Consider the following 57,267-nt stretch of genomic DNA (forward strand, 5'->3'; position numbering starts at 1 on the left):
CCGGTGGTGATACGCTCTTGAAGTGCATCGATCCGGCTGCGTGGTGTCGACGGCATGAACAGTCCGATGGACACGATACTAATAAAAGTATGGCTTTGAACCTGAGATTAGAAGCCCTCGACCGGCTTCTCGCGTGGGCCGACGATCGGGAGATCGCACTGTCGACGCACGATGTGGGTGACGATATCGCGGATATTCACGACGAGAACCGGGCAACCCTCGGCGTCACGCTCGGCGGCGACGGTACCTTTCTCGAAGGGATCAAATCCTTCGCACCCCGCAACATCCCGCAACTGGGCGTCAATACGGGATCACTCTCCTTTCTCGCCCGCGTCGAACCCGAGGATCTCGAGGCCGCACTCGACGAGACGCTTCGGGGCCGGGCGTCGGTCGACAGCCGCCAGCAGGTCTCGGTTGCCGGACCCGGCATCGACGCGACCGGGATCAACGACGTGATGATCCAGGCGGTCCCCCCGGAGAATCCGATCGATCGCAAGATCACGCAGCTCGACGTTCACGCCGACGACGAGTACGTCGGGGAGTTTGAGGGAACGGGCGTCGCCGTCTCGACGCCGACCGGTTCGACGGGGGTCTCCCTCTCTGCGGACGGTCCCGTCCACTACCCGGTCAACAACCACACGCTCCAGCTCGTCCCGCTTCACACGCACCAGATCGGCGTCCGGCCGGTCGTCTTCTCGCCGGAGACGACCCTCCGGATCACGACCAGAGACCGCGCGAGTCTGCTCGTCGACGGTGGTCGAGCGAACGCGCTTCTCGACGAACGCGACGAGATCGTCGTTACCGGTGCCGATCAGTTGGCTCACGTCGTCCGAACGAGCTACGACGATCACTTTTTCACCGCGATCGTCAAGAAACTCGGCTGGAACGTCCGGGAGGCCGACGAACCGAATCCGGGTTCCGACGGCGAGAGCGTCGCGACGTCCACCCGCAGGCCAGCCACCGTCTCCGGGCCGGCAACTTCCGCCGGGCCGGAGACCGTCTCCCGGGCTGGAGTCGCCGGCGATACCGTCGATCGCGCACGCACGATCGCCAGAGAGGCCGCCCAGGCGGCCGGGGAACCGCTCAGAGAACTCCACGGCCAGGTCGAATCCGTCGACGTCAAAAGCGACAAGTCAGATATCGTCACCGAAGCCGACCAACAGTCCGATCGAATCATTACGACCGTCATCCGAAACGAGTTTCCCGACCACGCGATCTTTTCCGAGGAAAGCAGCCGCGAAACGGGCGGTGACTCGCCGTACACCTGGGTGATCGACCCGCTCGACGGCTCGGGAAACTTCGCCCACGGCAATCCGAACTACTCGATTTCGATCGGTCTCGTCGAGCGAGGCGAGCCGGTGATGGGCGTCGTCTACGTCCCCGAAACCGACGAACTGTTCAGCGCCGTCGCCGGCGGCGAGGCGACGAAAGACGGGACCCGGATCGAGACGACCGATCGGGATCACCTCGAAGAAAGCATGCTGCTCTCGGGGTACGATCCGGACGGCTCGTTCCTCTCGCAATTCTACCAGGAGTCCCGCGGCGTTCGCCGCCTCGGGTCGGCCGCGCTCAACCTGTGCTATCTCGCAAACGGCAGCGCCGACGCGACCTGGGAGTACGACACCCATCCCTGGGACATCGCCGCCGGACTCGTCATCGCCGAGGCCGCCGGTGCCGAGATCACCGACGAAGCCGGCGACCCGTTCGCGTTCGGTCTCGATACCGACGATCGATCGGCGCTGCTCGGCTCGAACGGCTCGCTCCATCCCGCGCTGCTCGAGCACCTCGATACCGGGCTCACACCACCTCGGTCGTGACGGCCAGCAGCCTCCTCTCGCTGACCGCATCGCCGCGCGTTTATATACGATCGCAAGACCAGTGGGACCATGGACTGGGAGGCACCCGTCGACGCGTGGTACGTCTGGCTCGGGGTCGCGATCGTCAGCCTCGCGATGGCTGGACTCGCGCTCGGACTCCCATCGGGACCGCCGCCGGACGCCAACGCGGCCGCGAACACGATCGATCGCGTCGGTGCTAGCCAGTACGACGCCAGCGGCTCCTACGACCACGACGCCGACGAACTGAAAATCGACGGCGCGACGATCGCGATGCGAAACGAGCACGGAACCGATCGGGCGAGCCTGCGATACGCGTCGGTCGTTCCGGTTCGAGAGGGGCGAGAGCACGATCGACTCGTGAATCTCACCTGGGGAGCCCCGTTCGAGGCGGCCTACGACGAAGCGCACGACGAGCGGGGGATACGCAGGGACGAACCGGCAGTCGAGGCGCTTCTGGACGACGCCGTCGGAGCCGCCGAGAACAACACCGGTCAGTGGCACTTCGCAGACGGGACGCTCGCCGTCAGGACGGTTACCGTCGACGCCTACTGGTTCGAGCAGTGGTCTGTGGAATCCGAAGAACGCGATCGCGTGACCGCCGAGATGACCGAGGAACGCGGAATCTATCCGAAGACGGTGACGTTCGAGTACACCGTCTCCGAGCGAACGGAGATCACGTTCGCGGTAGCCCACGAGAACGGCTCGACGATCGACGCGAGGACCCGGTCAGTGTCCGGAACGGGCACTGTCGATATCTCGGTCGATCCGGGCGACTACGAGTTCCTGACGGAGTATCCCGTCAAACCCAGCGTCGAGTATGAGGACGGGGCGGGTCTGCAGGGATCCGGCGTCCTCGATGAGTCGACCGGGCGAGAGACGCTACTCAGTCGAACCGACAGGCCAGGCCCGGATGCGGTCGCCGCCTCGTTTCCCTGGCTCGAGTACGATCGCGAGAGCGACGAGTACCGGATGACGTTCGTCACCGGGTAAGACACAGGCCGTCCCTGTCGCTACTTCTCGTCGTCGACCGCGTGCCAGGACAGACGCGGACTTCGCGCCGCGCTGGTCTGATCGATTCGGCGGGCAGTGGTTCGTTCGGGCGCGTCGGCGAGCGTCGCGTCGTCTTCCGTTGCGACCGCGTTGAACGCGGCGGCGAGTCGATCGAGCGTCGATTTGCTCTCGACCTCGGTCGGTTCGGTCATCAGTGCCTCGGGAACGATCTCGGGCCACTTGGTCGTCGGCGGATGGACGCCGTAGTCGAGCATCCGCTTTGCGACCTCGGCAGCGTCCTGGTCGCCCGCGCTGGCGACGAACTCGTGGTGAAACGGCTCGTAGGGCACGTCGTACTCGATCTGGCTCGCGAGGTAGTTGGCGTTGAGTACCGCCGTGGCGCTGGCATCCGACAGTCCCGCATCGCCCAGCCGTGCGATGTAGGCGAAGGTCTTGACCAGAACGAACCAGTTGCCCTGATAGCCGTGGACCTTGCCGATCGTCTCCGCGGGATCGAACAGTTCGTAGATCGGCTCCGTTTTCGTCCCGGCGTCCTCGCGCTCGCGCACTCTGGGTGCCGGCAGGAACGGGGCGAGTTCGTCCACGACGCCGACGGGTCCGGCACCGGGTCCGCCGCCGCCGTGGGGGGTGGCGAACGTCTTGTGGACGTTGTAGTGCATCGCGTCGAATCCCATGTCGCCGGGTCGAGCGCGCCCGAGGAGGGCGTTCAGGTTCGCCCCGTCGTAGTAGAGCAAACCGCCGACGTCGTGGACCATCGCGGCGATTTCGGTGATGTCGCGCTCGAAGAGACCGAGCGTGTTCGGGTTCGTGAGCATCAACGCGGCCGTGTTCTCGGAGAGCGCCGCCTCGAGTGCCTCGAGATCGACCCGCCCCTCGTCGTCACTCGGCAGCGAAACGACGTCGTACCCGCCGAGTGCGGCCGTCGCGAAGTTGGTCCCGTGGGCGCTCTCGGGGACGATCACTTCGTCGCGGTGGCCCTCACCGTTGTGCTCGTGATAGGCCGCGGCGACGCGGATGCCGACGAACTCGCCGGCCGCGCCCGCCGGTGGCTGCAGCGTGACGGCGTCCATCCCGCCGATCCGGCCGAGATAGTCTTGCAGCCGGTAACAGAGTTCGAGCGTCCCCTGAATCGACCGCTCCGATCGATCGGGGTGGATCGCCGCCGAGGGGAGCGCAGCCACGTCCTCGGTGAACTTCGGGTTGTACTTCATCGTACACGATCCCAACGGATAGGGACCGCTGTCGATCCCGTAGATCATCTGCGAGAGCCGCGTGTAGTGGCGGGCCAGTTCGGGTTCTGAGAGTTCCGGGAGTTCGATCGAATCGCGCGTCAACTCGTCGGGAAGTGGGGAGTCCTCGCCGTCGATCGACACCTCGGTGCGATCTTTCTCGGAGAGCAGCGGTTCGTACTGTCCGTTTTCGACGTACCGGGCCTGATCGTACCGGACCAGACCGGCGTCGTTGCGTTCCGTTCGATCGTCGGAACGTCCGCTGTCGCCGTCGGTCGTCATCGACTCACCTCGCGGAACGCACTGACGAAGGCGTCGATCTTCTCGTCGGGAACGCCGGCAACGCACACCTGAATTCGGTGCTCTCCGACGACGTGGACCGCGAAGCCGCGGGTCTCGAGGTCGTCTGCGATCGCCGGGGCCGGCTGATCGACGTGGGCGACGAACTCCCGAAGGTGGTGTCGGTCGTGGATCGGTGCTTTGACGCCGACGAGGTCGTCGAGTCGCTCAGCGAGGTCCTCGGCGCGCGTGACACCTCGTTTCGCGAGGTCGACCATGCCGGTCGGGCCGAGCGAAGCGGCGTGCATCGCGGTTCGGAGCGCGACCCAGGCCTGATTCGTACAGATGTTACTCGTCGCCCGCTCTCGCCGGATGTGTTGTTCGCGGGTCTGGAGGGTGAGCGTGTAGACGCGGCGATCGGTCGCGTCCTCGCTTGCCCCGACGAGACGGCCGGGGACCTGTCGAAGGTACGCCTCACGGCACGCAAACAGGCCAAGCCCCATCCCGTAGCTTGCGGGCATTCCGAGGACGCTCGCGTCACCGACGACTACGTCGGCACCGACGTCCGCTGGCCGCTGCAGTAGCGAGAGGGCGATCGGGTCCGAGCCGAGGACGAACAGGGCGTCCGTGTCGGCGGCCAGGTCACCGATCTCTGCGAGTCGTTTTTCGATCGTGCCGCGGACGGTCGGGTTCTCGGCGTAGATCATCACGGTCTCGTCGTCGACAGCGGTCGCGAGTGCGTCGTAGTCGACGATGCCGTCGTCGGTCGGATACTCCGCGATCGTGAGGTCGGTACCGGCGACGTAGTTTTCGAGCGTGCTGCGTCGCCCTTCGAGCAGAAGTTCCGGCACGAGGACGCGGTGGCCGCTCGTGTCGCGGACGCGATCAGCGAGCGTTGCCGCCTCACCGAGCGCCGTCGCGGCGTCGTACATCGAGCAGTTTGCGACCTCGAGTCCCGTAAGTTCGACCAGCAGCGACTGGTACTCGAACAGTGCCTGCAGGAATCCCTGGGAGACTTCGGGCTGGTACTGGGTGTAGGAGGTGAGAAACTCCGATCGATCCGCGAGGTGGTCGACGAGCGACGGGACGTAGTAGCCGTAGTGGCCTCGCCCGAGTAGCTCCGTCAGGTCGTCGTTCCGTCCGAGAATCGATCGGACCATCCGCCGCGTTTCCCGTTCCGTTCGCGATTCGATATCGAACTCGTCTTCGAACCGAATCGCTGGAGGGATGTCGAAGAGGTCGTCGACTGTTTCGACGCCGATCGCCTCGAGCATCGCCGCCCGTTCGTCGTCCGTGTGGGGTGCGTACGGGCTCCCCGTCGTATCTGTTCCGTACATACTTAGGTCGGGTCCGGATCCGGGTCGAATGGTCCTCGTACTCCTTGCCCGCGAAATCGCCGCCGACAGCGTTCGATCCGAGACACGTTACTCATGGGTAACGGACAGAGGATAATGAACGCACCCCTTCGCGAACGATCGATGTGATTCGCCTGCAGTCGCCACACGAATTTCGATACGGCCGGTCGAGGGAGGTTCTCAAATGACCAGCGACGGATCCGACCCACCACTCGATCGGGAGGATCAGGAAACCGGTGCGGAAATCGCGACCGACACCGACGACGTTCTCGCCGTGTTGCCCCATTTCTACCGTGGTGAGATCAGCCAGGTGAACAGCGCACAGGACCGGATCGATCGAACGACCGACTGGGCGATCGCGCTGCTGGCAGCGCTGTCGTCGCTGGTCTTTTCGAGTCCCGAAATGCCAGCGTTCCTCCTACTGATCGGTCTGTTTACCCTCTGTATCTTCCTGTTTTAGGAAGTCCGGCGGTACCGCTTTTACGACCACTGGCGCGCTCGCGTTCGATTCGTTCAAGAGAACGTGTTCGCGAACGCCCTCAAACTGGTCGGCGTCGAGCATCCGTACTGGCGCGAGGAACTGAGCGACGATCTCCGGAACCCGACGTTCAAAGTGTCGGCCATGGAGGCGCTGTCTCGGCGCATTCGACGCGTCTACGGGTTGCTATTTGCCGTCACCGGGATCGCGTGGGGGTTCAAGCTCTCCCTGTTTACCCCCGAACAGCGCTGGACGGAGGCAGCTGAATTACCGGGAATACACGGCTATTTCGTCGCTGCCGGACTCGTGATCTTCTTTCTCACCGTGACCACCGTCGCGTTGTTTCCCGGCCAGCGTTGGGCGAAAGGCGGATCCACGCCGTGGATCCGGGTGACTGGAAGAACGACTGATTACGATCCGGAGCCGTCGGTGTTCGTCTGGGTTTTCTGGTCGGACTCCCCGTCGCCCGCTCGGTCGCCCTCGTCCGTCGCCCCGTCAGTCGTCTGCTGTTCGGACGCCGATCGATCGTCCGTCGGCACCCCATCGGCGTCCGCGCCGGATTCGGACCGAATGCCAGTGTCCGGATCGGTGTCGATCGCGGCGTCCCCCTCGGCACCGACGGAGTCGTCGTCCGGTTCGGCGCGGTCCTCGTCGCGGTCGGTGTCCTCGATCGCCGTCGATCGCTCGCGGGCGAACAGATCCAGCGTGATCTTGGCACCGCCGAGGACGACCGGTCCGATAAAGAGACCAACGGCACCGAAGACGATGAGACCGCCGAAGATCCCGACGACGATGATCGCGGAGTTGAACGCCCCCGTTTTTCCGATCAGTGCCGGCCGCAGGTACGTATCGGAAGCGCTGACGAGCGACCCGTAGGCGACGAGGATGGCGGCTGGCACGAACTGACCGATCGCGAGGAGGTAACCCGATACCGGGATCCAGACCCCGAACGCACCGACCAGCGGGAGGAGAGCGAGGACGAACGTCGCGACCGTGAGGAAGACGACTGCGGGAACGTCGAGTAGCGCCAGCCCGATGCCGAGCAGTACGGCCTGGATCGCCGCCACGGCCACGTTGCCGACGACCGAAGCCCACATCAGTTGGTCCAGCCCCGCCAGCAGTTCCCGTTGCAGGTCGTCTTCGATCGGGACGACCTCACGAAGCCACGCCACGAGCTGGTCACCGTCGCGCAACAGCGCAAAAAGGACGAACAATGTCACCGTCAGTCCGATGAGAATGCCGGGCACTCCGGTCACGAACCCGATTCCAGAAGTCGCAAGCCCCTGTAACGCCGTTCCGATCGGCTCCTGGTAGGTTGCGTACAGATCGCCCAGATCGATGGCCATGCCGATCGTTTCGAGTCGTTGCTCGACGTCAGTGGCGTTCAGGGTGCCCTCCTGAATCGCCGTGATGACCTCGAGGGCCTGTCGGAGCGCGATCGCGAGCACGTACATCGTCGGCAGTAAAATCGCCAGAATCGCGACGACGACGAGCAGTAGCGCCGCCACCATCGGTCGCACAATCGTCTCGAGCCGCCGCTGTGCGGGCATGAAAATGTACGCGAGCACGACGCCGAGAAGCACGTACTGAAGGTACGGCAGGATGATCAGCGCCGCGAGGGCGACGCCTACAACCGCGAGTACCGTCAGTCCCGTCCGTTCCGAAACCCACCCTGTCGAAGGGGCATCGTTGACCATAGTCTCACTTGTTCATGCCCATTAAACTATTCCAGGGTCGGACTGGGTTCCGCGATAGCCGACGATCGCTACTGCCGGCCGTCAGCGGTCGGTATCGGTAGAGGGGTCTCGTCGATCGACACCCGTCGACTTGGACGGTAACGCGGTCACTTTCGGTGGCGAAGCGGGCGCTACTCCACGTACCGGTACTTTCGCTCGCCCATTCGGCCCCAGCCGTCGAAAACGAACTCCGCCTCGGGCGTCGTGAACTCCTCGACGTCGACGTCCATCTCGTGGTTGTGAACGTCGTGGATCTCCTCGTAGTCCTCCCAGGAGATATCGTACCGGGCCGCGAGTTGCTCGTCGACGTTCAACGCCTCGATCTCCGCTTCCCATCCCTCCTGGAGGGTTTCAGCGTGAATTTCGGCCTGTGCACCGCTTCCGTAGGAGCCAACGAGGAGTTGCTCGCCGGTCAGGTCCCGCCCGTCTTCCCGCGCCGTCTTGAGTGCGCTCACGCGAGCAACGTGGACGGACCCCGTGTACCAGTTTCCGACCTCGCGCGAGATCGTCAGCGTGGGCTCGATCGTCGCCGCGTACCACTCCTGGTACTGGTCGGTTTCTTTGAGTGCGTCCATGTACTCCCGGACGGCGTCGTGGAACTCCTCTTCGGTCTCGAACGCTTCGGCACGCGGTTGGCGACCGATTTCTTCCGCGAGTTCCTCTTCGATCGCGGTGTCGCGCGTGATGTGGCGGTAGGCGAGCATCGCGGCCTTCCGGACCATGCCGGGGAACGGCGTGTGGAACGGCGCGAACACCAGATCGTCGGGATGGACGTCGCCCGCGACGCTCTCGTAGTCTTCGAGTGCTTCGCGCATCCGTGCGAGATACACCTGCACGGATCGTTTGCCGTCGACGCTCGGGAACTGCTGGTTGGGCTTGAGGAAGTCGGTCTCGTCGGCCGAGCCGTAGCCCTGCTCGGTCGAAAGTTCGACGAGATCGGGGTCTTCGGAGATGTACATCGCGACTGCGCCCGCTCCCTGCGTCGCTTCCCCGGCGTCGCCGCGAGCGTACAGTGCGGTGTCGGTCGCGATCACGAGCGCGCCGCGGCCGCGGTTTCGTCCCGCGCGAATCCAGTTGTAGGCGTCGTCGAGGCTCTGGGTGCCCGCGATGCAGGCGAACTTCCGCTCGCCCTTGTTGGCGTGGTGAAAGTCGCCGTCGTAGACCTGCTCGAGACAGCCTGCGACGTACGTCGAAACCGGTTTCGAGTTGTCGAAGGCGCTCTCCGTCGCGACGTCGATCCGCCCGACATCGTCGGGTTCGAGCCCTTTGCGCTCCATCAACCGATGAGCCGCGTTCGCTCCCATCGTGACGATGTCCTCGTAACTGTCGGGAAACGAACTGGCCGTCAGTCCGAGCCCTTTCGTATATTTCTCCGGGTCTTCACCCTTCGCCGGCGCGAACGTGCCGGGCAAATCCAGTTTGAGATTCCCCGTCCAGATCTCGATCGCATCGATCCCGACTGCTGTCATAGGTGGTGACTATTGCCGGAGCTATATGGTATTGTTGTTTAGTGCTTCGACGATCGTCTATATCACTCCGAACGACCTCGTACGAGTCGATCCGTAATTGACACTCGTGCTGTCAATCACCTGTTCCGAAGTTCGACATCGAGAGTTGCGCTTCCCTGATTGTTGACCGCTGTGACGGTTGCGTCGGGGCCGACCTCCTCCCGGACGGTCTGAATGAACTCCTCATCAACAGTATCGTAGTTGGTCGTATCGAGTAGATCAACCTGTTCGTTGTTGCTGATCTGGTCGGCTGCCCCATCGGAAAGTATGAACTCGTTTCCGTCGACCGTGATATCTGTCGCTCGCCACCAGCCCTGCTCGTCCAGCGAGACATCGAAATCGTAGCTGATGCCGCCGTCTGCCGTTACCGTGAAGTCGGCCACGATTCCATCATTGTTATCGAAGTCTGCACTGGTGGCGAAAACCGTGATATCGGTCCCTTCGACCACGAGTCCGTCCTCGAACTGAGCGGTGTTCGCATTGTCCGCATCGGCCGACACCGTGTACGTGTAGTCACCAGCGTCGAGCGTTCCGATATCGTTGAACTCGACGGTCGTCGTCGTACCGCTGATCTCGGTTGCGTCTCTCGTCTGGTCGTAGACGATCGAGTCATCGTCATCCCGGATCACAAGCTCGACATCGAGATTCTCTGTCTCAACATCGTTGGTCTCTTCAACGATGATTTCGGCTTCGTAGTTGTGTCCGCCGTTCTGGTCGGTGAGGCCGGTGACGTCGGTGATGTCGATGTCCGCCTTCTCGCTCACGACCCTAATATCGTCCCGCGTTGCGGTATCGTTCTCAGTGGCGACGTTCGCCGTGTACTCACCCTCGTCGCCGGATTCGGTTTCCCACGCGAACGTCTGCGTATCGACACCATCCGGATCGAGATCGAACTGCTTCTGGTCACTTATTTCGATACTCCCTCCACTATCCTCGAGATCGAAGGTAACGTCCTGCGTATCGCTTTCGGTACCGACGTTTTTGACTGTCACGTCCACTTCGAGATCATCACCTTCAGCGACAGGCTCGTTCGTCTCGATGTCCGTAATCTCGAAATATGAACTCTCGATCAACTCGATCATAATCGGAATCCGATCGCCGTTTCCGCCGCTAGACGCAAACAGATCGACGTCACCCTCGTCCAAAATATCGAGTGTCGTACTGTTTGTACCGTCCGCCGTCGTTCCGTCACCGTCGGGATCAGTGAACGTGGCGATGGAACTGTCTCCCGTCGCGTACTCGACCGACGCGCCGTCGACTGCGGGATCAGTTTCGATCGCGACGGTCACCTCGTCGCCATCCTGGAACTCTGTAAAGGTACATTCTTCCTCGTCACACGAGACGTCACCATCTGAACTCTCGAATGCAGATGTGTTCCACTCGACGTCGTACGCCCCCCCGCCACCATCGGATCCGTCATCGGCACCCCGTTCCTCACCGATCGTAAAGTCGTCGCTCGAACTGCCACCACTCCCAACGCCGACACGGGCAATCTCAAGTACGAAGTCTTCCTCGAGAACAATCCTTACCTCGCCGTTGCCGCTTGTAGAGTCGTCGTATCTCACGCCGTCAGTTTCGTTGAGTTCTGCCTCCCAACGCTCGACACTGTAGGTCGGTAGCGTAATCTCCGTGTCTTCCTCGAGCGTCTTCGTTCGCACCTGATCGAGCGATTCGATACTTACCGACGCCGTTCCGGCCGTACTTTCTTGGAGTTCCCCGTCAAGGAGAATCAACGAAATTCCTTCGCTGCCGATCAACTGCTGGTCCCCAACCGAAATGTTCGAACCATCGAACTGGTTGTAGACGAACGAGTGTTCGATGACGGTTCGCGGCGCACTGTCGTACTCGTTGTAATCGGGTTCGTACACCAGATACCGAGTTTCGAACTCGTGTTCGCTTCCGTCCGATTCCTCGATCGTCACGTTCGACTCTGACTCGACCGTCCGAATCGTCCCCGTCGGATGTGGCGGGTTAACAGCGGTAAGTCGCGACTCATACTGCGTCCCGAGTTCAATCGGTACTCCCTGTGAGCCGCCCGTCGATCCCGTATTCCGAATCGAATCCCGCAACTCGAGAAGATCGCCCGTCACACGATCGTTGTGGTCGATCTCGACCCGTTGATTCTGTTCGGGAACCGCATTGACCTGATAGAGGGCGAGTGCCGAAAATGCGATCGCAAGCAGGAGGACTGCTCCGATCTGAATCGTCACGGCACGCTCGTCTATCGCGTGCTTGGCCCCCCATCGTGACATACACGAGGATACTCATGATAACGTAAACGCTTATCGGCCACGAAAACCGTATTCCGATCGCAACTATTCGTCCGCGACCAGACAGTAGGCGTGGCCGGGTTGGTCGAGTGTCGTCTCGGTGTCGTCGTCGTAGTTCGAGACTCTGGCGCGCTCGGCGTAGTATATTCGATCGCCGACCGGAACCGGGGCGCTGGTGACGCGGCCGCGGTTCTGGACCCGCCAGCGTCGATCGCCCGTCTCCTTGTCGAGAGCGTACAGGTACGAATCGTAGGAGCCGACGAGCACCGTTTCCGCAGTGACGGTCAGCGCGCCGATGACGCGCCCACCAACGGTAGTCGACCACAGTTCGTCGCCGGATTTCGCATCGATCGCGTAGACGGTGCGGTCGTCGCTCCCCATGTAGACGACATCTGAATCGACGTCGACGGCGGGGTTCGACATGATCGCGCCGTTCGTCTCGAAGAGCCACTCGACCGACCCGTCCTCGAGATCCAGGCAGTAGAAATTCTCGTCCCAGGAGCCGACGTAGCCGTAGCCGTCGTGGGCGGCAGTCGTTCCCTTGATTTCCGCGCCCGCCTGAAACGCGCCGCCCTCTCGCTGCTCGCCGTCGGCGTTGGCCTCGAACGACCAGACGAACTCGAGTTCGGGAAACGTCCAGCAGTAGACGACGCCGTCGTTCGAGCCGACGAGCATCCGGCCCGCCTCGAGATCGATCGTGGGCGACGGATGGGCCTGTCCCCACATTCGATCGTCGCTCCAGGTCGGGTCGCCGGTTTCCGGATCGATCGCCCAGACCGCCGCGGAGGAGGGCGAACCGAACTCGGAGACGACGTACAGCGTCCCGTCGTGGTAGGCGGGGCTCGACCCGATCGCGAGCGCGTTGTCGAGGTCGCCAGACCGAGTCCGCCAGACGAAGTCGCCGCTGTGGAGGTCGAGCGCGTAGAGGTCACCGTCGTAACCGCCGATAAACGCGGTGTCCCCGACGATCGCGGCGGAGCCGTGAAAGCCGAGATCGGTCGCGCCGGTTCGAGTCGACCAGCGGAGTTCGCCTGCAGGCGTGTAGGCGTGGACCCATCCCGAATCGCCGGCGAACAGAACCGTCTCGCCGTCGGGTGCGGGGACTGGACTCGACTTGGCTGCAGTGTGGCCGACGTAGTTGATCGGAAACTGCCAGTCGACGCGGACCGAGTCCGGAACGACGACGTCGGGGTAGTAGCCGAGTCGCTGTAAGCCGCCGTGGAACAGCGACACCTCGTCGGTGTCGTCGATGCGATCGCCCTGGGTGCTCGGAAGGGAGACGCAACCGGCGAATCCCGCCGCCGCGAGCGCGCCCGCACCGCGGAGCAGACGGCGGCGAGACGGAGATTTGGTCGTTCGATCGCGATCCGTCGCTCCACACTGATGCTGCGGTCCCATCGAGAGTTCTATCACTACCAACGGGAGAACGCGGCTAAAACGCAGCGATTAGCGCTCGGCCAGCCTCAGAGAGCGTGTGACCGGGGCTTACTCCTGCTGGGCGTCGACGACTGCCACGCCGGCCAGGTTCACGATGTCTTTGACTTCGTCGCCGCGCTGGAGAACGTGGACCGGTTTGTCCATCCCGACGAGCATGGGTCCGATCGCGTCCGCGCCCCCGAGTCGCTGGAGGAGTTTGTAGCCGATGTTCCCCGACTCGAGGTTCGGGAAGACGAGCACGTTCGCGGGATCGTCGAGTTCGGAGAAGCCGTACGTTCCCTCGAGGATGTCCTCGACGACCGCCGTGTCGGCTTGCATCTCTCCGTCGACCGGAAAGTCGACTTCGGGATCGTCCTGAAGCATCCGGGCTGCACGCCGGGGCTTTCGCGTCCCCTCGTTGTCGACGCTGCCGAAGTTCGAGTATGATAACAGTGCCGCGCGCGGTTCGACGTTGAATCGGCGGGCCAGTTTCCCGGTCTGTTTGGTCACCTCCGCGAGCACGTCCTCGTCGGGAGCCTGATTGACCGTCGCGTCAGCCACGAATATCACGCGGTTCTTGAACGTGAGCATGTAGACCCCCGCCGCGTAGTCGACGTCCTCGTCGGTGCCGATCACCTGCAGGGGTGGCCGCAGCGCCGAGGGGTAATGGTGGGAAAGTCCCGTCAGGAGGGCGTCTGCGTCTCCCTGTTCGACCATTACGCTGCCGAAATAGTTCGAGTCGCGTTCGACGAGTTCGCCCGCCTCCGATCGCGTGATTCCCTTTCGCTGGCGCAGTTCGTGGAGGCGTTCGGCGTAGGCTTCGTAATCACCGACAGACGGATCCGCGACCTGCGGATCGAAGTCCAGACCGAGATTCGCCGCCGTCTGGCGGATCTCGCCCTCGTCGCCGATCAGGACGGGGAGTGCGATCCCCTGTTCCTGGATCTGGTAGGCCGCCCGGATCATCTTCTCGTTTTCGCCCTCCGCGAGCGCGACCGTCTTGGGATCGCTCTTGGCCTTGTTGAGAACGACGCGCATCATCTCGCGGGATTTTCCCAGTCGCGCCTCGAGTTCCTCCGCGTAGGCATCGAGATCGATCTCGGTCCGGGCAGCGCCGGACTCCATCGCGGCTTCCGCGATCGACGGAGCAACCCGGAACAGCACCCGCGGGTCGACCGGTTTCGGGATGATGTAGTCGGGACCGTACTGGATCGGGTCGTCGCCGTAGGCCTTGACGACCGCGTCGGGAACGTCCTGCCGGGCGAGTTCCGCCAGCGCCTCGGCGCAGGCGACCTTCATGTCCTCGTTGATCTCGGTCGCGCGGACGTCGAGCGCCCCGCGGAAGATGAACGGGAAGCCGAGCACGTTGTTGACCTGATTCGGGTAGTCCGAGCGTCCCGTGGCCATGATGACGTCGTCGTCGCGAGCCGCCTTCGCCTCCTCGTAGCCGATTTCGGGGTCCGGGTTGGCCATCGCGAAGACGATCGGGTCGTCGGCCATCGACTGGACCATCTCCTGAGAGACGATGCCGCCGATCGAGAGACCGACGAAGACGTCCGCGCCTTCCAGGGCGTCCGCGAGGTTGCCTCCGGGAGCGTCGCGGGCGAACTGCCGCTTGTACTCGTTTACCTCGCCGCGTTCGGCTCGTTCAGCCGTAATAATGCCGGAGGAATCACACAGCGTGATGTTCTCTTTCTTGCAACCGAGCGAGACGTAAAAGCGGGCCGTCGCGATCGCGCTCGCGCCGGCACCCGAGAACGTGATTTCGAGATCTTCGAGATCCTTGCCCGCGATATCCGCTGCATTGAGCAGGGCAGCACCCGAGATGATCGCCGTCCCGTGCTGGTCGTCGTGGAAGACGGGGATATCGATCTCCTCGCGGAGGCGTTCCTCGACGGTGAAACACTCGGGCGCTTTGATGTCTTCGAGATTGACGCCGCCGAAGGTCGGTTCCATCATTTTCACCGCTTCGACGAGTTTGTCGGGGTCGGCTTCGTCGAGTTCGATATCGAAAACGTCGATGTCCGCAAAGCGCTTGAACAGGACACCTTTCCCCTCCATGACGGGTTTGGACGCCTGTGCGCCGATATTGCCGAGTCCTAACACGGCAGAGCCGTTCGAGACGACGCCCACGAGGTTCCCCTTGGCCGTGTACGTGTAGGCATCCGTCTCGTCGGCGTCGATTTCCATACAGGGGGCTGCAACGCCGGGTGAGTACGCGAGTGACAGATCGCGCTGCGTGTTCGTCGGCTTCGTCGTCGAGATTTCGATCTTTCCGGGCGGGTCCGTCCGGTGATACTCCAGTGAGTCCTCGTCTAGTCCCATACGGGGGACAGTGCGGGGCAGGACTAAAAACAATGCGAAGGGGACATTCGACAGCTGTCGAACCCCGGCAGTGGTGGCAGGGAACTCGATCGGGTGTCACTCCTCGATTCGACCGTTTTATACGCACTGCGGAACTGGGGTGGGATATGGACGTCGCGCTTGGTGGGACGTTCGACCCCGTCCACGACGGTCACCGACGGCTGTTCGAACGGGCGTTCGAACTCGGAGACGTGACCGTCGGCTTAACCAGCGACACTCTCGCGCCGAAAACGCGACACGTCGAGCGACGGGTGCGATCGTTCGACGAGCGAAAACGCCGTCTCGAGACAGAACTCGACCCACTTGCCGCGGCCTCTGATCGGGAATTCGAAGTCCGCAAACTCGACGAACCGACCGGCATCGCGACCGAACCGCAGTTCGAGTATCTCGTCGTCTCGCCGGAGACGCGCGACGGCGGCGAACGGATCAACGAGATTCGGCGTGAACGCGGTCACGACCCGCTCGAAGTCGTCGTCGTGCCACACGTTCTGGCCGAAGACGACGACATCATTTCGAGCACTCGAATCGTGGCGGGCGAAATCGACGAACACGGAAACCTGCAATCAGAGGATTCCTGACGGCGACTCGAGCCGTCGTGATCGGGTCCCGGTGTCCGAGTCGAACGCTCCCCTCGGGCCACGTGCCACCTTCGTCGTGTCGTACGTCCATCGTGATCTGTAACCGGCGATCGCCCGGCAGGGGCGACGATCACCGGGAACACGGTACACCGCGCCGTAACAGACGGTCCGACAGCCCTCGACGGCCACCCCGTCCGTTCAATACCGCGGACTGTCCGCGCAGTTTTGCAAGCGTATTCTACAGTTACGCCGGTAAGCGACTCGCTGACCAGTGAAACGATCGCTACCAGCGGGGTGGTTCGAGACCCGCCGACTCGAGAAGGTCTTTCCAGCGCGACTGTATCGAGAGTCGAGAGACGTCGGCTGCGTCAGCAACCGCGCCCTGCGTCCGGCCGTCGCCCGCGACGAGCGATCCGGCGTAGAGACTGGCGGCCAGAACGGCCCGTTTTGATCGGTCAGCGTCCGGAACGTCCGCAAGAAAGAGATCGACCGCGCACGATCGCGCCTCGGCAGAGAGATCGAGCCGATCGGCAATCCGCTCGAGTTCGTCGAGCCACGGTTCGTATTCGACGCGGTCTCGGGCGCTATACATACCGTGGACTCTCTTGCCATTGCGGATAAACCTACGGTCCACCGTTCCCGTGCGGGCGAAGAGCGTAACCGTCGATGGCCGCCCCTCGAGTGGCTCCGTGAAACGGTGTCCAATGGTGTGCTAGACGGGGCAACGTTCAGATACGAACGACTCAGCGAATCGGCCGTTCACGCCCGGTTTCACTAGGAGACGGCTACTTAAACGGGTGAAGCGCTTACGCTGGAGCGACGCCCGTCCCGTGCTGTCAGCCCGTGGCCTGCGTCCGTCTCATGAAAGAACCAACGTGCAAACTCGTCTGTACCGGTTGTGGTCTCGAAATGCCGTACCGAGATCGATCGCTAGCCGAACAGGCGGCAGAACTCCACCAGCTTCGCGATCCGGAGCACGTGACATTTATCGTTCCTCCGGACTGGTCGCCCGAAGAGCCGGTCACACACGAGTAACACGGATCGACAGGTTCTTACTCGAATCGGAAAAATCGAGAGGTGAGCGCGGGTAGCCAAGCTAGGCCAACGGCGCAGCGCTTAGGACGCTGTCCTGTAGAGGTCCGCCGGTTCGAATCCGGTCCCGCGCACTGAGCGAGTTTTCGAGCGTAGCGGAAAAAACGAGTGAGGGAGCAAGAGCGGATTCGAACCGGACAAGCTGCGGCGGCCGAACGACGTGAGGCCGATCGTTCTGACGAGGGTCGAATCCGGTCCCGCGGAGTGATGCGGGCGTACAGACGCTTCTCGGTCGGCCCGAAGCAGACCGCAGTCGGGTTGCGGAGACGGACATAGAGGCGCTGGAAGCCAAGATTGATGATGCCGTGTACGACCTGTTCGATCTCGATGCGGGCGAGCGCGAGGTCATCGAGGACTACTTGGAAGTGCTCTGAGCAGCGGCCCCATCGGGCCGGTCCCCGCGTTGTTCATCTCGTGTGGCGTTGTCTGTCTGTTTTCGAACGGTGGGCAGTCGGGAGAGCGCAAAAATGCAGTCAAAATCAACCCAATCGCGCGAGCCGACTTACCAAAACGTGCGCTCGAAACCGTCATTCGTGTGCTTACCCCTCCCCCCCATCGTTACGCTTCTCGTCAGGTTCAACCCGTCCCCTCAGAGGTTTTGAATAATATCTTCTCTCTTTGATTCGTACTCCGCCTCGGAAAGCAGCCCTTCCTCACGCAATTCCTCCAGGGTCCGAAGGGCGTCCGCTGGTTCTTTCTCCGCGGGGGATTCTTGCTCCACGCTCGTTTGTTTGTTCTCCCGAAGCACGGTTTTCTCATACTGCCGCTTCTTGTGTTCGTGGTACGCCGCGTTTCCGAACCCGAGCGTCCACCACCCTGTCAAAATGAACATCACCAAATGACGGATGATTCCCGCTTTTTTCGGCTGGCCCATCACGACGCGGTCGCACTCCAGTTCCAGCACCTCCCACCCTTCCGCTTCTTTGTCCTCGATTCGGTTCCGGAGGTCATCGGAGTACGACTGGTACATCTTGTTCCGATTCGACGACTCTCCGGTGAACGCGTCTTTTGCTCCGGCAGCAGGCCCTTTCAGTACCTGTTGAGGGTCCGCTTCGAGACCACATCTTCGACACTCGAAGTGCGATTGCTGATTATCCCAGTCTTTGCTCCCACACTCCGGACAGTCTACGAGAAAATTATCGACAAACGGCATGACTAACGTTTATACTAACAGTACTTGTCAGTTCCGTCCCCCTACAGATTGGTGCGAAAGGGAATAGCGACTGGGGCTGTCGCGTAGAAGCACTGTCACATTTGGCGTTTAGTTACGTACTCTCGAAGTTGAAATTGCGGATAGTCACCCAAAGTGCCGTGTAACGACCCGTGGCGCTTAGGATGCTGTTCCATAGGGGTCGGCCGGTTCAAATCCGTTCCCGCGCATGCTTCTCCGAGCACTACCGCGAGGAGAAGCATCTCGACGTGGATTTGAACGAGAGCAGGCACGCGCAACATCGCGAGCACGTCTTCGCGTTGTTCAAATCCGGTCCCGCGCACTGAACGAGTTTTCGAGCGACGCGAGAAACCGACTAATTGGGGGCCTGCAAGAGTCCAACACTCGCTGACCTCTCTGAACATCGGCGCTAAGGCCCGGCTTCGACGGGTGAAGCGAGTGACCTCCCCTCCCTCAAAGAGCGAACGGCGTGGGCCGTGAGCGGATACGGTACTTCTTAATATTGATCGTATCGTCACACAGTAAAATCAGCCACCGTATGACGATTCACCCAACCTTTCCGACTCTCGCACGCACCAATGGACAATGCTGTCGCAACCGACAACAGTCGGTCCAGCGCTGTTGAACCATCATCGGTCGAGTTCCCGTCATTCGATCGGTCAGGTGACGAGATTCATCGATCGATCGTCCGAACCGAACGACAGACAGACGTCAGACGGTCCACAACGCTTATTCACGCGGCAACGGGTTGTATGAGCAATGGCCGGATTAGCCGACGTGTTCGGGGACCTTTACTCGAGTGTCGACGCAGTTGTTCTCTTTTCCCCGAGTGGGTCGTACTACGAACGGTTCGCGGAGGTCGAAGATATCGAGGTGATCGTCATCGGTACCGAAAACGTCGTCGGGGCCGATACCTTCGTCGAACTGCCGCTTTCGTTCGACGACGTCTCTGATCGGGTTCGATTCGGGCTGGAAGGCGCACTCGAACAGGACATCATCGAAGACGGTGACGCACTGGCCTGTGCGACGAGCGTCTTCAGCGACGAGATCGACACGGTCTCTCGGGTTCGTGCGAACGCAGAGCAACACATCGGGATTTACGATCTCTTCGCGAAGTCGCGTGCGGACCCCGAAGTCATCAAGGCGGTGCTGGAGGTGGCGATCGAACTGGGGAAAAAAGGACAGAAGGGCAAACCCGTCGGCGCGCTGTTTATCGTCGGTGACGCGGGCAAGGTGATGAACAAGTCCCGACCGCTCTCGTACAATCCCTTCGAGAAGTCCCACGTCCACGTCGGCGATCCGATCGTCAACGTGATGTTAAAGGAGTTCTCGCGACTCGATGGTGCGTTCGTCATTTCGGATGCGGGCAAGATTGTCTCGGCGTATCGCTACCTCGAGCCGTCTGCAGAGGGGGTCGACATTCCGAAAGGCCTCGGTGCCCGCCACATGGCCGGCGGTGCCATCACGCGCGATACGAACGCCATCGCGATCGTGCTCTCGGAGAGCGACGGCCTCGTTCGGGCGTTCAAAGCCGGAGAACTAATTCTGGAGGTCGACCCGGAGGCGTACTAATATGGTTGACTGGCAGACGCTCGTCGACGAGCCGGCCGTCATCGCCGCGGCGGTGCTCGCACTCGGACTCGTCATCGGCTATCTGGTCGGCCGACTCAACAAGGAGTTGCTCACCGCCTCCGGCGTTCCCGAGGCCGTCGAGGGGACGCCCTTCGAGCGAACGGCCCAGTCGATCGGCACCTCGACGGTCGAAATCGTCGCCCGGCTGAGTTCGTGGTTCATCTACGGGATCGCCGTCCTGACGGCGATTCACATCGCCCAACTGCTCGATACGGACGCGTTCTGGCTGCGCGTGACGGAATTTATCCCGCAGGTGTTTATCGCCGTGCTGGTGCTCATCCTCGGGTTTATTATCGCAGATAAGATCGAACTGGTCGTCAGCGAGTACCTCCGGGGTGTCAAACTGCCCGAAGTTTCGGTGATTCCGAAGGTCGTCAAGTACTCCGTCCTCTACGTCGCGTTTATCATCGCACTCGGACAGATCGGCGTCCACGTCCTCGCGCTAATGATTTTGTTGACGGTGTACGCGGGCGGTATCGTGCTGATCGGTGCCTTCGCGTTTAAAGACTTTATCGTCTCGAGTGCGGTCGGCATCTACCTGTTGCTCAATCAGCCCTACGGAATCGGCGACGAGATCAAGATTGGCGATCAGTCGGGGATCGTCCAGGAGGTGGATCTGTTCGTCACGAAAATCGAAAACGACTCCGAGGAATACATCGTCCCCAACCGGAAGGTGTTCGAGAACGGGATCGTTCGGATTCGAGACTAACGGCTCCCCGGCTCGTCGAGGTTTCCGCTCTCGGCTGCAGCAGCGAGAAACAGCGTACTGACCGGGTCTCGAATCGCTGGCGTAGTTTTCTATCCCACTGATGGGATGGACACGCGGACGAGACGTGCTTGACGAGGAGATTGTAAAGATTGCCTACTGGGATTCGAATGGGCAACAACGAATGGGCCGCGGGTCCGCATTAAACGTATCAGAACGCGTCGTTTGGAATGCGTCCCTTATTATCACTAAGTAATTGAATCACGGGCTCGATCTCATCCCAGTTTGGCCCCTTCGCGATCGTTCCCGTATCTCTGTTCCACGAAATATAGCCTGTGGTGTCCAGTTTTGGGAGATGCGTATGAACGAGGGCAATCTCGGATTCCGTGTTCTCTCGCACACCTTGTTTGCGATGGGATTGTGATCCATTAGTTCGAAAAGTATTCGCCGTCGGGTTTGATGTCCGAGTGCATCTGCGACGTGATCGAAACCCATTCTAACCCCTATACGCATAGATAGGCGATCAAGTGGTATTTGTCCTGTGCATGGTACACAATGTTCCTGTCCGGGTTTGTGAATTAGCGATAAATAAAGCGTGTCAGAGAATACGCCTCATCCCCGCTATTCACCGATTATATCGTTTTCATTTCGCCAGCGAGGGCGTAATTTCACCGTTACTGGTTTTGTTCGTTGACGAATATGCGAACGATACCAGTTGGGAACCATCGTATGACACGCTCAAAGACTGCTTTCGAGGCGAGGATTCATACGGACTACGGTCAGTCATTTCCGGTGCAACCGCGACTCGTCTGCGGTTACCCCAATAACTCATCCAGCAGACCGTATCAGTTGTGTTCAGGCTTCATCCGCCGACTCATACTCCTCTTCCGATTCGTCCTCCAGTGCGATGACCGTGTTGTCGGTGAGTGTCTCGATCGCGCGACGCAATCGCTCCGTAACCGCCTGATCGGAAATACCGAGCTGGTCGGCAAGATCTTGCGTTGATATGCGTCTTGGGATCGAGTAGTAGCCCCCATCCACAGCGCGTATTAGCGTTTCACGCTGGGCACCCGTCACGCCGTCCCACGTCCCCGTCCCAGGACGGACGGGATTGTAGATGTGGCCGACTTCGAGGGCAACGTGTGCGTTTGAACAGTATTCTTGAAACTCACTGAGCATCTCGCGGGTAGGAAATCGGATCTCGAACTCCCATTTGGTGGCCGCCCCGGTGGCACTCAGCAACTGTCCGTTCAGATCGATAACTCCCTGAAAGAACACGTCGCGAGAGACGTTCCAGTCCAGCGAATACAGTCGCTCGCCGTCGTATCGAGTCACCTCCACAATGCGCTCGACCGACGGGTGAGTAGCGACGGTTTTTTCGAACGATTCTCGGACGTCATCGCCCACCGAAAAGAACGGGACGGCTTTCTCGCCCAGTGGGACCATCCTACACGAGTCAGACGTGTCACGAGTGTGGCCACATCGGGCACCGGACCGGCGACGAGTTCCGGTGCCAGAACGACGAGTGTTGGGTCACGGAGTACCACGCGGACATCAACGCGGCGGTCAACATCGCTGACCGCCACGACCCGTGTGGGGTGAGAGCCTGCCGCTGATACCGGCGGGCGATGACATCTCACAGGATGGGAGCGCCTGTGACAGCGCCAGGACCCCCACCGAGCAGAGCCAACCACGGGAGATGACGCTCGGAGAGGCCGGGTCGGAACCAACTGCCGGTAGTTAGCCGGTATTCCCATGTAGGGAAGCCCCACCGTTCACGGCGCGGAGGATGTCACCCGCGATAGCCCGTAGCTGTTCTGACGTCGCTCGTACGTGGAATTTACACCGGTCACTGGTGATGGAGAAAATCCCGATGAGGCCGATCCGGGCAAAATCGGCCGCGAGGGATCGTGCCGGTTTGTCAGAGGCACCCCGGCATATGGCTCTTATATTACCCAGTCGTAAACACTCTTTCGTCGAAAAACACGCCACCAGCTGGTTATGACATATAACTGTTGTTGCTATTTATATAATATCGATTCTGTCGCCCGTGTCGCATCGCCGTTCGAACCCTGCATCGGTCACGGCACTCGACCGCCAGCACGCCCGGTACGGCCGGTCCGCCGAGACGGGCACGAGTTATATATATTCGACACATCGTGCCTCCAATGAGCGCCGAGGGGGATGAAACGCCGCTGCTCGAAACGGTCCGTCGGCGGGAGACGCTGCTCCGACAACTCGCCGGAAAACCGGCGAAGCTGGACACGCTCGCCGCCGCGCTCGATACCGCACGATCGACGGTCAACAGGGGGTTGACAGAACTCGAAGCTGCCGATATGGTCGAATCCATCGATGGCCGGTACCGGACGACGCTCGCGGGAGAACTCTTTCTCGAGGAGTTCAACCGTTTCGTCGACCGCCTCGAAGACGTTGTGGCAGCCAAAGCGGTGCTCGGCTCGCTGCCGGCGAGCGCGACGATCGATCACCGACTGCTCGAGGGAGCCGACATCGTCGTCAGTGACCGAGTCGATGGCAAGCCGGTTCCCGACGGGGCACCCTGGGCTGGGACCGCGATCGAACCGGAGGCCGCCCTCGAGTCCGTCGTCGAACCTGGAACGCACCACCGAGTCTACGTCCCGTCGCTCTCTCACCAGCTCGTCGGGACCTACACCGACGCCATCTGCGAGGGCCTCTCCGTCGACGTTATCGTGCCGACAGGCTCCGTCGGACCGTTGCTGGCCAATTTTCAGCAGCCGACCGCCGAGGGGCTGGCTGCCGGACGTCTGGGGCTGTTCGAGACGACGACGACTTTGCCGTACGCCCTCATCGTCGTCGACTTCGAGTCGATCACGGCCGACTCCCCCTTCGATCGAGACGGAGCGATCGACGCCCTCGCCATCCTCGTCGTCTGTGATCGCAGTACCGGAGCGATACGGGGGCTCATCGCGAACGATAGCGTCAGCGCGATCGACTGGGCGACGACACAACTCGAGATCCTCAAAGCGAATGCCTGGGAACTGTACAGCCACGACTGATATCGCCCGCACTGTCGATCACTCTCCCGGTTTGTCATGCGATGAGCACTCGTCGGGCGGGGCGTCACCGTGACGACCGTCGGAAATCGGTCGCCGGATCAAGACGCCACGCCGGGTGAGTTTCCGACCGCGTCGGCGTATCCGGCCTAGCGATCGGCGCCATCAGGCCAGCAGACTGTCTCGTCTGACCAAGAATTAAGAGTTAGCCGCGCATGATGCCTGATATGGACGACATACCGCAGGAGATTACCTCTCTCGTCGGCCGTGAGGTGTACTCGAACAACGGCGTTTTCGTCGGCGAAGTCGAGGACCTCCGACTGAACGTCGACGGAGAGGCGGTAACCGGACTCGCACTCGGCAGTCTCAACACGGAACTGTTCGCGGAAGAAGCACGAACCGGGCAGGGCGTCATCGTCCCCTACCGCTGGGTGCGTGCCGTCGGGGACGTCGTCCTTATCAACGACGTGGTCGAGCGCGTCCGTGAACCGGACGACGAAGAAACCGAACTCGTCGCCTAACTGCCGTTCGATCCTTCGGTTCCCTCGACGCCCATCGCGTCGAACAGCGTCCGTTTGACGGCCTCTTCGGTCAACTCCAGCAGCGTCTCCCGGGTATCCTCCGAGATCTCGATCCCCGTGAAAATCCCCAGCGGAATCTGTGCGCTCGCCTGTGTAGAGTGGCCCGCGGTCTCGCCCATCTCGCTGTAGGCGTCCTCGAGCACTTTGCCGATGTTGATTCGGATATCCTTCGATCGACCAGCGAGGAAGATCGTCTCGTCGGCGATTCCGAAGACCGCCGTCGTCGTTACACCTTCGAGATTCAACAGGTGGCTCGCAGCCTGGGTCAGCGCCTCGCGGTCGCGGACGAAGCCGGCGTTGGAGACGAGGTGACTTCCCTGAACGTCCCGATTGGCGATCGCCTCTGCGAGCACGTCCAGCGTCTCGGGTGACATCGACGGCGACTCGACCTGTTCTAAGGTGTCGTGGTTGGCAAACGGATAGAGATACGCGGCGGCCGTAAGGTCGGCGGGGGTAGTGTCGCGTTTGAAATCCAGCGTCTCCGCACGGATGCCGTACAGCAGTGCGGTGGCGACCTCTTCGGAGACGTTCATGTCGAACTCCTGGATGTACTTCGTCATGATCGTCGACGTCGAGGACATGTTCGGTCGAATGTCGACGAACTCGGGGTCGTACTCCTCGTCCGGTTCGTGGTGATCGATGAGAATGTCGACCGGGAGGTCCATCTCGGTCGACGTCGCGTGATCGACCAGCGCGACGGTATCGTAGATCGATCGATCCTCGATTTCGTCCCACTGGACGAGGTCGATCCCCAGCAGATTGACGAACGCGCGGTTCTCCTGATGCCCAACGTCGCCAAGATAGATAATATCGGAGTCGACGCCGAGGTGGGTGGCGATCGCCTGTAACGCCGCGGCGCTGGCGATCGAGTCCGGGTCCGGACTGTCTTGGGTGACGATGGCCAGTCGCGATCCCGTTTCCTCGAGTAGCTGGGCGATCTTACCCGCATTGTACTCGAGTTCGCCGGATTCGAGCGCTCGAAGCGCTGATTCTGCGATCACCGACGACGGGTTGATGACGATGTCCGCGCCGAGTTCCTCGAGTTCGTCGCCGGAAACCGGATCGCTCGCGCGCGCGACAACAAACTGGGTCCCGTTTTGCATGCGGATGTTCTCGACGGCGTGTTTGTTCGCCTCGACGTCGGAGGCGAGAATGAGGACCACGTCCCGATCGGCAACGAGATCCGCGGCTTCCGGTTCGCGGATATCTGCCGTTCGGGCATCGAGGTCCTGGTCGCGGAGCGACTCGACGCGACTTTCGTCCCGATCGATAATGCGGACGTCTTTCCCCTGTTCGACGAGTTCCTCTGCGACGGCGTACCCGACGCTCCCACACCCGAGGATCGCGTAATCAGAGATCGACGAGATCGTAACCCCCGTACTCATTGAGAGAATCGTCGGACCCACCGCACTTAACGCTCCCGAAGAATGGTACGTTTCGAGACTGATCGAGATTCCGGCGCGTTCGGCGCGGTCTGATCGGCCGTCGTGACTCTCACTATCACGACGCCGTCCAAGGGAAACGTATTTCAATCCAGATCCGAAAGTCGCTGGTAGAGGGCCGGTAGCTCAGTCCGGCAGAGCGTCTGACTCTTAATCAGACGGTCGCGTGTTCAAATCGCGCCCGGCCCGCTTTTGCCACGAGCAAATTCGCGAGTGGCAAAGCGGTCACGAGCGATTTGAACTAGACGAGTCGCAGCCCGCGCAACGAAGTGAGCAGGAACGTCTCGGCGTAGTTCACAATCGCGCCCGGCCCGCCTCCGGAACGCCCCCTGCCCGCACCGATCGAGCATCCCGATCGAAACACCTCGCTTCCACCGGCAATCGATCGCCGCTCAAACGACTGCCTTATAAGACACCGCGCCGCGTACGTCCCGATCGATCATGGCTGTCACGTACAACGAAATCACGTTCGAGCGGGTGGGTCACGCGAGCAAGCGTCTCGAAACCGCCGAGGGGACCGTCATCTACGTCGATCCGTGGAGCGAGGTCGTCGACGGCGAACCGGGCGACGGCGATATCGTCTTCGTCACGCACGACGACTTCGATCACTACGACCCCGACGCGATCGAGGCGGTCGCGAAATCGGACGCGACGATCGCGGTGTACGACGCGATCGACACCAGCGACCTCACGGTTGACGTGGACGTCGAACTGCCCCACGAGGGCGAGGCAACCGTCGACGGCATCGAGGTCCGGACGGTGCCCGCGTACAACGATCCCGACGGCGAGCACGTCGACGACGACGGCAACCCGTTCCACGCCGAGGGCGAGGTGATCGGTCTCGTGATGACGATCGACGGCACGACGATCTTTTTCCCGTCGGATACGGACTTCCTCGCTCACCACGAGTCGATCGACGCCGAGGTGGTCGTCCCGCCGATCGGGGGTCACTACACGATGGATCGCCACGAGGCGGCGGCCCTCGCACGAAGCGTCGGTGCCGACCTGGTGTTGCCCGAACACTACGACACGTTCGAGGCGATCGAAACGGATTCCGAGGCGTTTGCTGACGAACTCGAGAGCGACGGAATTCGCGTCGAACTGTTCTGAGACGGAACGTCGTTACTTCGGACTGAATCGATTGGTTCGGTTGTCGTCGCCATCCGCTTGCCGGCCGCGACCGCGCTCGTTGTTCCCATCGTTGCCGTCCGGCCCTCGCTCGTCGTCGTAGATGTCGATGTGATGGACCGCACTCGGAGAGAGAAGCCGATTCCCTTCGAGTTCGAGCCAGCCGTTTGCGTGGACGACGATCGGACCCTCGTAGAGGACGTCCTCGGCGTCGGTGCCGTCGTAGACGACGACGTCCTGATAGGCCCGCGTGAGCGGGTTCATCTCGCCGGAAACGATCGATTCGCGCGAAAAGGGCGGTGGAAACATCGCTGTCTCCGAGTGACGATGGCCGAACCCATAAGTGCTCGCGAACTGACTCGATCGATCGGCCGAGACGGGCCGAATCGTCTCTTCCCAGGGCATGAGAACTCCCGACGGGTGAAATACCGATTCGAGACGAACCGCCGAGTATGACAGACGAGACGCCACGGAGCGACGACGAGATTAGACGGTCGGTCGTCGATCACGTGCGGGAGGTCCAGATCCCCGGCGGCGACCCGATCAGCGAGGGATTGCTCGAAGACGTCTCGGTCGAGTCGGGCGTCATCACGTTCACGGTCGATTTCGGTCGACTTGATCGCGGGCTGACCGATCGCGTCGCCGACCAGATTCAGGGTGCGGGACTGGCCACGGACGGTGTCGTCCACGCGCGGGTCGAGGCGGCCGACGTCGGCTCGCCACAGGAGGGGCTGCCGGTGACGGGAACCGACGCGATTATCGCGGTCGGCAGCGCGAAAGGCGGCGTCGGGAAGACGACGATCACCGTCTCGCTCGCACGCGCGCTAGACGAGGCCGGACTCGACGTGGGCGTCTTCGACGCGAACGTCCACGCGCCGGATGCGCCCGACCTGCTCGGCGCGGAGGGACCGATTCGATCGACGCCGGGTGGAAATCCGATGCCCGCACTGGCCGATGGAATCGAGGTCGTCAGCGTCGAATTGATCGCAGACCAGGGACCGAACGCCTGGCGAGGTGCGATGATTCACGAGGCGGTCAAAGACCTCCTCGGAAACGCGGTCTGGGAGGACCGCGACGTATTGCTCGTCGACCTTCCGCCCGGAATCGGTGACGCCGTCTACACGATCATCCAGCAGGCACCGATCGACGGCGGGTTGCTCGTCGCCACGCCGACCGAGGCGGGCGCTCGCGGGACCGGGCGCACGGCGTCGCTGTTCGACACCAACGACGTGCCGACGATCGGCGTCGTACCGAACATGGTTGGCTCGGTGGCGGGGCCGGCCCCCTTCGACGGTGACGAGTCGGTGCTCGAAGCGGACGTGGTCGAGGACGCCTACGCCTCGATCGATCCGGTGCCGTTCGATCCGGCGCTGCAGGACCCGCTGGCGCGGACGTGTACCGACCCGGAAACCGAAGGTGAGCGAGCGATCGACGCGCTTCGGGAGACGATCGAGTCGTTCATCGCGGACCACCGCGGGCCGGGCGTACCCGAGGGAGCGGTCGACCTGCGCGGACTGCCGCCGGAGACGACTCGACGCCACGCCGTCACGGAAGTCGGGACGACGATCGGTACTCCCGCCTCGATCGTGATGCGCGGCGAACCGGATGAGCTAATCGAGGTCGTCGAGGAGACGCTCGATCGCGGCGGTCACGCTCTCGCACGCGCTGAGGTCGATGATCTCGGCCACAAGGGATGGCTGATCGAATTCGAATCGGAACCGGCGACGGCGGGACCCGAGCGAGCGGCGTGAGGGGATCGCGTTTGCGATCGGGAATCTCCGAGCACGAGAAGTCCCGACGCAATCGGCTGGACTGTCGACCGATTATAAAAACCCGTTATTCCGAGGAAATCCGTCGAGCCGTCCCCAGACCGTGGGAATAGCCGTTTTAGGGTTAAGTCGAGCAACCGCAGGTGGGGATGTGATGGCACAGGAACGATCGGCTTCCGAACGACGCCTGCGACGGGCACGGGTGACAGCACCGCCCGCCGAACGAGACCGGCACGCCGCGTGTGCGGGGTGGGACGATGAGTGAGAGCGAGGCGTCCGAGGACGGTCTCAACCTGACGCGGCGAGAAATCGGCGCGGCTGCGGCCGGGATCGCCGGCGCGTCGGGACTGGGGCTGCTCGGTTTCCGACGACTGACCGCCGACACGGCCGACGAGGACGGGGACGACGCTCTGAACGTCTTCGAGGAGTATCCGAACGAGGACTGGGACCAGAAGTATCGCGACGTGTGGGATCGGGACGACGCCTACATGCTCACGTGCCAGCCCAACGACACCCACAACTGTTATCTCGAGGCGTCAGTGTCGAACGGGCAGGTCACGCGCCTCGGGCCGTCGATGAATTTCGGAGAGGCGACCGACCTCGACGGCAACCAGGCGAGCAGCCGCTGGGATCCCCGAGTCTGTAACAAGGGCCTCGCGATGATCGAGCGCTTCTACAGCGATCGCCGCGTGAAAGCGCCGATGGTCCGCGAGGGATTCATGGAGTGGTACGAGGACGGCTTCCCGCGGGACGAGGACGGGTCGATGCCCGCGGAGTACGCCAACCGCGGCGAGGACGACTGGATCGAAGTCGACCACGAGGACGCCTACGAAATCGCCGCGGAGGCGTTCATCGAGATCGCAGACCAGTACAGCGGCGAGTCGGGGATGCAGTCGCTGCTCGAACAGGACTACGACGAACGCGTCGTCGAGCAGACCCAGGGTGCCGGCGTCCGATCGATGAAGTTCCGCGGCGGGATGCCGCTTCTGGGTCCGATCAAACTGTTCGGCCAGTACCGCAACGCGAACTCGATGGCCCTACTCGACCACCACACCCGTGGCGTCAGCGAAGACGACGCACTCGGCGCGGTCGGGCTGGACAACTACTCGTTCCACACCGACCTGCCGCCGGGGCATCCGATGGTCACCGGCCAGCAGACGGTCGACTTCGACCTCGCGAACGTCGAGTACGCCGACCACGTGATCCTCTGTGGGATCAACTACCTCACGACGAAGATGGCCGACTGCCACTGGCTGACCGAAGCCCGGCTGAAAGGGACGCATCTCACCGGCATCTTCACCGACTATAACGCGACCGCCTCGAAGTGTGACGAACTGATCACGGTTCGGCCGGCGACCGACTCCGCGCTGTTCCTCGGCGCAGCCCGAATCCTGATGGAAGACGAACTGTACGACGAGGAGTTCGTCCGCAAGTACACGGACCTCCCCATGCTCGTTCGGCTGGACGAAGGCGAGTTCCTCCGCGCGAGCGATGTCATCGAGGGCCACGAACTCGGCAACCTCGAGAAGACGGCGACCGTCGCCGACGACAGCGATCGACCCGGCGTCGACGTGACGAACGTCGACGAGCAGTTCATCACGCAGGAGATGCGCGAGGAGTGGGGCGACTTCGTGGTCCGGGACGACGAAACGGGCCAACTCGAAGCCGTCACCCGCGAGGAGGTTGGCGACGAGTTCGACGTCGCCGCGACGCTCGAAGGAACCTTCGACGTCGAACTCGCGAACGGCGAGACCGTCGAGGTTCGCCCGGTGTTCGACCTGATCAAGGAACACTTGGTCGAGACGTGGGACACCGAATCGACCGCCGACGTGACCGGGACGGCTCCCGAAGCGATCGAAAACCTCGCTGAAAACCTCGCTGACAATCAGGAGAGCACCCTCATTCTGACCGGGATGGGGCCAAACCACTACACGAATCAGGACCTGAAAGACCGGGCCGCGTTCCTGGTCGCGTCCCTGACCCAGAACGTCGGGAGTTTCAGCGGCAACATCGGCAGCTACGCCGGAAACTATCGGGCGGCGTACTTCAACGGCGTCTGGCAGTACACCCAGGAGACGCCGTTCGACCCCGAACTCGACCCCGACGAGGAAGCCGAGGTCGACGGCCGATTCGATATGCAGTCGGCTCACTGGTATGCCAACCTGGACGAGCCGCTGAAAGTCGACGACGAGTACTTCCAGGGCGACTCCCACATGCACACGCCGACAAAGTCGGTGTGGATCGCCGGCTCGAACTCCTTCCTCGGCAACGCGAAGGGATCCTACAAGATCATCGAGAACGCGCTCCGGACCGGCCGAATCGAGGCGTTCTTCTGTAGCGAGTGGTGGTGGACGATGACCTGTGAGTACTCCGACATCGTCTTCCCGGCGGACTCGTGGGCCGAGCACAACGTCCACGACATCACCGCGAGCGTCACCAATCCGTTCGTCATCACGATGCCCGAATCCGGGATCGATCGGATCTACAACACGCGCAACGACGCCCAACACTACAAGGGGGTCGCCCAGAAGCTCGCGGAGAAACTCGACGAACCACGGTTCGAGGACTACTGGGCGTTCATCGACGAAGACGAGCACAAGGCCAAACCGTACCTCCAGCGGATCATCGACAACTCGAACATGGTCAAGGGGTACGACGTCGAGGAACTGCTCGACGACGCCGCGGACGGCACGCCCGCCCTGATCATGTCCCGGACGTACCCGAAGTACGTCGGGAGTCGACAGATCCAGGACGACGAACCGTGGTACACAAAGACCGGCCGGATGGAGTTCTTCCGCGAGGAAGACGAGTTCACCCAGTCCGGTGAGAACATTCCGGTCCACCGGGAACCGATCGACGCGACGCCCTACGAGCCGAACGTCCTCGTCGACGACAGCGACAGTCCGGTCATCGACCCCGACACGCCCGACGACCTCGGCTGGGCGGATGACGGCGTCGACGACACGAAAGCCCGACAGGTCCGGAACGTAATCAAGACGCCGACGGAGTTGCTCGATTCCAGCCACCCGCTGACCGAACTGGCGGAGGGCTACGAGTACATCTACATGACGCCGAAGTACCGTCACGGCGCACACACGTTCTCGAACTCCCTGCCGAACGTCGCCGTCTGGTGGGGCAACTACGGCGATATGCACCGGGAAGACGAACGGATGCCGTTCTACGGCGAGGGCTACGTCGAGATGAACCCCGGCGACGCTCGCGACGAAGGTTTCGAGGACGGCGACTACGTCTGGGTCGACGCCGACCCGCAGGACCGGCCGTACCCCGGCTACGACCCCGAGGAAGACGACGACAGTTACGCCCGCGCCCTGATGCGCGTGCGATACCAGCCTGCGATGCCGGAGGGCGTCACCCGGAGCTGGATGAACGTCAATCAGACCTCCCACAAGAGCTACGAGGCACAGGAGGAACGAGACGACGGGATGGCCAAAGCGGAGGACACGGACTACGTTTCGCTCTACCGCAGCGGCGGCCACCAGAGCGCCACCACATCGTTCTTCCGGCCGACCCGGCTGACCGACAGCATGCCGCGAAAGGATATGGCCGGCCAGAACATCGACGTCGGATTCGCGGCCGACGTCCACTGTGCCAACGGCGCGCCGAAGGAAGCGTTCGTCAAGATCGAAAAGGAGAGCGACGGCGGTATCGACGACGACGGCAACCCCGACGGCGAGTGGGGACCCGTCGAGAAGGGCATCCGACCGACGAGAGAAGACGACGAGATGGAATCGTATCTGAGCGGCGGCTACGTGACCGAATCAGACGACTAACAGGTGATCACAATGGCGCAAGTATACAACTGGCAGATCGGACGCGAGATGGACTTCCCGTACGCCGAGGCCCGACCGGAGCGACAGTGGGGCGCGGTGTTCGACATCAACAAATGCATCGCGTGTCAGACGTGCACGATGTCGTGCAAGACGACCTGGACCCACGGCGAGGGCCAGGAGCACATGTTCTGGAACAACGTCGAGACCAAACCCTACGGCTCCCACCCGATCGGCTGGGACAAGGAGATCCTCGATCGGCTGGGCGTCCAGGAGTGGGGTTCCGACGGCGTCTACGAGGGAGACACGATCTTCGAGGCGAACGACGTCGACTGGGAGGAGCAGGCACCCGATGACGACCCCGAGAACATCCACGGACAGGGGATCGAAGGCTACCGGCCGGACAGTCAGGACTGGGCACACCCGAACATCGGGGAGGACGAACCCACCGGAGAGTCCTTCGAGTCCGACACGCACATCGACGAGGAGACTCACCCGATGTGGTTCTTTTACCTTCCGCGGGTGTGCAACCACTGTTCCTTTGCGGCCTGTGCCGGCGGCTGTCCGGTGCAAGCGGTGTACAAACGCCAGGAAGACGGTATCGTCCTGATCGACGAAGAGAGCTGTCAGGCCTTTCAAGAGTGCGTTCGGGCCTGTCCGTACGGCAAGTCCGTCTTCAATCCGGAGGAAGCGCGTTCACAGAAGTGCGTCGGCTGTTACCCGAAGATCGAGGAAGGGCTCGTCCCGCAGTGTTTCGAGAACTGTCTCGGGAAGATCCGTCAGCACGGCTGGATCAACACGCCCGACGACTACGATCCCTCGAACCCGATCGACTTCCTCGTCCACGAGAAGGAAGTCGCCCTGCCGCTGTACCCACAGCTCGGTCTCGAGCCGAACGTCTACTACGTCCCGCCGATCAACGTCCCGACGGACTACCTGTACCAGATGTTCGGTCCGGGGGTCGAGGAGGCAAAGGAGACGTACAAAGCCGCCCGCCGCGGCGACGAAGAACACCGCGACTTGCGGGGCCTGCTCCACCTGATGGGATCGACCAAGTACCGCATCGAGGAGTTCGATGTCAGAGACGAGGAAGTGATCGGCTACGACGGAACCGGCTCGACGGTCGCCCGCGTCCCGATGGAGGAACCGCAGTTCGAGCGCGATCACTACGATCAGGACAACGATGTCTACCGACTCGACGTGACGTAACCGGCGAGGACACAACGCAGATACATACCCATGAGTACACAAACACACGTCCACCGCGCGCGACTGTACAAGCTCGCCTCGCTTTCGTTCGATCGACCGATCGACGACGTGACCGAGGCGATGACGGGCGGGGAGTTCGATTCCCAGCTCGTCGAATCCGCAACCGCACTCGGCCACGAGGAGCTACGCGACTACGCCGAGCGGGTCGCCGCCGAGAGTCCGACCGACGAGGATGAGGTCTCCGCCTACTACTCGGACTGGGCGGCCCTGTTCGGCTTCGAGGAGGGTGGTGAAATCCAGCAGTACGAAATCGAGTACGCGTCGGGGACGCTGGTAACGAGTACGGACACGCTGGCGGATATCGCCGGCTTCTACCGGGCGTTCGGCCTCTCGATGGAAGACGGCAGCCGGGAGCGGGTTGACCACCTCTGTTTGCAACTCGAGTTTCTCTCACATCTCGCGTTGCAGACAGCCTACCTCGAAGAGAGCGGCGACGAGAACGGGGTCGAGGTGCTGACTACCGCCCAGGCCGACTTCATCGAGGATCACCTCGGGCGGTGGGTTCCACGATACCGCGAGACTGTGGCCGACGAGGCTGACGTGGCCTTTTACCGCGCACTCGCGGATCTGGTCGACGCCCTCGTCGCGGCCGACGCCGATCGGTTCGGCGTCGATCCGAAGGTGTTCCCCGAAACGCCACCGGAGCCGGCCACCGACGTGTTCACCGACGACGCCGGCGACTTCCGGTGTGGCACCTGCGGATCGAACCCGTCGCCGCCGACCGCCGGTCCCGCCGAACGCAGCGCACCACAGCCGCCCCGCGGCGATCGAAACGGGCCGTACTGACCTGACTGGGACGCTGCGATTCGATCCGATACAATTCGCTCGGCCGTTCGAGAGCTCGGAAGGCGGCCCTGCAGGCACCGCTGCCAGTCGTTGCTCATTGCCACGTGGTCACTCCGTCTCGCTCGGTCTCATCGCGTCCGTTCCGCTCGAACGGCGGTCGAACGGATCTTGTCTCTGCGAACCGAACCCGTACAGCGTGACATGAGTCGAGAGTCATCGATTCGAGCCGTCTGCATCGCCGGTCCGAGCGATTCGGGGAAAACCACCCTGGTCGAAGGTCTCGTCCCACGACTCGCTACGGAAGGGAGGGTCGCCACTGTCAAGTCGATCCACCACGACATCGAGATCGATACCCCGGGTACGGACACCCATCGCCACCGAACTGCGGGTGCCGAAACCGTCGTCGGAATCACGCCCGAACTGACGTTCGATATCAGTACGCGCGGGAAGCGGAACCCGCCGACCGTGCCGAGTGGAATCAACCCCTTCGAGAGCGACGAGCCAGAAACCGACGACCCCGAGACCGGCGACCCCGAACTGCAGGCACTCGCGAGTACCCTCGATCGCCTCCGATCGCGGGGGTACGACGTCGTCCTCGTAGAGGGGTTTACGAACGCACCACTGCCGACCATCCTCGCCGGTGAGCAACCCCCGTCATCGGTCGGTGGCGATATCGTGGGTCGGGCATCCGACGATCTCGAGACGCTTGCCGAGACGATTCTCGATGTCGATCCGATCGGTCCGAGCGGAACGGGTGACGATCGACCGATCGATCCGTCCTGAAAGCGAGCGCCGGCGGCGGCAATCGAGTCGAAATACCCGGCCGACACCGTTTCTCGGATCGACGTTTCGAGAGCATCAAAGCATTAAGAGAGCCTGAATGTCGTCGTGGACGGTTCTAATCTCTTTGGAACCGAGGTTATTGCACTCCCTGTCGTACCCGGTACCGAGACATATGACATCAATCGCAGACATCGAAATTCCGGCCAGTGGAACCGGACTGGGGGAGCTATTCGAGGCCGTCCCCGCGCTCACGTGCGAAATGGAGCGTGTCATCGCGTCGAGCGGACACGGCCTGTGGCTCGCCGGTACGTCTCAGTCGGAAATCGAGGACGCCCTTGCAGAAACGTCTGCGATCGGTGACTACTCCCTGATCAGTTCAGAGGAGGATCGCTGGCTGTACGACATCGCCTTCGATCCCGAGACAACCGACGTCTTCGAGGTCGTCCTCGAGGAGAACGGAACCGTACTGAGCGCATCCGCGTCGAACGGAACCTGGCTGTTGAGCATCCGGTTTGCCGATCGCGAGGGCGTCAGTTCGCTCTACGACCGACTCGTCGAACAGGACGTCAGCCCGACGATCGTTCGGTTGTTCGACATGACGAAAGCGGCCCACACCGAGTGCGGCCTCACCGCCCGCCAGTACGAAACTCTGGTCGCGGCGATCGATCACGGCTACTTCGAGATTCCGCGCGAGGTCTCGATGCAGGAGCTCTCCGAAGAGCTGAATATCTCGCATCAGGCCCTCTCGGAGCGACTCCGTCGAGCGTACCGCGCGCTCGTCACATCAGAACTTAACGTCACCGAGGACGAGACGACTGCCCCGCAAGTCCCCTCGAACTGAGTTTCGTTCGGTCGATCGATTCGGCCGTTTCAAGGGCGACTATAGCTGTACCCGCTTCTCACCCGCCACGTTCTGATCGGACGCCACCCATCGATCGGGCGCGCCCCAGAGAGCCAGCAACCGGTCGGTCGCTACGTCCGGCCCGACGCCCACCATTATTACCGTCGCCCCGCACTGTGAGACCATGAACGTCGACAGCGAAAACGGGGTGTTGTGGCTCACGTTCGATCGTCCGGGAGTTCTCAACGCGATGACGATGGAAACCGCCGAGGAACTGGCCGAGGCGATCGAAGACGCCTCACCTGACGCCTATCACGCGATCGTCATCACCGGGGAGGGGGCCGCGTTCAGTGCCGGCGGCGACATCGAAACGATGGCCGAAGAGCCGGCACCGCCACAGGAGTCCTACGAGGGCATCACGGACACCTTCGGGCGCGTCGTCGAGGCGATGCTCGAGTGCCCGGTTCCGATCGTCGCGAAAGTAAACGGCGACGCGATCGGGGCGGGGCTCTCGATCGTCGCCCTCTCGGATATCGCCTACGCGACCGAGGGGGCGACGTTTTCCTGTGCGTTCGTCCGCGTCGGCCTCGTTCCGGACACCGGCGGGACGTTCATGCTGCCACACATCGTGGGCCTCCGAGCGGCGAAGAAACTCGCGTTCACCGGCGAGTTCTTCGACGCCGATCGTGCGGCCGACCTGGACCTGGTCAACGAGTCGGTTCCGGCGGACGAACTCGACGATCGCGTACGGGAAACCGTGGATCGACTCGGTCGTCGCCCGACCGACATCATCGGGTTAATGAAACAGGCGATGCACGAGAACATGAGCCGCGACTGGGAGGACGCCCTCGATTACGAGAGCCTGTTGCAGGTGCAAGCGCGCAGTTCCGACTCCCACGAGGAGGGCGTCAGCGCCTTCCTCGAAGGACGCGACCCGGCGTTCAACGAGGGATAAGGAGCCACCAGCGAGTGGCGTTCGATCCGAGCACCGAGACGCGGACGAGGGGTGGGTCGCAGGCCAAAGCAAGCACCACCATCTTGCGCGTGCTTGTTATGCGTTATAGCGTAATGTCTCCACAGTTTTCCGACGACGACATCGGCAAGACGGTCGTAAACGAGCACGGTGAGGAAGTCGGTATGGTTGCGGCCGTCGAACACGGAACGGCACACGTCGAACCGGATCCGGGAATCGCCGATACGATCAAGGCAAAACTCGGCTGGGGCGGCACCGACGAAGACACGTATCCGCTACAGGAGGAGGCAGTCGCCACGGTCACCGACGACCAAGTGCGCCTCGAAAGCGACCTCTCGGGAAGCACCGACACCGGAACCGGCCGAACCGAAGCAGGGACCGGAGCGACGGGCAGCGCTGGCGCTGGTACCGGAACCGATCGAGATGCAGGGATGGGTCGTGACGATGAGGGTCTGATGAACGACGACGATGACGACGGGCTGATGAACGACGACGATGACGACCTCATTGGCGACGACGACGATGATGACGACATCGCCGGCAACGATGCGCGATAACGACCGGTGACAGGAGCAAAATTCCGTCGGTGACGGATCACCGAACCGATCGCTGACTCGCTGCGCGTTGCCGCCACGGGGCCACGATTCGCAGTCGATAACCCTTTTCCGGTGGTCCAGCCTACATCGAGTCAATGTCGCGAGGAATCGGCGGTGTCGACTACGTACAGGAACTACTGCCAGAGTGGTTGGCACCGGGTGTCGCACTCGTCACGCAACTTGGTGATATCTGGTTCATCACGCTGATTCTCGGGGTACTCTACTGGAGACACCGCAGCGAATCCGTCGCGATCATCGTCGGCCGAACGATCGGCGGATTGGGGGTGGTCTACACCCTGAAGTATCTGTTTTCGTTCCCGCGCCCAAACCGGCCGCTACTTCCGGCCGAGCAGGTGCCGTCGCTCGTCCAGTCGCTGTACGAAGCGACCGCGTTTGCCGACGGCTACGGCTTCCCCAGCGGGCACGCACTCGTGACGACGGTCGTCTACGTCTCCCTCGCCGGCACACTCTCGATCGGCACGCGCCGGCAACGCTATCTGGCTGCCGCAGCGATCGTCGCCGCCGTGAGTCTCTCACGGGTCGCACTCGGCGTCCACTATCTCGTTGATGTCGTCGCCGGTGTCGGCGTCGGCCTGGCGTTCCTCGCGGCCACGAACGTGGTATTCGATCGCTACCCAGCCGACCGGGCTACGATTTCGTTCGTCATCGCGAGCGCGTTCGGCGCGACGGCCGTTCTCGCAAGCGCGGGACATCTCGAAACAGTGCTCCTCCTCGGTGCAGCACTTGCCGCACTCGGCGGGTGGGTTGCGCTTGACTGAGGCGACCCTCGATCGGGATTGCCGTCGCCGGGGTTGTCGTCCTCCCGATCGCCGTCTCGTCACAGCGCGTCGAGGGTGGACGGTCATCTCCGGGGTTTTGCTGGACGGTGTCCGTCTGGAATGTGAGACGGTAACAAATTAAAACGACTGATACGGTCTGCTATGACGATTTACCGGTGCAACCGCGACCGTCTGCGGTTGTACCGGAAACGACTTACAGCAGTTCGTCTGAACCGCAGACGACGAACCGTTCTCGGCGGTTACTCTTGGGTCTCTTCGTTCTCGTTCTGAGAACTGCGGTCGGCGTCGTCTCGCTCAGCATGTTGATCCGACTCGTCGTTTTCGCTGTCCTCGCTTTTGCGATCGAACTCCCTGTCGGCGTCGTCGAATCCCCTGTCGGCGTCGTCGAACTCACCACTGTCACGGTCGGACTCCTGCTCTCGTCCGTGTAGAGGGCCGCCGTGTTGCCCCGGGGCGATCGGTTGGCGCTGCTCGTCAGGCTCCTCGCGAGGGTGTCCTCCTCGCTGTTGAGGCTGTGGTTCCGGCTGTTGTGACTGTGGGCGCTCTCGTTGCGGGCGCTGTCGACCCGGCTCCGCTCGACCCTGCTGTGGAGGTTGTTGCTGTCGTTGTGACCGCTGCTGCTGGCGTCCCTGAGACTCCTGTCCCTGTCCTCGCGACTGCTGGGGCTGCTGGTCCGGCTGTTGCTGATACTGTGGCTGTTGGAATCGCTGGTCGCTGGATTGGTGCCCGAACTGCTGTCTCTCCTCACCCCCGTAAATCTCCTGTTGGGAAACCCACTCGCCGGTCTGTGGATACTGCTGTGCCCGCTGGGATCCGTACCGGTTCTGAGCCTGTCCCGCCTGCTGTTGTTGGCTTCCCGGTTCCTGTTGTGACGGTCCTCGGCCGCTCCGTTGTCGCGTACCCGTTCCCTGCTGTTCGTGCATCGACGCCGGTTGCTGCTGGCCGGCCATCGAACCGCCCTGCGCTCCGTACATCGATTCGGATGCCATTTCCTGGCCGCCTTGCATCCCCTCCATCGTTCCGGCTTCCATTCCCTGTTCCATCGCCTGCTGGAGCTCCGGCGCGGCGGCGTCGATTCCCCGCAGGAAATTCTGGAGCATCGACTTGGTCATCTCGAGCCCCCAGGACTGCGACAGGTTCATCCCCTGTTTCTGGGCCGTCTCCTGCCACTCGATCGCGCTGAGGGTCATTCGTGCGACGTTGCGCTGGAGGTCGAGGACCTGCTCCATCGCCTGCTGTCCCTGGTTCATCGTCGTCTGTTGGAGCTGTGCTGGCATCTGCTGTGAAGTTTGCTCGTCTGTCATGATAGCCACTCGAGGATCGATTCGATCATCCTCGATTGTCGTGGACGGCGACCGTGAGTGCAATAAAGGCCCTCGTCAGTTCCAGACCGATCGTCTCAAAAGTCGGGTGAAACGATCTGAATCGACGGCGACGGAACGCGTGGCCGAGGAACGGCGCGATTTCGTGGGGAGTTCCCGGACAATAGGTACGTGTCGTGACCTAATCCGTGGTTACGAACGTCGGAACTCACTCTCCCCTCGGGAGCCACTCGCCTCGTCGCGAGGGACTGATTTGAAACGCTCCCTGCCTCAGGTTTCTGATCCTGGCTTGCCGTGCGTGACCCCATCGCGTTCGTCCGCGTTTCGGCGGCGAAGCGCCGCTCTGGCGTTGTTCGCGTCGTACCCGAAGAACACGTCGGTTCCGTACGCCTCCGCGACCTCCGTCGCGTGGATCAGGGCGTCGATATCGACGTTTACCGCGTACAATTCGATATTAAACGGCGTCTCGAGGGCGCTCTCGAACCCGCGAGCGATCGTCTCGAGCCAGTAGGTCGTTTCGTAGGCCGTATCGTACAGCGGGACGACGAACTCGTCGACGTATTCTTCGATCGCCGGGAGATCGATGCCGGCGCGTTCGTAGAGGTGACCGGGGTAGGGGTCGGGATAGAGCGTCATGTAGACCGTCCCCGGAATGCGATCGGCAGCCGCAGCGACGAACTCGGTGATGACGTTCGCGCGCCACTCGAACCGGTCCTCGAACGCGCTGTTCTGGAAGGACTGTTCGCAAACGCCACACCGACAGTACTCGGCGCGTGGAAAGCCGATATCGTCGAGCCGGACGTCCTCGTTCGCCGCGACGCAGTCGTCGATGATCTCGAACAGGCCCGTCCGGTAGTCTTCGCGCGACGGACAGATGTACGCCCAGTCGAAGTATGTTCGATCGCGCGTAGCAGGCCGTCCCATATCGTCGACTGCAATAAGCGACGGGTCGGCGTCGGCTGCTGCGTTGTCACCGAAACAGGAGACCATGTTCACCCCGTCTTCGATCGGGTCTGCGGACCGTCCGGTGACGTCTTTGACCTCGTAGAAGCCCCGATCGAATTCCGGCCACCGTACTTCTTCGGCGTTCCGCGTGACGACGCCATACATACGCGGAGCATACGACCCCGCGTGGGTAAGCAGTTCGGAATTGAAGCCGTGCTATTCTGCCGGTTCGTACTCGACGTCGATCTCGCTGGGTCCACCAGCGACGAGTTTGTAAAGGACGACGATCGTAAACAGGACGAGCAGGAGTTTGAATGTCCGGGACATGTACGAATACGTAATCGCCTGGTAACTACTTAGATATTCTGGATGTCATTCAGGTTCAGAAAACAGAACGAATCTCGGGTGGCGATCCGCGGGCGATCAGCCGTAATCGAACGGGGATCGAACGGCGGCCGGAAACCGATCGATCGGGATCGATCACGTCGAACGCGACCGACCAGAGTCGAACGACCGTCGAATGCGACCGGTCGGGGTCGAACAACCGTCGAACGCGATCAGGTGTCGATCAGGGTCGGAATCTCGTCGCGGACGATCGTCTCGCAGTACGAACACCGGACGGCGTCGTCGAGGACCTCGAACTTCGAGATGACGGGTTCGCCGCCGGTCGTGATACAGCCCGAATTCGGGCAGGAGAGAACACCGGTGACGACCTCGGGGCGTTCGACCCGGTGTTTCTCGATCACCTCGTACTCGCGAACGATGTTGATCGTCGCATCGGGTGCGATCAACGAGAGGACATCGACCTCGTCCTGGCTCAACTCCCGACCCTCGACCTTGACGATGTCCTTGCGCGCGAGGCGATCGGAGGGGACGTTCATCCCGACCGAGACTTCCTCACCCTCGCTGCCGTCGATCCCGAGAATCGCGAGCACGTTCAACGCCTGGCCGCCGTGGACGTGATCGATGACGGTGCCGTCACGGATCTTGCTGACCCGGAGTTCGTGATCGTCGTTGCCATCGTGGTGGTCGTGTTCGTCACTCATCGTCCTCACCTCCCTCGCGCAACAGGAGATCGAGAAGCGCCATCCGCACGGGGACGCCATTGTGGGCCTGCTCGAAGTACGCGGCGTGGTCGGTTTCGTCGACATCCGGCGCGATCTCGTCGACCCGCGGGAGCGGATGCATCACGGTCAGGTCGTCACTCGCGGCCTCGAGGGTCTCCATATCGATCTGGTACTCGCCCGCGACTTTCTGGTACTCGTTTTCGTCCGGGAACCGCTCGCGCTGAATCCGGGTGACGTAGAGCACGTCGAGCGAAGGCAGTATCTCGTCGATCGACTCGTGTTCGCGGATCTGGGTTCGCTCCTGTTGCTGGTGGAGGTCGTAGATGACCTCGCGGGGCAGTTGCAGGCTCTCTGGACTGATGAAGTGCTGGCTGGTCTCGAAGTTCGAGAGCGCGTACGCCAGCGAGTGGACGGTTCGGCCGTACTTCAGATCGCCCATAATGCCGATCGTCAGGTCGTCGAGTCCCGCGTTTTCCCGGATCGTATAGAGGTCGAGCATCGTCTGGGTCGGGTGGTGGCCGGCCCCGTCACCGGCGTTTATCAGGGGGACGTCGACGAACTCGCTGGCCATCGTCGCCGCACCCTGTTTCGGGTGGCGCAAGACGAGCGCGTCGGCGTACCCCTCGATAACGCGGACCGTGTCGGCCAGCGATTCGCCCTTTTTGACGCTCGAGGACTCGATCGAGCCCATGTCGACGACGTCACCACCGAGGCGTTTCATCGCGGTCTCGAAGCTCATTTTCGTCCGCGTACTCGGCTCGAAAAAGAGCAACCCCAGCAGTGTATCCGCGTGGCGACCGGCGACTGCGGAGCGGTCGGCGTCGATCTCGGCCGCGTGATCGAGAACCCGCTCGATGTCCCCCCGTGAGAGTTGTTTGCTCGTGATGAGGTGTTCGTGGCGCATCTGTTCGTGTAGGCTCTTGCCGAGCCCTTGAATCTCCCCATTCGCGGTCGGCGGTCGGCGCGGTTTCGTCTCGGGCGGGCGACGCGATTGGCCGCGGTCGATCGGGTTCGACCGACGACACGCGGTCGCACTCGACCGGTGCTCGACCCACAGCCGGCCGTCGATCGTCCGGACCGGTGCGATCGATGACGGCCGACGAGAGCATTGCAGAGTGAGGACAAGGCAAAGAGTTATACAATCACTGCAGTAATTGGTCACAATCGAATGGATGGTCGGCTGGATACGGGAATCGACGTACTCGATCGCAAGCTCGATGGTGGGTTGCCGCCGGGTTGCATCGTCGCTTACACCGCAAACGCCGCCAGTCAATCCGAGTTGCTCCTCTACCAGCTAACCGCCGCACGCGGAACGCTGTATCTCACGACCGAGCGATCCGACGACGCGGTTCGACACGCGATCGAAACCTCGCCGTCGGACGTCGGCAGTCCAACGGTCAGACACGTCACCAGCGATACGCCTCTCGAGGAAGCGACCCGACTCGTCAGTGCGCTTCCAGACGGAGCGAACCTCATTATCGACACGATGGACACCCTCGAGCAGACCGGTACCGACGACTACATCGAATTTCTCAACGATCTTAAAGACCAAATGCTGGAGACGAACAGCATCGCCATGTTACACTGTCTGAAGGGGGATCAGGCACCCGACAACCGGGTGCGAACACAGCACGCTGCCGACGCCGTCTTCGATCTTCGGACCGAAATTTCCGGCTCGGAACTCGAAAATCACCTCTCGGTTCCCAAGTTCCGGGGGGGCAGTCAGCCGACCGAAGCGATCAAACTCGAACTCACCGAGGAGGTCGCGATCGACACGAGCCGCGACATCGCCTGAGATCCGAACGGGGGTCGAGCGGGGGCTGAGCGAACTTCGAAACGGTGTCGAAGTGAAGAGTTCAGCGGTGGCCGTAGCTCACCGGTCTCGAGTCACGTTACAGCCGAACGCCGCGACTCGCGGCACAGGTGTTGGAAAATGTGGAAATCGAATCGGATCGGGACCAGTCGGACCGGTTCGGGCCGAATCGCTTACTCGTCTGCGCCTTCGAGTTCGTCGACGATTTCGTCGGCATCGATGTCGGCGTCCTCGAGAGCCTCCTCGATGTCGCCGCCGCCCATACCGCCCATGCCGCCCATCATACCGCCGAGTCCGCCCATTCCCATGCCGTCGATGACTTCCTGGACGATGATCCGATCGACGCCGATCTGGTCGATGATCTGCTGACCGATCTGCTGTTTGCCCATCATCCACTGCTGGTTCATCGTCATCTGCGGGGTCGCTTCGAGGTAGAGCGTCTCCTTCTCGACGACTTCCGTCTCGAACTCGGGTTCGGCCGGTTCGTCGTCTGCATCTTCGTCATCGTCTGCGTCCTCGTCGGGTTCGACGGGGACTTCCTCTTCGACCTCGTCGGTCTCGATCCAGACCTCAGGCTCCATGCCGAGGTACATCTCGAACAGGCCAGCGGCCTGCTGTTCGCGGTCGTCGACGACGTCGACGATCGTGTACTCGTACTCGACGTCCTCGCCGGCCAGCGGGTGGTTGAAGTCGACTCGCGCGCGGCCGCCGATGATTGTGCTGATGTAGCCCTGTCGGCCGTCGACCTGAACGTTCGCGCCGGGGTACCGATCGTCCTCGTCGATCTTCTCGGCGCTAACGGTTTCTACGTTGTCGGGGTCGTATTCGCCAAAGGCGTCTACGGCCGCGACCGTCACGCTGCCGGAGTCGCCGGCCTCGCTGCCGACGATCGCATCCTCGACCTCCTCGAAGATGTGGCCCTCGCCCAGGACGATCGTCCGGGGTTTGAACTCCTGTCCCTGGGCGTCGACGCCTTCTTCCTCGGCAACCTCGGGGTCGGTGGTGTCGACCAGTTGGTCACCGTCGGCGGTGTAGGCGGTGTACTCGATTTCGACGAAATCGCCGGCCTGAAGCCCGTCGGCTTCGGCGGCGTCCTCGTCTGCGTCCGCTTCGACGTCATCGGCCTGCTCATCCAGTTCGGCCTCTTGTTCCTCGGTCATACGTTGTACGTCCCGCCGTCTACATTTAAGGAACACGTTTTCGCCCGGGAACGACCGATACTTACCGCCGGTGTCCGTTCCCCCGGGTATGTACGAGGTTGAGGTGAAAGTTCCCGCCGACCTCGCGTCCGTTCGGCGCAGACTGGAGGAGGCCGGTGCGACGCGGACTGGAGCCGTCTTCCAGGAGGATACGTACTACGATGCACCCCACCGATCGTTCGCCGAGACCGACGAGGCGTTGCGCATCCGCAGCGAACGCCCGGAGGACGGCGACGACGAAACGCGCGTCACCTACAAGGGACCGCTCGTCGACGACGAATCGAAGACTCGCGAAGAGATCGAAACCGCGGTCGCGGACGGCGAGAAGCTGGACGCCGTCTTGTGCAACCTCGGCTTCGAACCTGCCGCGACCGTTCGGAAGAACCGCGAACGATTCGCCATCGAGGGGTACACCGTCACGCTGGACGCGGTCGAGGACGTCGGCGAGTACGTCGAGGTCGAAACGGATATCGAGAGCGAAGATGATCTCGAGGCAGCCCGCGAGGGAGCCTACGAGATCCTCGATCGGCTCGGCCTCGACCCCGACGAGCAGCTTCGGACCTCCTACCTCGGGCTATTGCTCGCGGCCGACGGTGGCGACTGAGACCACCTGGGTATCGACCAGAGAGTCGTCTGGTGATTGCCCCCGCCGGCGAACGGATTTTGGATCCCAGCCGGCGCAGCGTCACACTCTGACTTATATTACCCAGAGGAATTTTCTAGCCTCGAACTGTTTCCGCAAGTTATAGAACGTCGCTCGGCTTACGGCCACCAATGAGCGAGCGGAACATTCGGGTCGAGCCGATCGACCGACAGGCAGTCGAGGACCAGGAGGTCGAAATCGTCGAGCGAAAGGGAATCGGTCATCCCGATTCCATCAGCGACGGAGTTGCCGAGAGCGTCGCCAGAGCGCTCGCGGGCGCGTATCTCGATCGTGTCGGGAAGGTACTCCACTTCAACACGGACGAAACCCAGCTCGTCGCGGGCGAGGCCAGCCCGGCCTTCGGCGGCGGAGAAGTCATCAACCCCATCCGGCTGATCGTGGTCGGCCGCGCGACCAAACACTACGAGGGTCAGACGATCCCAACCGAGACGATCGCGCTGCGGGCCGCCCGCGACTATCTCGAATCGACCATTCCGCAACTCGAGTACGGCGAGGACATCGTCGTCGACGTCAAACTCGGGGAAGGCAGCGGTGACCTCCAGGACGTTTTCGGTGAGGACGAAGTACAGGTCCCGATGGCAAACGACACGAGTTTCGGCGTCGGCCACGCGCCGCTGACCGAAACCGAGCAGATCGTCCTCGAAGCCGAGCGCCGCCTCAACGGCGAGTTCGCCCGGGAGAACCCCTACCTCGGCACCGACGTAAAGCTCATGGGCAAACGGGAAGGCGATCGCATCGACGTCACCGTCGCAGCCGCGATGATCGACCAACACATCGCCGACCTCGACGCCTACGCCGACGCCGTCGAATCCGTCCGCGAGTTCGTTGCCGAGGTTGCGAGCGACCACACCGATCGCGACGTCGAGGTCCACGTCAACACGGCCGACGACCTAGCGCAGGGATCGATCTACCTTACCGTCACCGGCACTTCCGCCGAGCAAGGCGACGACGGCTCCGTCGGCCGCGGCAACCGCGCGAACGGACTCATCACGCCGAATCGATCGATGTCGATGGAGGCCACCAGCGGAAAGAATCCGGTCAACCACATCGGCAAAATCTACAACCTGCTCTCGACCGAGATCGCCCAGGAAGTCGTGGGCGAGGTCGACGGCATCCGCGACCTCCGCGTCCGCCTGCTCTCCCAGATCGGTCGCCCGATCGATCAGCCACACGTCGCCGACGTCCACGTCGTCACCGACGACGATGTCGCGCTCTCGGACGTCGAAAGCGAGATCGAAGCGATCGTCGACGCGGAACTCGCCGACGTGACCGGAATCACCCGGCGCGTGATCGACGGCGAACTGACGACGTTCTGAGGCGCGAACTCGACCCATCGGCTCCGACAAACCACCGGTTTCGATAGAGCCATGTGTTCGGTCGCTGTGGTCTGGACATAGGTTCCGAACCGAAACACCAGAGAGCGATCGCCAATGAGAGTCCCATCAGCCGGTTCGAACCGGACAGTCCTCGCCGTCGTCGCCAGTACCTTCTTCGTCGGCTTCGGCGGCGGGGTGATCTTTCCGATCCTGCCGAACCTTGGGGAGGTGCTCGGCATCTCCGCGTTCATGGTCGGACTCATCCTGAGCGCAAACCGGTTTACCCGGCTGGTGGCTAACGCGCCCGCAGGTGCGCTGGTCGATCGGATCGGTACCCGAAAACCGTTCATTGCGGGACTGGCGATCGAAGGCTTCGCGACCGTCCTGTACGTGGTTGCGCTCCTCTCTACGCTTCCCGAGGCGTGGTTCATGCTCGCTCGGATTCTCTGGGGACTCGGCAGCGCGCTCGTTTTCGCGACAGCTTACACGATCACGGCGGACGTGAGCGAGGCCGACTCACGGGGAACGAGCATGGGGATGGTCCGTGCGGGGATCACGTTCGGATTCCCCGCCGGACTCGTCCTCGGCGGCGTCGTAAGCGACGTCTGGGGGAACGTCGAGGCATTCGCGCTCGCCGCTGCATTCGCGGGATTCGCGAGCGTCGTCGCCTACCTGATCGTCCCGGAGACCCACGTCGAGGGCGAAAACGAGTCGGTCAAACCCTGGGACATCGATCGAAGCCTCCCGGCGCTGACGATCGGGAGCGTCAACTTCGGTCTCTACTTCGCCTACATCGGTATCCTGTTTTCGACGCTGGTCCTCCTGCTCGGCGACCGCGGAATCACGCTATTCGGCCTCAACGAACAGGGATCGTCGGGAATGCTGATGGCCGTGACGGTGCTCGCGGGGGCGGTGTTCACCCTCGGCGGCGGCGCGTTGAGCGACTCCGTCGGCGCGCGGGTTCCCGTCATGCTCGGCTTTTTGATCACCGCCTGCGCCGGGTTCGCCGTCCTCGCGTACGGCACGACCGTCGAGTTGCTCGTCGTCGCCTGCGTCCTGATCGGAGCCGGACAGGGCGGCGTCGGCGGTCCGCTGACCGCGCTGCTCGCGGATCTCACGCCGGAAGATCGAATGGGACGAGCGATGGGGACGAACAACGTCCTCGGAGACGTCGGCGGCGGACTCGGACCGCTGATCGCCCTGCCGTTTGCCGAGACGATCGGCTTCGAGCTGTTGTACGCACTCAGCGCGATCGTTCCGCTGATCGCCGGCGCGGTTCTCGTCGCCGGCGTCTACAGCCACACGGGTCGGCTCAGTCCGACCGTCGCGGAGTCGAACACCTGACGCGCGGAGACGCGTCGGTGCGATGGCAGCCGGAACCACGACAACGGTTTTATCGAATCACGTTCACCATCTGCCATGGACGTCCACGCTGCACTACAGGGCATCACGCCACCGATCGTCACGCCGTTCGAGGATGGCTCGATCGACGAGTCGGCACTCACCGACCTCATCGACCACGTCGAAGATGGTGGGGTCGACGCGGTCTTTCCGTGTGGCACGACCGGCGAGTTCCCGAGTCTCACCTCGGCGGAGCAACTGGACGTGATCGAACGGACGGTCGAACACGCAAGCGTCCCCGTCGTCGCCGGGGCCGCGGCGACGAGCGTCGACGAAACGATCGACGCGGTCGAGAACGCCGCATCCGTCGGTGCGGACGCCGCAGCGATCGTCGCGCCCTACTTCACGACGGCCAACGATCCGGCCGGAAATCGCCGGTTCTTCGAGCGCGTCCTCGACGACGCGTCGCTCCCGATTTTGCTGTACAATATCCCCCAGTGTACGGGCCAGCGGATCGAACCGGAGACGATCGCCGCCGTTGCCGACCACGATCGAGTGCTCGGAATCAAGGACTCGAGTGGCGATCTGGCGTACTTCCTGTCCGTACTGGAGCGGACGCCCGTGGACTTTCTGTGTCTGCAGGGGTACGACGCGATTCTGGTTCCCTCGCTGCGGATGGGGGCCGATGGCGGCATCAACGCACTCTCGAACGTGATTCCGGAAATCTTCCGGGAGATCGTCGACGACCCCGGCACCGATCGCGCCCGAGAACTCCAGGCAGAAGCCATCGCGCCGCTGTTCGAGGCGTGCACCACGCACGACTTTGCGCCGGCGACGAAAGCCGCACTCGTCGAGCGTAGCGTCCTCCCGTCCGCCGAAGTTCGTCCGCCGCTAGTGTCCGTCGACGAGACGGCGGCGATCGCCGCTGCGTTCGATCGCGCGATCGAAGCCGTTCGTACCTGACCGTGACACGGATACGAAGGGGACGAAGAACCGGCCGAATCCGTCCTCGTAATTCCCTTATAGCCCCAGTGATCTATCCCACCGTATGCACCCTCCGGGAGCCGACACCGTCCTCGTTCGACACGGTGACGTAAACACCAAAAGCAGGAGCGTCAAGCGGTACATGGAGGGACTCCTCGTCGAAAACATCGGGGCCATGCTGGCCGATCGATCGGTTCCCGGCGAGGTCGAAGACAGGTGGAACCGGCCACTGATCCACACAACCGAAGCAGCCGTCGAGGACGCGACGGACGCCGCCACGAACACGTTCGGCGTCGTCTCTGCGAGTCCGTGTCGCACCGTCAGCACCGAAAAAGCACAGATCATCGAGGCGCTCGAGGAGACCGCCCTGGCGTGTTACGACGGCGGCACGTTCGCCGTCGACGCTCGCCGCGCCGACAAGGGGCTGTCCTGGGACAGCGAAGACCTCGCCCGCGAGGGTGGCTCCGCAATCTGGGAAGCCGTCGACGACGAGTTCGAGCCGGCAGTCGATCTCGAAAATCCCGACCTCACGTTCGGCGTCGAGGTCCGCGAAGACGTCACCTTCGTCTACCTCGAGATGCGAGCAGGGCCAGGGGGGCTTCCGCTCGGCGCACAGGAACCCGTAATCGCGATGATCAGCGGCGGAATCGACTCGCCGGTCGCGGCCTACGAGATCATGAAACGCGGGAGTCCGATCGTCCCCGTCTACGTCGATCTGGGTCCCTTTGGCGGCATCGACCACGAGGCGCGGGCGATGGAGACCGTCCGCACTCTCTCGCAGTACGCGCCGAATTTCGATATGCCGGTGTACAAGATTCCCGGCGGCGAGACCCTCTCTCTTCTCGTCGAAACGATGGAAGAAGGGCGGATGCTCTCGATGCGGCGATTCTTTTACCGGGCCGCAGAACACCTCGCGAGGCGAGTCGACGCCCACGGCATCGTTACGGGCGAAGCCGTCGGCCAGAAGTCGAGCCAGACGATGCAGAACCTCGCCATCACGAGTCGGGCGACCGACCTCCCGATTCACCGACCGCTACTCACCTGGGACAAAGCCAACATCGTCGCAAAAGCCCGTGAGATCGGCACCTTCACCGACTCGACGATCGACGCCGGCTGTAACCGGGTCGCACCCGATCGAGCAGAGACCAACGCCCGCCTCGAGCCGCTGCTCGCCGTCGAACCGGACGACCTGTTCGATCGGGCGCGAGAGGCGGCGAAGAACGCCGAACTGGTCGAACGCTGACCGGGAGGGGACGGTCTGGCCCTCGACTCGAAGACGCTTCGACGATCGCGAGCCGAAACCCACATTACACCGACGCGCCCACCTCACACCAGTGACCCGCGTCTGTCTCGTCGGGAACGCCGACGTGAGCCTCCAGTACGAACTTCTCTCTCGCGAGACTGCTCGTGAGGCGCTCGCCACGTACGACCTGGAGCGCCCATTCGAGAACGCGCTGGCGATCGAAACGGTCAGCGTCGGCGCTGCCGTCTCGTTGCTGAACGATCTCAACTGGTATCTGACCCGATTCGTCGAGGAGGCGCTCGTCCAGGAACCGAGCATCAGCGACGGGGAGTGGCTCTCGCGGCCGCTTGCGCGACAGCTTCGAAACGGCGACATTCGGCCGGCAGACACCGCCGAGTTCTGCAAGGTGTACGGTCTCGAACGCATCGGTCCCGGCGGCAGTTCCGAGACGGCCACCACTGGCAGCGATACCGAGGCAGCCACCACCGACGCAGCATCCTCCGACAGCAACGCCGACACAGCGACCACCGACACCGATCCCGAATCGAACGGAGACGGTGGCAGTGCTCGATCGGTCGCCGCACCTCCCGTCCACCGCCTGGTGGAACCGCTCTACGTGCGCCGGACCGACGGCGACCTCCCGGAGTACGACCTCCGTGACGTCGAGGAGACGCTCGTCGTCCGCCTGACGGAAGCCGAGTACTCGCCGTGAGCGACCCGGCGGTTCTGACCGATTGCGTCGCCGACGAGCGTCGCGACTCCGCTCACGACTGATCGCCGTCGCCGGAACCGCCCTCGCCTGCCCCGTCGTCCGTCGACCCCGACCCTGATCCCGACCCCGACCCCGACGCAGCGCTCTCGCTGGCACTGTGGCTTGCTATTCCGAACCCGCGTTCGATGCCGTCCCGATCGACGATCGTCGCCGACACCTCCGATACCGGTCCGTCGGCAGGGGTCGCACGGACGAGGTGTCCGACGGCCGTCTCCTGCGTTGCACAGGCCTCGTCCGGCCCGGATTCGTCGCGTACCGCCGCGGAGAGTTCGAGGGTCCCGTCCGCGACGCCGATTTCGTCGAGGACCAGTTCGTGACAGAGATCCGGGGCGCTTGCCTCGAGGGAGAGCAGCATCGACTCCGCGAACGACGTCTCCGCGACGAACTCGATGAGCGCTTCGGTGTCGTCGAGACCGCGATCGGCGAGCCACCCCTTCGCCGCCGCGCGATCGGCATGCATCGCGACGTCGGGATCGATCGGGAGATCGGTGTGCGTCAGGGACTGCATTTTGGACTCGAACGTGTCGGTTCCGTCGGTTCCATCGTCAGTGTCGTCGGTTCCGTCGTCGAGTTCGTCGTCGTCGGCTGTCTCGTCCGAATCATCGGTTTCGGTGCCGTTTGCGCCGCGATCATCGGTTTCGCCGTCGCCCGAATCGGGACCATCGTCCGCGGTATCCGGCTGTGGCGTCTCGTCGGCGAGACAGCCGGCAGTGAGGGCGAGCACGCCTGACATTCCGTACAGAACTGTTCGTCGCGATCGAGTGGAGGGCCGTGTCATTGTACCAGAACGTACACGATACCACCCAAAAGGTGTAGGCCAAGGTGAAAGAACGATTTCGGTCCGGAGCATAAGCCTCGGTTCTGGCTCCCGATTCTCAACTGACGTCGCTCATCGATCACCCTTCATCGATCACCCTTCACCGATCGTCGATCGCTCTAAGAACCCAGATTAAACGAGAACTCGCGATATTCGGCCCCGTCAGTCGAACAGGCCCGTCGAGAGATACCGCTCGCCGCTGTCCCAGAAGACGGTGACCACCAGCGGGCAGTCCTCGGGTAGCCGACCGCCGTCCGGTTCCGGCGTCGCCGACTGGTCGCCGAACGCACCGGGGACCTCCGGACACTGCTGGGTCGGATCTGCGATCTCGCTCGCGATCCGCTGGGAGACGAGACTCGTCGCGCCGCTGGACTGGCCGACGAGGATGCCCTCCTCACGGGCGAGGCGACGACACTCGTCCTCGGCGTCTTCGAGTTTGACGGTCTCGACGCGATCGATCAGGTCTCGATCGAGGTTCTCGCTGACGAAGCCCGGACCCATTCCCTGGAACTCGTCTTTCCCGGCCTTGCCGGTCGAGAGAATGGCGTTTCGGGCGGGTTCAACGGCGATGATCTCCATCTCGGGGAACTCCTCGCGGAGCCGTCGGCCGGTTCCGGAGATCGTCCCGCCGGTACCGACACCGGCGACGAAGGCGTCGATTTCGCGATCACCGACCTGCTCGACGATCTCTTCGCCGGTCGTCTTGTAGTGTGCGTTCGGGTTCGCGGGGTTTTCGAACTGGCCGAGTTGGACCGCACCCTCGGCTTCGAGTTCGTCGGCTCGAGCGCGGGCGGCTTCCATATCGCCATCGACGAGTTCGAGATCCGCGCCATAGGCGGCCATGATCTGGCGGCGTTCCTCGGATTTGTCCGCGGGCATGACGATCGTCAGGTCGTATCCGCGGGCCGCACAGACGAGCGCGAGGCCGATTCCGGTGTTTCCGCTCGTCGGTTCGACCAGTCGATCGCCGGGTTCGATTAGCCCCTCTCGTTCGGCCGTTCGGACCATCTCCAGAGCCGGCCGATCTTTCGCGGAGCCACCGGGATTGAAGGATTCGATTTTGGCGGCGACGGTGACCCCCTCCGGCGAGTCGACCTGGACGAGCGGCGAGCCGATCGTGTCCAGGATGCTTCCCTTCATTGGCGAGGCATAAGCAGTGGAGACGTAAACGCGTACTGGACCGAGGCAGGTCGTGCCGCAGTAACCGTGGAAAACCAACTACGTACCGACACGAAGCAGGGTCGTTAAGCCCTCGGCCGCGTACGTCTCGGGTATGAGTCTCGAAACTATGCGACCGACGCCGACGTGGGATTCGGCCTCCTACGAGGACACCGTCGACACGCTCGCGGCCCACCGCGACGAACTGACCTACAAAATCTGGGGTGGCGACTGGTGTAAGGACTGTCGCGCGCTCCTTCCGGACTTCGGTGCGGCGCTCGAAGCGGCCGAGATCCCAGACGATCGCATCGAAGAGTACGCGCTCGATCAGGACAAACAGGGCCCCGGCGTCGAGGAGTACGATATCGAGTACATTCCGACGATCGTCGTCTTCGACGACGATGGAAACGAGATCACCCGTTTCGTCGAGGAAGAAGCTGTCCCGCCGGCTATCTGGCTCGCACAGGAACTCGAATCGGAACTGGACGCCGAAACGGCCTGATTCCTTCTAAAACGGCACGTCCGGGTCCGACCCTGACCCGTTCTCCAACCCCGAATCCGAAGTCGAATCGCCCACCCCAGGAGTCGAATCGTCCAGCCACGCGATCGCCTCCTCAACTTCGTTCGTCGGCGGCGAACACGTGCGATTGCGACAGACGTACAGCGTCGGTTCTCCGTCTGTGGCCTCCCGATCGGCCCAGATGGGTGGTGCGTCCTCGAGACCGAGCCGATCGAGCCACGAGTCGAGTCCCGCCTCGCTCGGCGGTCGCGGCGCGAACTGGCGATCCGGAAGGTAGCGGGCGGCGAAGCGATCGTACCACTCCCCGGGTACCTCATCAGCGGCGATCGTCACCTCGAGCGCACCGCTTTCGAGCCGATCGGCGGCGAGACAGAGCGTCGCGTGCTGAAGCGGGTTCGACTCGAGTTTGCCGGCGTGGGTTTCGAGCACGCCCGCGGCGATCGATTCGAAGTCCTCGCTCGCAAAGCCGTCGAGTGCGAGTAGCGTCTCGACGGCGACGCCTGCAGCCGAGGGCGTCGACTGGTCGGTGAGTTCCTGTGGCCGGGTGACCAGCGACTCGCCGCTTTCGGGCGTAAAGTACAGCGTCCGACGATCGGCGTCCCAGAACTCGGCTTCGATGACGCGAGCGAGATCGAGCGCAAACGCGAGGTGGTCGACATCGCCAGTAACCTCGTAGCAGTGGAGTGCGCCGCGTGCGAGGAACGCGTAGTCCTCGAGATAGCCGGAAACGGCGACATCGTCGTCTTTGTACCGCCGCGAGAGGCGTTCTTCGTTCTCGCTCCAGAGTCGATCGCGGACGAATTCGAGCGCGTCGACGCCCATGTCAGCGTAGTCGTCTTCGCCCAGAACGAACGCGGCTTCGGCACACGTCGAGATCATCAGGCCGTTCCAGCCCGCGAGCACCTTCTCGTCTCGGCTGGGGTGAGGTCGCTCCTCGCGGGCCTCGAACACGTCCTGTCGCGCGGACTCGAGGCGCTTCTCGACTTCGGTCTCCTCGAGATCGAACTCGGCGGCGAGTTCGTCGACCGAGGCGACGATAGTCGGCTGATTTCGACCCTCGAAGTTCCCCGACTCCGTGATGTCGAACCGGGCACAGAACAGCTCCGCGTCGGTCTCGTCGTCTACGATCGCGTGGATCTCCTCGGGCGTCCAGACGAAGAAGGCACCTTCCTCGCGCTCGCCCGTCTCCGGTGACTCACTCTGGGCGTCGAGCGTGCTGAAAAAGCCGCCCTCGTCGTGTGTCAGCTCCCGACTGAGGAAGTCGAGCGTTTCTCGAGTAACGTCGGCGTAGCGTTCCTCGCCGGTGAGCTGGTAGCCGGCGAGCATCGCCCGCGGAATCTCCGCGTTGTCGTACAGCATCTTCTCGAAGTGCGGGACCGTCCAGTCTCGATCGACGCAGTAGCGGTGGAAGCCGCCGCCGACGTGGTCGTACAGCCCGCCGTCTGCCATCGCATCGAGGCTCTGCTCGAGAACGGTGCGGTACTCGTCGCGGCCGGTTCGGTCGAACATTCGGGCGAGAACTCGCAGCCGCGTCGGCTGTGGGAACTTCGGCCCGCCGGAGCCGAAACCGCCGTACTGGCGGTCGGCGCTTCGCAGCGCCGCGTCGGCGGCGGATTCGAGCACCGCACTCGACGGCGGTTCCGCAGCGCCGACCGACTCGGGCGTCTCCTCGAGTTGGTCTTTCGCCGCATCGGTCCACTGCTGGGCCCGGTTTTCGACCTCCTCGCGGTCTTGCTCCCACGATCGCGTGATGTTCTCGAGGATGTCGAGAAAGCCCGGCTGCCCCCGTTTCTGTTCTTTCGGGAAGTAGGTTCCGACGTAGAACGGTTTCCCCTCGGGCGTGAGCCACGCCGACAGCGGCCAGCCGCCCCGCCCCGTCACGAGCTGGCAGACGGTCATGTAGATGCTGTCGACGTCCGGGCGCTCCTCCCGATCGACCTTGATCGGGACGAAGTGCTCGTTGAGCACCTCGGCGACCGCCTCGTCAGCGAAGCTCTCGTCTTCCATGACGTGACACCAGTGACACGCCGAGTAGCCGATCGAGAGGAAAATCGGCACGTCGTGTTCTCTGGCGGCGTCGAGGGCCTGTTCGTCCCACGGCTGCCAGTTGACGGGGTTGTCCGCGTGCTGGCGAAGGTAGGGGCTCTCCTCGTCGTCGAGCCGGTTGCGCTGAGTCGGCTGTTCCATACCACCAGCTACGGGTGTGAATAATAAAAGCCCGCTGCACGTTGCTAGCCGATCGTGGTTTCGAGCTGTTTCCCGATCGCGTCCGTGACGGCGTGCGGTTTATACGGTCTGTTGTAATTCGTTACCGGTGATCGCTCGAACGGTGCAGCGATCACCGGAAAACGTTACAACGATGCGTATCAGGCGGGTTCGAACCGGTAGCCGTCCCACGACTGGCTCTCCGGCTCCCTGATGCCTGCACCGGGCTCTCGGAGTTCCTCCTCGTAAACCGGCCGGACTTCGTCGCCCGTTTCGATGTCGTCGGTCGTCACCTGACCGATCGCCGTGACCGACTCACCGTCGACGCTAAATTCGACGATCGCGAGCGTGTTCGGTTCGCGCACGCCGGGTGGCGTCGCCGTACTGGTCGTCCACGTCACGACCTCGGCGGTGTGCTCGCTCAAATCGATCGTTTCCACCGGCTCCGAACCGTTTGGACCGCGCGGGTGGCCGGGGTAGCTGATCGAACCGTCCTCGTAGCGCGTGGCGTCCATCGTCATTGTTCTGCCTCCATCTGTCCTGTCTCCATAATCGTCGTAATCACACAGTTGCCAAAGCCGCCGACGTTACAGCAGAGGCCGACATCAGCGTCGACCTGTCGCGGTCCGGCTTCGCCGACGAGTTGTTCGTAGATCTCGACGGCCTGGGCGACACCGCTCGCGCCGAGCGGATGACCCTTCGACTTGAGCCCGCCGGAGGTGTTGACTGGCAGTTCGCCGGTATCGCGTTCGGTGTAGCCGTCTTCGACGAGTTCCCAGGCCGTGCCCTGTTCGGCGAACCCGAGTCCCTCCATCTGGAGGAATTCGAGGATGGTAAACATATCGTGGAGTTCCGCAACGTCGATGTCTTCGGGACCGTAACCGCTCATCTCGTAGGCCCCCTTCCCGCTCTCGACGACGCCGCCCATGACCGTCGGGTCCTCGCGCTCGTGGACGACGTGGGTGTCCGTTGCCCCGTCGACACCCGCCACGATCGCGTACTCGTCCGTGTACTCCTGGGCGACGGATTCCGGACAGAACATGAGGGCGGCCGAGCCGTCGGACACCGGACAGAAGTCGTACAGTCGCAGGGGGTCGGCGATGATCGGCGAGTCGAGGATCGTCTCGATGTCGACTTCCTTCTGGAACTGAGCCTTGGGGTTGTCGACGCCGTTTTTGTGGTTCTTCGCAGCGACCTGGGCGAGACTCTCCCGTGGCGCGTCGAACCGTTCGAGGTAGTGACGTGCGGTCAGCCCCGCAAAGGAGGGGAGCGTCACACCGTGTTTGTACTCGACGGGATGGCCGACCGACGCGATGATGTCGGTCGACTCGGGCGTCGATCGGTGGGCCATCTTCTCGCCGCCGACGAGCAGCGTCATCTCGCTGACCCCGCTGGCGATCGACTGCCAGGCCGCATAGATCCCCGCGCCGCCGCTGGAACTGGTCTGGTC

At 62.6% G+C, this 57,267-nt stretch carries 49 protein-coding genes, 2 tRNA genes and 2 pseudogenes (1 of these 53 only partly in view); 30 read left to right on the forward strand and 23 right to left on the reverse strand.

The window, feature by feature from the left end; genetic code table 11:
* Positions 1–89: 89 nt before the first annotated feature.
* Positions 90–1,817, forward strand: a complete 1,728-nt coding sequence (locus AC6I6L_RS18340; RefSeq protein ID WP_497919216.1) for an inositol monophosphatase family protein — start codon at positions 90–92, stop codon at positions 1,815–1,817.
* Between the two features lie 69 nt (positions 1,818–1,886).
* Complete coding sequence (locus tag AC6I6L_RS18345) at positions 1,887–2,828, forward strand: DUF7283 family protein (RefSeq protein WP_497919217.1); 942 nt, start codon at positions 1,887–1,889, stop codon at positions 2,826–2,828.
* Positions 2,829–2,848: 20 nt separating this feature from the next.
* On the opposite strand, the gene gcvPB is transcribed toward AC6I6L_RS18345, so the two are convergent.
* The gene (gene gcvPB / locus AC6I6L_RS18350) at positions 2,849–4,360 is read right to left on the reverse strand and encodes an aminomethyl-transferring glycine dehydrogenase subunit GcvPB (protein WP_497919218.1); all 1,512 of its coding nucleotides are present in this window, start codon (positions 4,358–4,360) and stop codon (positions 2,849–2,851) included.
* On the reverse strand, positions 4,357–5,694 hold the full coding sequence (gene gcvPA / locus AC6I6L_RS18355) for an aminomethyl-transferring glycine dehydrogenase subunit GcvPA (RefSeq protein WP_497919219.1): 1,338 nt from the start codon (positions 5,692–5,694) through the stop codon (positions 4,357–4,359). The genes gcvPB and gcvPA overlap by 4 nt, the downstream gene beginning before the upstream one ends.
* Positions 5,695–5,896: 202 nt before the next feature.
* Between gcvPA and AC6I6L_RS18360 the strand changes: the two are divergent.
* Positions 5,897–6,600, forward strand: a pseudogene (locus AC6I6L_RS18360) (DUF2270 domain-containing protein).
* On the opposite strand, the gene AC6I6L_RS18365 reads toward AC6I6L_RS18360, so the two are convergent.
* The 5 genes from AC6I6L_RS18365 to AC6I6L_RS18385 all read right to left on the reverse strand — a co-directional run bounded on the left by AC6I6L_RS18365 (position 6,601) and on the right by AC6I6L_RS18385 (position 15,445).
* On the reverse strand, positions 6,601–7,887 hold the full coding sequence (locus AC6I6L_RS18365) for an AI-2E family transporter (protein WP_497919220.1): 1,287 nt from the start codon (positions 7,885–7,887) through the stop codon (positions 6,601–6,603).
* Positions 7,888–8,057: 170 nt separating this feature from the next.
* The gene (hmgB, locus tag AC6I6L_RS18370) at positions 8,058–9,395 is read right to left on the reverse strand and encodes a hydroxymethylglutaryl-CoA synthase (RefSeq protein WP_497919221.1); all 1,338 of its coding nucleotides are present in this window, start codon (positions 9,393–9,395) and stop codon (positions 8,058–8,060) included.
* A 116-nt stretch (positions 9,396–9,511) separates the two neighbouring features.
* The gene (locus tag AC6I6L_RS18375) at positions 9,512–11,686 is read right to left on the reverse strand and encodes a COG1470 family protein (protein ID WP_497919222.1); all 2,175 of its coding nucleotides are present in this window, start codon (positions 11,684–11,686) and stop codon (positions 9,512–9,514) included.
* Between the two features lie 63 nt (positions 11,687–11,749).
* Positions 11,750–13,102: an outer membrane protein assembly factor BamB family protein gene (locus AC6I6L_RS18380; RefSeq protein ID WP_497919223.1), complete on the reverse strand. Its 1,353-nt coding sequence runs from the start codon at positions 13,100–13,102 to the stop codon at positions 11,750–11,752.
* A gap of 87 nt (positions 13,103–13,189) precedes the next feature.
* A complete protein-coding gene (locus AC6I6L_RS18385; protein ID WP_497919224.1) occupies positions 13,190–15,445 on the reverse strand; it encodes an NADP-dependent malic enzyme in 2,256 nt (751 codons plus the stop codon).
* A 146-nt stretch (positions 15,446–15,591) separates the two neighbouring features.
* Between AC6I6L_RS18385 and AC6I6L_RS18390 the strand changes: the two genes are divergently transcribed.
* Complete coding sequence (locus AC6I6L_RS18390; RefSeq protein WP_497919225.1) at positions 15,592–16,062, forward strand: phosphopantetheine adenylyltransferase; 471 nt, start codon at positions 15,592–15,594, stop codon at positions 16,060–16,062.
* Positions 16,063–16,345: 283 nt separating this feature from the next.
* Here AC6I6L_RS18390 and AC6I6L_RS18395 read toward each other — a convergent pair whose 3' ends face one another.
* Positions 16,346–16,654 carry a transcription initiation factor IIB family protein gene (locus tag AC6I6L_RS18395; protein ID WP_497919226.1) on the reverse strand — a complete coding sequence of 103 codons (309 nt, stop codon included), beginning with the start codon at positions 16,652–16,654 and terminating at the stop codon, positions 16,346–16,348.
* A 269-nt stretch (positions 16,655–16,923) separates the two neighbouring features.
* On the opposite strand from AC6I6L_RS18395, the gene AC6I6L_RS18400 reads away from it, so the two are divergent.
* Entirely contained in the window at positions 16,924–17,097 is a 174-nt protein-coding gene (locus tag AC6I6L_RS18400) for a hypothetical protein (RefSeq protein WP_497919227.1), read from the forward strand.
* A 46-nt stretch (positions 17,098–17,143) separates the two neighbouring features.
* Positions 17,144–17,228 (forward strand) — tRNA-Leu (locus tag AC6I6L_RS18405).
* A 515-nt stretch (positions 17,229–17,743) separates the two neighbouring features.
* Here AC6I6L_RS18405 and AC6I6L_RS18410 read toward each other — a convergent pair.
* Positions 17,744–18,124: a DUF8108 domain-containing protein gene (locus tag AC6I6L_RS18410; RefSeq protein WP_497919228.1), complete on the reverse strand. Its 381-nt coding sequence runs from the start codon at positions 18,122–18,124 to the stop codon at positions 17,744–17,746.
* Between the two features lie 960 nt (positions 18,125–19,084).
* Here AC6I6L_RS18410 and dacZ point away from each other — a divergent pair.
* A complete protein-coding gene (dacZ, locus tag AC6I6L_RS18415; protein WP_497919229.1) occupies positions 19,085–19,897 on the forward strand; it encodes a diadenylate cyclase DacZ in 813 nt (270 codons plus the stop codon).
* A 1-nt stretch (position 19,898) separates the two neighbouring features.
* Positions 19,899–20,666, forward strand: coding sequence for a mechanosensitive ion channel family protein (locus tag AC6I6L_RS18420; protein ID WP_497919230.1), 768 nt, complete (start codon positions 19,899–19,901; stop codon positions 20,664–20,666).
* A gap of 208 nt (positions 20,667–20,874) precedes the next feature.
* Here the strand turns inward: AC6I6L_RS18420 and AC6I6L_RS18425 are convergent, their stop codons facing one another.
* Together AC6I6L_RS18425 and AC6I6L_RS18430 are read right to left on the reverse strand one after the other, a co-directional pair.
* Positions 20,875–21,063, reverse strand: a complete 189-nt coding sequence (locus AC6I6L_RS18425) for a DUF7344 domain-containing protein (protein WP_497919231.1) — start codon at positions 21,061–21,063, stop codon at positions 20,875–20,877.
* 455 nt (positions 21,064–21,518) lie between these two features.
* Positions 21,519–22,109 carry a helix-turn-helix domain-containing protein gene (locus AC6I6L_RS18430; protein WP_497919232.1) on the reverse strand — a complete coding sequence of 197 codons (591 nt, stop codon included), beginning with the start codon at positions 22,107–22,109 and terminating at the stop codon, positions 21,519–21,521.
* Between AC6I6L_RS18430 and AC6I6L_RS18435 the strand changes: the two are divergent.
* The 3 genes and pseudogenes from AC6I6L_RS18435 to AC6I6L_RS18445 all read left to right on the forward strand — a co-directional run.
* Positions 22,100–22,407: pseudogene (locus AC6I6L_RS18435) on the forward strand (zinc ribbon domain-containing protein); the annotation flags it as partial. The gene AC6I6L_RS18430 and the pseudogene AC6I6L_RS18435 overlap by 10 nt on opposite strands.
* A 424-nt stretch (positions 22,408–22,831) precedes the next feature.
* A complete protein-coding gene (locus AC6I6L_RS18440) occupies positions 22,832–23,698 on the forward strand; it encodes a helix-turn-helix transcriptional regulator (protein ID WP_497919233.1) in 867 nt (288 codons plus the stop codon).
* A gap of 224 nt (positions 23,699–23,922) precedes the next feature.
* Complete coding sequence (locus tag AC6I6L_RS18445; protein WP_497919234.1) at positions 23,923–24,216, forward strand: PRC-barrel domain-containing protein; 294 nt, start codon at positions 23,923–23,925, stop codon at positions 24,214–24,216.
* On the opposite strand, the gene AC6I6L_RS18450 is transcribed toward AC6I6L_RS18445, so the two are convergent.
* A complete protein-coding gene (locus AC6I6L_RS18450) occupies positions 24,213–25,661 on the reverse strand; it encodes a DHH family phosphoesterase (RefSeq protein WP_497919235.1) in 1,449 nt (482 codons plus the stop codon). The two genes, AC6I6L_RS18445 and AC6I6L_RS18450, sit on opposite strands and share 4 nt — an antisense overlap.
* Before the next feature lie 172 nt (positions 25,662–25,833).
* Here AC6I6L_RS18450 and AC6I6L_RS18455 point away from each other — a divergent pair.
* A tRNA-Lys gene (locus AC6I6L_RS18455) sits at positions 25,834–25,907 on the forward strand.
* Positions 25,908–26,159: 252 nt separating this feature from the next.
* Positions 26,160–26,828, forward strand: a complete 669-nt coding sequence (locus AC6I6L_RS18460; protein ID WP_497919236.1) for an MBL fold metallo-hydrolase — start codon at positions 26,160–26,162, stop codon at positions 26,826–26,828.
* Positions 26,829–26,840: 12 nt separating this feature from the next.
* Here the strand turns inward: AC6I6L_RS18460 and AC6I6L_RS18465 are convergent, their stop codons facing one another.
* Positions 26,841–27,155 carry a hypothetical protein gene (locus AC6I6L_RS18465; RefSeq protein WP_497919411.1) on the reverse strand — a complete coding sequence of 105 codons (315 nt, stop codon included), beginning with the start codon at positions 27,153–27,155 and terminating at the stop codon, positions 26,841–26,843.
* 143 nt (positions 27,156–27,298) lie between these two features.
* Here AC6I6L_RS18465 and AC6I6L_RS18470 point away from each other — a divergent pair, with 143 nt between their 5' ends.
* From AC6I6L_RS18470 to AC6I6L_RS18510, 9 genes are all read left to right on the forward strand, one after another.
* Positions 27,299–28,597 carry a P-loop NTPase gene (locus AC6I6L_RS18470; protein ID WP_497919237.1) on the forward strand — a complete coding sequence of 433 codons (1,299 nt, stop codon included), beginning with the start codon at positions 27,299–27,301 and terminating at the stop codon, positions 28,595–28,597.
* A gap of 275 nt (positions 28,598–28,872) precedes the next feature.
* Positions 28,873–32,406, forward strand: a complete 3,534-nt coding sequence (locus AC6I6L_RS18475; RefSeq protein ID WP_497919238.1) for a molybdopterin-dependent oxidoreductase — start codon at positions 28,873–28,875, stop codon at positions 32,404–32,406.
* Positions 32,407–32,418: 12 nt separating this feature from the next.
* Positions 32,419–33,612, forward strand: a complete 1,194-nt coding sequence (locus AC6I6L_RS18480) for a 4Fe-4S dicluster domain-containing protein (RefSeq protein WP_497919239.1) — start codon at positions 32,419–32,421, stop codon at positions 33,610–33,612.
* A gap of 30 nt (positions 33,613–33,642) precedes the next feature.
* Positions 33,643–34,458 carry a TorD/DmsD family molecular chaperone gene (locus AC6I6L_RS18485; RefSeq protein WP_497919240.1) on the forward strand — a complete coding sequence of 272 codons (816 nt, stop codon included), beginning with the start codon at positions 33,643–33,645 and terminating at the stop codon, positions 34,456–34,458.
* A 201-nt stretch (positions 34,459–34,659) separates the two neighbouring features.
* Complete coding sequence (gene mobB, locus AC6I6L_RS18490; protein WP_497919241.1) at positions 34,660–35,241, forward strand: molybdopterin-guanine dinucleotide biosynthesis protein B; 582 nt, start codon at positions 34,660–34,662, stop codon at positions 35,239–35,241.
* A 172-nt stretch (positions 35,242–35,413) separates the two neighbouring features.
* Complete coding sequence (locus AC6I6L_RS18495) at positions 35,414–36,082, forward strand: helix-turn-helix domain-containing protein (RefSeq protein ID WP_497919242.1); 669 nt, start codon at positions 35,414–35,416, stop codon at positions 36,080–36,082.
* Between the two features lie 184 nt (positions 36,083–36,266).
* Positions 36,267–37,037, forward strand: a complete 771-nt coding sequence (locus AC6I6L_RS18500; protein WP_497919243.1) for an enoyl-CoA hydratase/isomerase family protein — start codon at positions 36,267–36,269, stop codon at positions 37,035–37,037.
* Between the two features lie 113 nt (positions 37,038–37,150).
* Complete coding sequence (locus AC6I6L_RS18505; RefSeq protein ID WP_497919244.1) at positions 37,151–37,612, forward strand: DUF8593 domain-containing protein; 462 nt, start codon at positions 37,151–37,153, stop codon at positions 37,610–37,612.
* Positions 37,613–37,746: 134 nt separating this feature from the next.
* On the forward strand, positions 37,747–38,430 hold the full coding sequence (locus AC6I6L_RS18510; protein WP_497919245.1) for a phosphatase PAP2 family protein: 684 nt from the start codon (positions 37,747–37,749) through the stop codon (positions 38,428–38,430).
* Between the two features lie 260 nt (positions 38,431–38,690).
* Here AC6I6L_RS18510 and AC6I6L_RS18515 read toward each other — a convergent pair whose 3' ends face one another.
* The 4 genes from AC6I6L_RS18515 to pyrB form a co-directional block, all read right to left on the reverse strand.
* Positions 38,691–39,755, reverse strand: coding sequence for a hypothetical protein (locus AC6I6L_RS18515; protein ID WP_497919246.1), 1,065 nt, complete (start codon positions 39,753–39,755; stop codon positions 38,691–38,693).
* A gap of 288 nt (positions 39,756–40,043) precedes the next feature.
* The gene (locus tag AC6I6L_RS18520) at positions 40,044–40,883 is read right to left on the reverse strand and encodes a hypothetical protein (protein WP_497919247.1); all 840 of its coding nucleotides are present in this window, start codon (positions 40,881–40,883) and stop codon (positions 40,044–40,046) included.
* A gap of 392 nt (positions 40,884–41,275) precedes the next feature.
* Entirely contained in the window at positions 41,276–41,764 is a 489-nt protein-coding gene (gene pyrI / locus AC6I6L_RS18525; RefSeq protein WP_497919248.1) for an aspartate carbamoyltransferase regulatory subunit, read from the reverse strand.
* The gene (pyrB, locus tag AC6I6L_RS18530; RefSeq protein WP_497919249.1) at positions 41,757–42,689 is read right to left on the reverse strand and encodes an aspartate carbamoyltransferase; all 933 of its coding nucleotides are present in this window, start codon (positions 42,687–42,689) and stop codon (positions 41,757–41,759) included. The genes pyrI and pyrB overlap by 8 nt, the downstream gene beginning before the upstream one ends.
* Before the next feature lie 264 nt (positions 42,690–42,953).
* Here pyrB and AC6I6L_RS18535 point away from each other — a divergent pair, with 264 nt between their 5' ends.
* Positions 42,954–43,580 carry an RAD55 family ATPase gene (locus AC6I6L_RS18535; protein ID WP_497919250.1) on the forward strand — a complete coding sequence of 209 codons (627 nt, stop codon included), beginning with the start codon at positions 42,954–42,956 and terminating at the stop codon, positions 43,578–43,580.
* A 191-nt stretch (positions 43,581–43,771) separates the two neighbouring features.
* On the opposite strand, the gene AC6I6L_RS18540 is transcribed toward AC6I6L_RS18535, so the two are convergent.
* Positions 43,772–44,758 (reverse strand): FKBP-type peptidyl-prolyl cis-trans isomerase, encoded by a 987-nt coding sequence (locus tag AC6I6L_RS18540; protein WP_497919251.1) that lies wholly within the window; start codon positions 44,756–44,758, stop codon positions 43,772–43,774.
* Between the two features lie 88 nt (positions 44,759–44,846).
* On the opposite strand from AC6I6L_RS18540, the gene cyaB reads away from it, so the two are divergent.
* From cyaB to AC6I6L_RS18570, 6 genes are all read left to right on the forward strand, one after another.
* Complete coding sequence (gene cyaB, locus AC6I6L_RS18545; RefSeq protein ID WP_497919252.1) at positions 44,847–45,401, forward strand: class IV adenylate cyclase; 555 nt, start codon at positions 44,847–44,849, stop codon at positions 45,399–45,401.
* Positions 45,402–45,571: 170 nt separating this feature from the next.
* Positions 45,572–46,777, forward strand: a complete 1,206-nt coding sequence (locus AC6I6L_RS18550) for a methionine adenosyltransferase (protein ID WP_497919253.1) — start codon at positions 45,572–45,574, stop codon at positions 46,775–46,777.
* A gap of 114 nt (positions 46,778–46,891) precedes the next feature.
* Positions 46,892–48,121, forward strand: coding sequence for an MFS transporter (locus tag AC6I6L_RS18555; protein ID WP_497919254.1), 1,230 nt, complete (start codon positions 46,892–46,894; stop codon positions 48,119–48,121).
* Between the two features lie 75 nt (positions 48,122–48,196).
* Positions 48,197–49,081 carry a dihydrodipicolinate synthase family protein gene (locus tag AC6I6L_RS18560; protein ID WP_497919255.1) on the forward strand — a complete coding sequence of 295 codons (885 nt, stop codon included), beginning with the start codon at positions 48,197–48,199 and terminating at the stop codon, positions 49,079–49,081.
* Positions 49,082–49,166: 85 nt separating this feature from the next.
* Complete coding sequence (locus AC6I6L_RS18565; protein WP_497919256.1) at positions 49,167–50,345, forward strand: tRNA sulfurtransferase; 1,179 nt, start codon at positions 49,167–49,169, stop codon at positions 50,343–50,345.
* A gap of 91 nt (positions 50,346–50,436) precedes the next feature.
* A complete protein-coding gene (locus AC6I6L_RS18570) occupies positions 50,437–51,057 on the forward strand; it encodes a DUF5804 family protein (protein WP_497919257.1) in 621 nt (206 codons plus the stop codon).
* A gap of 52 nt (positions 51,058–51,109) precedes the next feature.
* On the opposite strand, the gene AC6I6L_RS18575 is transcribed toward AC6I6L_RS18570, so the two are convergent.
* Together AC6I6L_RS18575 and AC6I6L_RS18580 are read right to left on the reverse strand one after the other, a co-directional pair.
* On the reverse strand, positions 51,110–51,895 hold the full coding sequence (locus AC6I6L_RS18575) for a hypothetical protein (protein ID WP_497919258.1): 786 nt from the start codon (positions 51,893–51,895) through the stop codon (positions 51,110–51,112).
* 201 nt (positions 51,896–52,096) lie between these two features.
* Positions 52,097–53,074: a PLP-dependent cysteine synthase family protein gene (locus tag AC6I6L_RS18580; RefSeq protein ID WP_497919259.1), complete on the reverse strand. Its 978-nt coding sequence runs from the start codon at positions 53,072–53,074 to the stop codon at positions 52,097–52,099.
* A gap of 133 nt (positions 53,075–53,207) precedes the next feature.
* Here AC6I6L_RS18580 and AC6I6L_RS18585 point away from each other — a divergent pair, with 133 nt between their 5' ends.
* On the forward strand, positions 53,208–53,594 hold the full coding sequence (locus AC6I6L_RS18585) for a TlpA family protein disulfide reductase (protein ID WP_497919260.1): 387 nt from the start codon (positions 53,208–53,210) through the stop codon (positions 53,592–53,594).
* 6 nt (positions 53,595–53,600) lie between these two features.
* On the opposite strand, the gene AC6I6L_RS18590 is transcribed toward AC6I6L_RS18585, so the two are convergent.
* The 3 genes from AC6I6L_RS18590 to AC6I6L_RS18600 all read right to left on the reverse strand — a co-directional run.
* The gene (locus AC6I6L_RS18590) at positions 53,601–55,799 is read right to left on the reverse strand and encodes a thioredoxin domain-containing protein (RefSeq protein WP_497919261.1); all 2,199 of its coding nucleotides are present in this window, start codon (positions 55,797–55,799) and stop codon (positions 53,601–53,603) included.
* A 179-nt stretch (positions 55,800–55,978) separates the two neighbouring features.
* Entirely contained in the window at positions 55,979–56,338 is a 360-nt protein-coding gene (locus tag AC6I6L_RS18595) for an OB-fold domain-containing protein (protein WP_497919262.1), read from the reverse strand.
* Positions 56,335–57,267 carry the 3' portion of a thiolase family protein gene (locus AC6I6L_RS18600; RefSeq protein WP_497919263.1) on the reverse strand. Its footprint extends 273 nt past the window's final position, so the window shows 933 of its 1,206 coding nt (coding positions 274–1,206); the start codon falls outside the window, past its right edge; the stop codon is at positions 56,335–56,337. Before AC6I6L_RS18600 ends, AC6I6L_RS18595 begins: the two co-directional genes overlap by 4 nt.

It is taken from the genome of Halosolutus sp. DAT137 (genome assembly GCF_059736405.1).

Excerpts from the sequence above, each read along its gene's own strand:
- AC6I6L_RS18395 (WP_497919226.1), bottom strand. The coding sequence starts at position 16,654 with ATGTATAGCGCCCGAGACCGCGTCGAATACGAACCGTGGCTCGACGAA.
- AC6I6L_RS18505 (WP_497919244.1), top strand. The coding sequence starts at position 37,151 with ATGTCTCCACAGTTTTCCGACGACGACATCGGCAAGACGGTCGTAAAC.
- AC6I6L_RS18420 (WP_497919230.1), top strand. The coding sequence starts at position 19,899 with ATGGTTGACTGGCAGACGCTCGTCGACGAGCCGGCCGTCATCGCCGCG.
- AC6I6L_RS18450 (WP_497919235.1), bottom strand. The coding sequence starts at position 25,661 with ATGAGTACGGGGGTTACGATCTCGTCGATCTCTGATTACGCGATCCTC.
- hmgB (WP_497919221.1), bottom strand. The coding sequence starts at position 9,395 with ATGACAGCAGTCGGGATCGATGCGATCGAGATCTGGACGGGGAATCTC.
- gcvPA (WP_497919219.1), bottom strand. The coding sequence starts at position 5,694 with ATGTACGGAACAGATACGACGGGGAGCCCGTACGCACCCCACACGGAC.
- AC6I6L_RS18365 (WP_497919220.1), bottom strand. The coding sequence starts at position 7,887 with ATGGTCAACGATGCCCCTTCGACAGGGTGGGTTTCGGAACGGACGGGA.
- pyrB (WP_497919249.1), bottom strand. The coding sequence starts at position 42,689 with ATGCGCCACGAACACCTCATCACGAGCAAACAACTCTCACGGGGGGAC.
- AC6I6L_RS18575 (WP_497919258.1), bottom strand. The coding sequence starts at position 51,895 with ATGACACGGCCCTCCACTCGATCGCGACGAACAGTTCTGTACGGAATG.
- AC6I6L_RS18535 (WP_497919250.1), top strand. The coding sequence starts at position 42,954 with ATGGATGGTCGGCTGGATACGGGAATCGACGTACTCGATCGCAAGCTC.
- AC6I6L_RS18460 (WP_497919236.1), top strand. The coding sequence starts at position 26,160 with ATGGCTGTCACGTACAACGAAATCACGTTCGAGCGGGTGGGTCACGCG.
- AC6I6L_RS18475 (WP_497919238.1), top strand. The coding sequence starts at position 28,873 with ATGAGTGAGAGCGAGGCGTCCGAGGACGGTCTCAACCTGACGCGGCGA.
- AC6I6L_RS18470 (WP_497919237.1), top strand. The coding sequence starts at position 27,299 with ATGACAGACGAGACGCCACGGAGCGACGACGAGATTAGACGGTCGGTC.
- gcvPB (WP_497919218.1), bottom strand. The coding sequence starts at position 4,360 with ATGACGACCGACGGCGACAGCGGACGTTCCGACGATCGAACGGAACGC.
- AC6I6L_RS18430 (WP_497919232.1), bottom strand. The coding sequence starts at position 22,109 with ATGGTCCCACTGGGCGAGAAAGCCGTCCCGTTCTTTTCGGTGGGCGAT.
- AC6I6L_RS18495 (WP_497919242.1), top strand. The coding sequence starts at position 35,414 with ATGACATCAATCGCAGACATCGAAATTCCGGCCAGTGGAACCGGACTG.
- AC6I6L_RS18565 (WP_497919256.1), top strand. The coding sequence starts at position 49,167 with ATGCACCCTCCGGGAGCCGACACCGTCCTCGTTCGACACGGTGACGTA.
- AC6I6L_RS18520 (WP_497919247.1), bottom strand. The coding sequence starts at position 40,883 with ATGTATGGCGTCGTCACGCGGAACGCCGAAGAAGTACGGTGGCCGGAA.
- pyrI (WP_497919248.1), bottom strand. The coding sequence starts at position 41,764 with ATGAGTGACGAACACGACCACCACGATGGCAACGACGATCACGAACTC.
- AC6I6L_RS18580 (WP_497919259.1), bottom strand. The coding sequence starts at position 53,074 with ATGAAGGGAAGCATCCTGGACACGATCGGCTCGCCGCTCGTCCAGGTC.
- AC6I6L_RS18390 (WP_497919225.1), top strand. The coding sequence starts at position 15,592 with ATGGACGTCGCGCTTGGTGGGACGTTCGACCCCGTCCACGACGGTCAC.
- AC6I6L_RS18560 (WP_497919255.1), top strand. The coding sequence starts at position 48,197 with ATGGACGTCCACGCTGCACTACAGGGCATCACGCCACCGATCGTCACG.
- AC6I6L_RS18540 (WP_497919251.1), bottom strand. The coding sequence starts at position 44,758 with ATGACCGAGGAACAAGAGGCCGAACTGGATGAGCAGGCCGATGACGTC.
- AC6I6L_RS18500 (WP_497919243.1), top strand. The coding sequence starts at position 36,267 with ATGAACGTCGACAGCGAAAACGGGGTGTTGTGGCTCACGTTCGATCGT.
- AC6I6L_RS18595 (WP_497919262.1), bottom strand. The coding sequence starts at position 56,338 with ATGACGATGGACGCCACGCGCTACGAGGACGGTTCGATCAGCTACCCC.
- AC6I6L_RS18340 (WP_497919216.1), top strand. The coding sequence starts at position 90 with ATGGCTTTGAACCTGAGATTAGAAGCCCTCGACCGGCTTCTCGCGTGG.
- cyaB (WP_497919252.1), top strand. The coding sequence starts at position 44,847 with ATGTACGAGGTTGAGGTGAAAGTTCCCGCCGACCTCGCGTCCGTTCGG.
- AC6I6L_RS18440 (WP_497919233.1), top strand. The coding sequence starts at position 22,832 with ATGAGCGCCGAGGGGGATGAAACGCCGCTGCTCGAAACGGTCCGTCGG.
- AC6I6L_RS18345 (WP_497919217.1), top strand. The coding sequence starts at position 1,887 with ATGGACTGGGAGGCACCCGTCGACGCGTGGTACGTCTGGCTCGGGGTC.
- AC6I6L_RS18380 (WP_497919223.1), bottom strand. The coding sequence starts at position 13,102 with ATGGGACCGCAGCATCAGTGTGGAGCGACGGATCGCGATCGAACGACC.
- mobB (WP_497919241.1), top strand. The coding sequence starts at position 34,660 with ATGAGTCGAGAGTCATCGATTCGAGCCGTCTGCATCGCCGGTCCGAGC.
- AC6I6L_RS18400 (WP_497919227.1), top strand. The coding sequence starts at position 16,924 with ATGAAAGAACCAACGTGCAAACTCGTCTGTACCGGTTGTGGTCTCGAA.
- AC6I6L_RS18550 (WP_497919253.1), top strand. The coding sequence starts at position 45,572 with ATGAGCGAGCGGAACATTCGGGTCGAGCCGATCGACCGACAGGCAGTC.
- AC6I6L_RS18510 (WP_497919245.1), top strand. The coding sequence starts at position 37,747 with ATGTCGCGAGGAATCGGCGGTGTCGACTACGTACAGGAACTACTGCCA.
- AC6I6L_RS18465 (WP_497919411.1), bottom strand. The coding sequence starts at position 27,155 with ATGTTTCCACCGCCCTTTTCGCGCGAATCGATCGTTTCCGGCGAGATG.
- AC6I6L_RS18410 (WP_497919228.1), bottom strand. The coding sequence starts at position 18,124 with ATGTACCAGTCGTACTCCGATGACCTCCGGAACCGAATCGAGGACAAA.
- AC6I6L_RS18385 (WP_497919224.1), bottom strand. The coding sequence starts at position 15,445 with ATGGGACTAGACGAGGACTCACTGGAGTATCACCGGACGGACCCGCCC.
- AC6I6L_RS18485 (WP_497919240.1), top strand. The coding sequence starts at position 33,643 with ATGAGTACACAAACACACGTCCACCGCGCGCGACTGTACAAGCTCGCC.
- AC6I6L_RS18515 (WP_497919246.1), bottom strand. The coding sequence starts at position 39,755 with ATGACAGACGAGCAAACTTCACAGCAGATGCCAGCACAGCTCCAACAG.
- AC6I6L_RS18480 (WP_497919239.1), top strand. The coding sequence starts at position 32,419 with ATGGCGCAAGTATACAACTGGCAGATCGGACGCGAGATGGACTTCCCG.
- AC6I6L_RS18590 (WP_497919261.1), bottom strand. The coding sequence starts at position 55,799 with ATGGAACAGCCGACTCAGCGCAACCGGCTCGACGACGAGGAGAGCCCC.
- AC6I6L_RS18445 (WP_497919234.1), top strand. The coding sequence starts at position 23,923 with ATGGACGACATACCGCAGGAGATTACCTCTCTCGTCGGCCGTGAGGTG.
- AC6I6L_RS18375 (WP_497919222.1), bottom strand. The coding sequence starts at position 11,686 with ATGTCACGATGGGGGGCCAAGCACGCGATAGACGAGCGTGCCGTGACG.
- dacZ (WP_497919229.1), top strand. The coding sequence starts at position 19,085 with ATGGCCGGATTAGCCGACGTGTTCGGGGACCTTTACTCGAGTGTCGAC.
- AC6I6L_RS18585 (WP_497919260.1), top strand. The coding sequence starts at position 53,208 with ATGAGTCTCGAAACTATGCGACCGACGCCGACGTGGGATTCGGCCTCC.
- AC6I6L_RS18555 (WP_497919254.1), top strand. The coding sequence starts at position 46,892 with ATGAGAGTCCCATCAGCCGGTTCGAACCGGACAGTCCTCGCCGTCGTC.